Annotated in this window: 46 protein-coding genes and 12 tRNA genes (1 of these 58 cut by a window edge); 35 read left to right on the forward strand and 23 right to left on the reverse strand. The window is 66.9% G+C overall.

The window, feature by feature from the left end:
* Positions 1-32 precede the first annotated feature (32 nt).
* The gene (locus LWH48_RS10410; RefSeq protein WP_232912515.1) at positions 33-1424 is read right to left on the reverse strand and encodes a YcjX family protein; all 1392 of its coding nucleotides are present in this window, start codon (positions 1422-1424) and stop codon (positions 33-35) included.
* A gap of 13 nt (positions 1425-1437) precedes the next feature.
* Positions 1438-1620 carry a hypothetical protein gene (locus LWH48_RS10415; RefSeq protein WP_161432496.1) on the reverse strand — a complete coding sequence of 61 codons (183 nt, stop codon included), beginning with the start codon at positions 1618-1620 and terminating at the stop codon, positions 1438-1440.
* Between the two features lie 83 nt (positions 1621-1703).
* Here LWH48_RS10415 and LWH48_RS10420 point away from each other — a divergent pair, with 83 nt between their 5' ends.
* The 3 genes from LWH48_RS10420 (at position 1704) to LWH48_RS10430 (ending at position 4230) form a co-directional block, all read left to right on the forward strand.
* Complete coding sequence (locus LWH48_RS10420; protein ID WP_161432495.1) at positions 1704-2246, forward strand: DUF924 family protein; 543 nt, start codon at positions 1704-1706, stop codon at positions 2244-2246.
* Between the two features lie 51 nt (positions 2247-2297).
* Complete coding sequence (locus tag LWH48_RS10425) at positions 2298-2543, forward strand: GlsB/YeaQ/YmgE family stress response membrane protein (protein ID WP_161432494.1); 246 nt, start codon at positions 2298-2300, stop codon at positions 2541-2543.
* Positions 2544-2823: 280 nt separating this feature from the next.
* Positions 2824-4230 carry a xanthine/uracil/vitamin C permease gene (locus LWH48_RS10430; RefSeq protein WP_232912516.1) on the forward strand — a complete coding sequence of 469 codons (1407 nt, stop codon included), beginning with the start codon at positions 2824-2826 and terminating at the stop codon, positions 4228-4230.
* A gap of 73 nt (positions 4231-4303) precedes the next feature.
* On the opposite strand, the gene LWH48_RS10435 is transcribed toward LWH48_RS10430, so the two are convergent.
* Entirely contained in the window at positions 4304-5053 is a 750-nt protein-coding gene (locus tag LWH48_RS10435) for a glycerophosphodiester phosphodiesterase family protein (protein ID WP_232912517.1), read from the reverse strand.
* Positions 5054-5199: 146 nt separating this feature from the next.
* Between LWH48_RS10435 and LWH48_RS10440 the strand changes: the two genes are divergently transcribed.
* Together LWH48_RS10440 and LWH48_RS10445 are read left to right on the forward strand one after the other, a co-directional pair.
* Positions 5200-5778, forward strand: a complete 579-nt coding sequence (locus tag LWH48_RS10440; RefSeq protein ID WP_232912518.1) for a hypothetical protein — start codon at positions 5200-5202, stop codon at positions 5776-5778.
* An 80-nt stretch (positions 5779-5858) separates the two neighbouring features.
* Positions 5859-6836 carry an NADPH:quinone reductase gene (locus tag LWH48_RS10445; protein ID WP_232912519.1) on the forward strand — a complete coding sequence of 326 codons (978 nt, stop codon included), beginning with the start codon at positions 5859-5861 and terminating at the stop codon, positions 6834-6836.
* A 287-nt stretch (positions 6837-7123) separates the two neighbouring features.
* On the opposite strand, the gene LWH48_RS10450 is transcribed toward LWH48_RS10445, so the two are convergent.
* The gene (locus LWH48_RS10450) at positions 7124-8041 is read right to left on the reverse strand and encodes a MurR/RpiR family transcriptional regulator (RefSeq protein WP_232912520.1); all 918 of its coding nucleotides are present in this window, start codon (positions 8039-8041) and stop codon (positions 7124-7126) included.
* 269 nt (positions 8042-8310) lie between these two features.
* Between LWH48_RS10450 and LWH48_RS10455 the strand changes: the two genes are divergently transcribed.
* From LWH48_RS10455 to LWH48_RS10470, 4 genes are all read left to right on the forward strand, one after another.
* The gene (locus LWH48_RS10455) at positions 8311-9111 is read left to right on the forward strand and encodes an enoyl-CoA hydratase/isomerase family protein (protein ID WP_232912521.1); all 801 of its coding nucleotides are present in this window, start codon (positions 8311-8313) and stop codon (positions 9109-9111) included.
* Positions 9112-9208: 97 nt separating this feature from the next.
* Positions 9209-11413, forward strand: a complete 2205-nt coding sequence (locus tag LWH48_RS10460; protein WP_232912522.1) for an acetate--CoA ligase family protein — start codon at positions 9209-9211, stop codon at positions 11411-11413.
* Positions 11410-12213 (forward strand): enoyl-CoA hydratase-related protein, encoded by an 804-nt coding sequence (locus LWH48_RS10465; protein WP_232912523.1) that lies wholly within the window; start codon positions 11410-11412, stop codon positions 12211-12213. The genes LWH48_RS10460 and LWH48_RS10465 overlap by 4 nt, the downstream gene beginning before the upstream one ends.
* A gap of 276 nt (positions 12214-12489) precedes the next feature.
* Positions 12490-14382 carry an SLC13 family permease gene (locus LWH48_RS10470; protein WP_232912524.1) on the forward strand — a complete coding sequence of 631 codons (1893 nt, stop codon included), beginning with the start codon at positions 12490-12492 and terminating at the stop codon, positions 14380-14382.
* A gap of 52 nt (positions 14383-14434) precedes the next feature.
* On the opposite strand, the gene LWH48_RS10475 is transcribed toward LWH48_RS10470, so the two are convergent.
* From LWH48_RS10475 to betI, 4 genes are all read right to left on the reverse strand, one after another.
* Complete coding sequence (locus LWH48_RS10475; protein ID WP_232912525.1) at positions 14435-16882, reverse strand: acyl-CoA dehydrogenase; 2448 nt, start codon at positions 16880-16882, stop codon at positions 14435-14437.
* A gap of 324 nt (positions 16883-17206) precedes the next feature.
* A complete protein-coding gene (gene betA / locus LWH48_RS10480; protein ID WP_232912526.1) occupies positions 17207-18910 on the reverse strand; it encodes a choline dehydrogenase in 1704 nt (567 codons plus the stop codon).
* Between the two features lie 9 nt (positions 18911-18919).
* On the reverse strand, positions 18920-20389 hold the full coding sequence (gene betB / locus LWH48_RS10485) for a betaine-aldehyde dehydrogenase (protein WP_232912527.1): 1470 nt from the start codon (positions 20387-20389) through the stop codon (positions 18920-18922).
* A complete protein-coding gene (betI, locus tag LWH48_RS10490; protein WP_205743540.1) occupies positions 20386-21003 on the reverse strand; it encodes a transcriptional regulator BetI in 618 nt (205 codons plus the stop codon). Before betI ends, betB begins: the two co-directional genes overlap by 4 nt.
* Positions 21004-21154: 151 nt before the next feature.
* Here betI and LWH48_RS10495 point away from each other — a divergent pair, with 151 nt between their 5' ends.
* From LWH48_RS10495 to LWH48_RS10515, 5 genes are all read left to right on the forward strand, one after another.
* On the forward strand, positions 21155-22120 hold the full coding sequence (locus tag LWH48_RS10495; RefSeq protein ID WP_232912528.1) for a choline ABC transporter substrate-binding protein: 966 nt from the start codon (positions 21155-21157) through the stop codon (positions 22118-22120).
* A 281-nt stretch (positions 22121-22401) separates the two neighbouring features.
* Positions 22402-22478, forward strand: a tRNA-Met gene (locus LWH48_RS10500).
* 133 nt (positions 22479-22611) lie between these two features.
* A tRNA-Asn gene (locus LWH48_RS10505) sits at positions 22612-22687 on the forward strand.
* A gap of 34 nt (positions 22688-22721) precedes the next feature.
* Positions 22722-22797 (forward strand) — tRNA-Asn (locus LWH48_RS10510).
* A 28-nt stretch (positions 22798-22825) separates the two neighbouring features.
* Positions 22826-22901 (forward strand) — tRNA-Asn (locus LWH48_RS10515).
* 181 nt (positions 22902-23082) lie between these two features.
* On the opposite strand, the gene LWH48_RS10520 is transcribed toward LWH48_RS10515, so the two are convergent.
* Positions 23083-25155 (reverse strand): carboxy terminal-processing peptidase, encoded by a 2073-nt coding sequence (locus tag LWH48_RS10520; RefSeq protein WP_442908311.1) that lies wholly within the window; start codon positions 25153-25155, stop codon positions 23083-23085.
* 133 nt (positions 25156-25288) lie between these two features.
* Here LWH48_RS10520 and LWH48_RS10525 point away from each other — a divergent pair, with 133 nt between their 5' ends.
* Entirely contained in the window at positions 25289-26587 is a 1299-nt protein-coding gene (locus tag LWH48_RS10525; protein WP_232912530.1) for a M18 family aminopeptidase, read from the forward strand.
* 101 nt (positions 26588-26688) lie between these two features.
* On the opposite strand, the gene LWH48_RS10530 is transcribed toward LWH48_RS10525, so the two are convergent.
* Positions 26689-26765: transfer RNA gene (locus LWH48_RS10530), tRNA-Met, on the reverse strand.
* A 126-nt stretch (positions 26766-26891) separates the two neighbouring features.
* Between LWH48_RS10530 and LWH48_RS10535 the strand changes: the two genes are divergently transcribed.
* The 12 genes from LWH48_RS10535 (at position 26892) to LWH48_RS10590 (ending at position 33669) form a co-directional block, all read left to right on the forward strand.
* Positions 26892-26967 (forward strand) — tRNA-Glu (locus LWH48_RS10535).
* A 24-nt stretch (positions 26968-26991) separates the two neighbouring features.
* Positions 26992-27066, forward strand: a tRNA-Gly gene (locus LWH48_RS10540).
* A 3-nt stretch (positions 27067-27069) separates the two neighbouring features.
* A tRNA-Glu gene (locus tag LWH48_RS10545) sits at positions 27070-27145 on the forward strand.
* A 66-nt stretch (positions 27146-27211) separates the two neighbouring features.
* A tRNA-Gly gene (locus LWH48_RS10550) sits at positions 27212-27286 on the forward strand.
* 98 nt (positions 27287-27384) lie between these two features.
* Positions 27385-27460, forward strand: a tRNA-Glu gene (locus tag LWH48_RS10555).
* Positions 27461-27487: 27 nt separating this feature from the next.
* A tRNA-Gly gene (locus LWH48_RS10560) sits at positions 27488-27562 on the forward strand.
* 257 nt (positions 27563-27819) lie between these two features.
* Positions 27820-28800, forward strand: coding sequence for an ABC transporter ATP-binding protein (locus tag LWH48_RS10565; RefSeq protein ID WP_232912531.1), 981 nt, complete (start codon positions 27820-27822; stop codon positions 28798-28800).
* Positions 28797-29570, forward strand: a complete 774-nt coding sequence (locus tag LWH48_RS10570) for an ABC transporter permease (protein ID WP_232912532.1) — start codon at positions 28797-28799, stop codon at positions 29568-29570. The genes LWH48_RS10565 and LWH48_RS10570 overlap by 4 nt, the downstream gene beginning before the upstream one ends.
* Positions 29567-30400, forward strand: coding sequence for an NADPH-dependent 7-cyano-7-deazaguanine reductase QueF (gene queF, locus LWH48_RS10575; RefSeq protein WP_232912533.1), 834 nt, complete (start codon positions 29567-29569; stop codon positions 30398-30400). The genes LWH48_RS10570 and queF overlap by 4 nt, the downstream gene beginning before the upstream one ends.
* 80 nt (positions 30401-30480) lie before the next feature.
* The gene (locus LWH48_RS10580) at positions 30481-31041 is read left to right on the forward strand and encodes a nitroreductase family protein (RefSeq protein ID WP_232912534.1); all 561 of its coding nucleotides are present in this window, start codon (positions 30481-30483) and stop codon (positions 31039-31041) included.
* A 1-nt stretch (position 31042) separates the two neighbouring features.
* Positions 31043-31546, forward strand: coding sequence for a YiiD C-terminal domain-containing protein (locus LWH48_RS10585; protein WP_232912535.1), 504 nt, complete (start codon positions 31043-31045; stop codon positions 31544-31546).
* A gap of 86 nt (positions 31547-31632) precedes the next feature.
* Positions 31633-33669, forward strand: coding sequence for a putative bifunctional diguanylate cyclase/phosphodiesterase (locus LWH48_RS10590; protein ID WP_232912536.1), 2037 nt, complete (start codon positions 31633-31635; stop codon positions 33667-33669).
* 82 nt (positions 33670-33751) lie between these two features.
* Here the strand turns inward: LWH48_RS10590 and LWH48_RS10595 are convergent, their stop codons facing one another.
* The 3 genes from LWH48_RS10595 to LWH48_RS10605 all read right to left on the reverse strand — a co-directional run bounded on the left by LWH48_RS10595 (position 33752) and on the right by LWH48_RS10605 (position 38340).
* Positions 33752-34486 (reverse strand): helix-turn-helix domain-containing protein, encoded by a 735-nt coding sequence (locus LWH48_RS10595; RefSeq protein ID WP_232912537.1) that lies wholly within the window; start codon positions 34484-34486, stop codon positions 33752-33754.
* Between the two features lie 138 nt (positions 34487-34624).
* A complete protein-coding gene (locus tag LWH48_RS10600) occupies positions 34625-35629 on the reverse strand; it encodes a GGDEF domain-containing protein (RefSeq protein ID WP_232912538.1) in 1005 nt (334 codons plus the stop codon).
* Entirely contained in the window at positions 35626-38340 is a 2715-nt protein-coding gene (locus LWH48_RS10605) for an EAL domain-containing protein (RefSeq protein ID WP_232912539.1), read from the reverse strand. The genes LWH48_RS10600 and LWH48_RS10605 overlap by 4 nt, the downstream gene beginning before the upstream one ends.
* A gap of 410 nt (positions 38341-38750) precedes the next feature.
* Here LWH48_RS10605 and LWH48_RS10610 point away from each other — a divergent pair, with 410 nt between their 5' ends.
* From LWH48_RS10610 to LWH48_RS10620, 3 genes are all read left to right on the forward strand, one after another.
* Entirely contained in the window at positions 38751-40253 is a 1503-nt protein-coding gene (locus LWH48_RS10610; RefSeq protein ID WP_232912540.1) for an SLC13 family permease, read from the forward strand.
* A gap of 297 nt (positions 40254-40550) precedes the next feature.
* Complete coding sequence (locus tag LWH48_RS10615; protein WP_232912541.1) at positions 40551-41726, forward strand: hypothetical protein; 1176 nt, start codon at positions 40551-40553, stop codon at positions 41724-41726.
* Between the two features lie 91 nt (positions 41727-41817).
* The gene (locus LWH48_RS10620; RefSeq protein WP_205743541.1) at positions 41818-42369 is read left to right on the forward strand and encodes a Fic/DOC family protein; all 552 of its coding nucleotides are present in this window, start codon (positions 41818-41820) and stop codon (positions 42367-42369) included.
* On the opposite strand, the gene LWH48_RS10625 is transcribed toward LWH48_RS10620, so the two are convergent.
* The gene (locus LWH48_RS10625; RefSeq protein ID WP_170293779.1) at positions 42347-42511 is read right to left on the reverse strand and encodes a hypothetical protein; all 165 of its coding nucleotides are present in this window, start codon (positions 42509-42511) and stop codon (positions 42347-42349) included. The genes LWH48_RS10620 and LWH48_RS10625 overlap by 23 nt on opposite strands.
* A gap of 403 nt (positions 42512-42914) precedes the next feature.
* A tRNA-Ser gene (locus LWH48_RS10630) sits at positions 42915-43002 on the reverse strand.
* 201 nt (positions 43003-43203) lie between these two features.
* Between LWH48_RS10630 and LWH48_RS10635 the strand changes: the two genes are divergently transcribed.
* Entirely contained in the window at positions 43204-43647 is a 444-nt protein-coding gene (locus tag LWH48_RS10635) for a DUF3617 domain-containing protein (protein WP_232912542.1), read from the forward strand.
* Positions 43648-43712: 65 nt separating this feature from the next.
* On the opposite strand, the gene LWH48_RS10640 is transcribed toward LWH48_RS10635, so the two are convergent.
* Complete coding sequence (locus LWH48_RS10640) at positions 43713-46826, reverse strand: efflux RND transporter permease subunit (protein ID WP_232912543.1); 3114 nt, start codon at positions 46824-46826, stop codon at positions 43713-43715.
* A complete protein-coding gene (locus LWH48_RS10645) occupies positions 46826-47920 on the reverse strand; it encodes an efflux RND transporter periplasmic adaptor subunit (RefSeq protein WP_232912544.1) in 1095 nt (364 codons plus the stop codon). Before LWH48_RS10645 ends, LWH48_RS10640 begins: the two co-directional genes overlap by 1 nt.
* A 233-nt stretch (positions 47921-48153) precedes the next feature.
* Between LWH48_RS10645 and LWH48_RS10650 the strand changes: the two genes are divergently transcribed.
* Positions 48154-49329, forward strand: coding sequence for an NAD(P)/FAD-dependent oxidoreductase (locus LWH48_RS10650; RefSeq protein WP_232912545.1), 1176 nt, complete (start codon positions 48154-48156; stop codon positions 49327-49329).
* 39 nt (positions 49330-49368) lie between these two features.
* Here LWH48_RS10650 and LWH48_RS10655 read toward each other — a convergent pair whose 3' ends face one another.
* A complete protein-coding gene (locus LWH48_RS10655; RefSeq protein WP_232912546.1) occupies positions 49369-50103 on the reverse strand; it encodes a ParA family protein in 735 nt (244 codons plus the stop codon).
* A gap of 85 nt (positions 50104-50188) precedes the next feature.
* Positions 50189-50647, reverse strand: a complete 459-nt coding sequence (locus tag LWH48_RS10660; protein ID WP_232912547.1) for a DUF4149 domain-containing protein — start codon at positions 50645-50647, stop codon at positions 50189-50191.
* A gap of 160 nt (positions 50648-50807) precedes the next feature.
* Between LWH48_RS10660 and LWH48_RS10665 the strand changes: the two genes are divergently transcribed.
* Entirely contained in the window at positions 50808-51185 is a 378-nt protein-coding gene (locus tag LWH48_RS10665) for a ribonuclease domain-containing protein (RefSeq protein ID WP_232912548.1), read from the forward strand.
* Positions 51182-51682 carry a barstar family protein gene (locus LWH48_RS10670; protein ID WP_232912549.1) on the forward strand — a complete coding sequence of 167 codons (501 nt, stop codon included), beginning with the start codon at positions 51182-51184 and terminating at the stop codon, positions 51680-51682. Before LWH48_RS10665 ends, LWH48_RS10670 begins: the two co-directional genes overlap by 4 nt.
* Here the strand turns inward: LWH48_RS10670 and LWH48_RS10675 are convergent.
* From LWH48_RS10675 to LWH48_RS10690, 4 genes are all read right to left on the reverse strand, one after another.
* Complete coding sequence (locus LWH48_RS10675) at positions 51654-51938, reverse strand: YqjK-like family protein (RefSeq protein ID WP_232912550.1); 285 nt, start codon at positions 51936-51938, stop codon at positions 51654-51656. The two genes, LWH48_RS10670 and LWH48_RS10675, sit on opposite strands and share 29 nt — an antisense overlap.
* On the reverse strand, positions 51928-52335 hold the full coding sequence (locus tag LWH48_RS10680; protein ID WP_232912551.1) for a phage holin family protein: 408 nt from the start codon (positions 52333-52335) through the stop codon (positions 51928-51930). Before LWH48_RS10680 ends, LWH48_RS10675 begins: the two co-directional genes overlap by 11 nt.
* The gene (locus LWH48_RS10685; RefSeq protein ID WP_161432653.1) at positions 52335-52658 is read right to left on the reverse strand and encodes a DUF883 family protein; all 324 of its coding nucleotides are present in this window, start codon (positions 52656-52658) and stop codon (positions 52335-52337) included. Before LWH48_RS10685 ends, LWH48_RS10680 begins: the two co-directional genes overlap by 1 nt.
* Before the next feature lie 96 nt (positions 52659-52754).
* Entirely contained in the window at positions 52755-53816 is a 1062-nt protein-coding gene (locus LWH48_RS10690; RefSeq protein WP_232912552.1) for a phospholipase A, read from the reverse strand.
* A gap of 210 nt (positions 53817-54026) precedes the next feature.
* On the opposite strand from LWH48_RS10690, the gene mscK reads away from it, so the two are divergent.
* Positions 54027-56353: the 5' portion of a mechanosensitive channel MscK gene (mscK, locus tag LWH48_RS10695; RefSeq protein ID WP_232912553.1), read on the forward strand. Its footprint extends 1045 nt past the window's final position; only the first 2327 of its 3372 coding nucleotides appear in the window; its start codon is at positions 54027-54029; its stop codon lies beyond the right edge, outside the window.

The following is a 56353-nucleotide window of genomic DNA, read 5'->3' on the forward strand; positions in this document are numbered from 1 at the left end:
GTGCCGACCGGGGCGGGGGTCGCGGGGCGTGCTCACGTCAGCTTGTCTCCGATCAGCCAGTCGAGGGCGGCATCCATGCGGATATGGGGCAGGGCGCCGCTCTCCAGGGGGAGCGGGCGGAAGGCCGGGAAGTCGAAGCCCTGGCGAGCCCAGAAGGCGTCGTCGGGGAGCCGTTCCGGCACCTCGCCGGGATACATCAGCAGCGGCTCGCCGTCGAGGCCGGTGCCGCGCAGTGCCGGCATGCGCCGCCCCTGGGTCTCGACCTCGCGTGATTCGCTGGAACGGATCGCCGCCAGAGACAGGGCGCGCACCGGGACATCGGCATAGCGCAGGTCCTTGAGCGGCTCGGCGAGCAGCGCCTCGAGCAGTGCCACCAGGCGGGGATGCTGCTCGGGGGTCACATGGTCAGCCTTGGTGGCGGCGATGGCCAGGCGGTCGATGCGCGGGGCGAACAGCCGCGAGAGCAGGCTGCGCTGGCCGTAGTCGAAGCTCTGCATCAGGTTGGCTAGCGCCCGGGATAGGTCCTGGAAGCGTTCGGGCCCGGCGTTCAGCGCCCCCAGCAGGTCCACCAGCACGATCTGGCGATCGAAGCGTCGGAAGTGGTCGCGGTAGAAGGGGCGCACGATATGCTGCTGGTAGTAGCGGAAGCGTCGCGCCAGGGTGGCGTAGTTGCTTGAATCGGGCAGGGCGGCCAGCGTCTCGGGATCCGCCTCGGCGACACCGGGCAGCGGGAAGAACTGCAGCACCGGCGCACCCGAGAGGTCTCCCGGCAGCAGGAAGCGGCCCGGCTGCAGGTCCGCAAAGCCCGCCTCCCGGGCGCCGCGCAGTCCCGCGGCGAAGTGGTCGGCGACCTCGGCCAGCTGCGCCTCGTCGGCCTCGGCGGCGGGGTCGAGGCTGGCTACCGCAGCCCGCCAGGCGCTGAAGTGGGATGCCCGCTGTCGCCCCTCCAAGGCACGCTGGCGCGCACACCAGCCGGGGTAGTCGAGCCCCAGCAGCGGCAGGTCGAGCAACCACTCACCCGGGTAGTCGAAGAGGTCCAGAGTCAGCTGGCGGGAATCGCCACCGAGCAGGCCGCGTCGTGCCGGGCGATAGCGGATCGCCAGGCGCAACTCGCTGATGCCGCGGGTGGGCTCCGGCCAGCGCGGCGGCGTCGCCGACAGCGCCGCCATGGCCTGGTCATAGGGAAAGCGCGGCACGCCGAGGTCCTGCTGGTTGACGCGACGGGCTCCCAGCAGACGGCCTTCCCTGGCGGCGGGCAGCAGGTCCAGGTGCGCCTCCAGGCCGGCATGGCGCAGCTGGTTGACCAGGGAGGTAAGGAAGGCGGTCTTGCCCGAGCGGGAGAGGCCGGTGACGGCCAGGCGCAGCTGACGGTCGCGGCCACGCTCGAGCAGGTCCTGGAGTTCACGAGCGAGGGGCTGGCGCATGCAGTGGGCTCCGTCAGCCGGTGATGAGGCCGTAGAGGGTCGGTGAGGCGGCCAGCAGGAATCCTGCGCCGGCTATCACCCGCCCCGGCCAGACATGGCGAGTGGTGTGGGCCAGGGTCAGGCCGCCGAGGCAGACCAGCATGCCGAGGATGTTGAAGACGTAGGTGATCATCGACCAGATGGGGTCGGGATTCATGCGATGCCGCTCCTCGCTTGTGGTGTCTCGCCGGGGATGGTATCAGGAGAGCGGGCCCAGCGGCAGCGGACAGGGAGGTGAAGATGACGACGCCGGACGAGGTACTGAGCTTCTGGTTCGACGAGCTCGAGGCGGCGCAGTGGTTTCGCAAGGATCCGGCGCTGGACGCCGAGATCGCCGAGCGATTCGCTGCCTGCCTGGAGGCGGCCCGACGCGCCGAGCTGTGGGGCTGGCGCGAGACCCCGGAGGGTCGCCTCGCCGAGGTGATCGTGCTCGACCAGTTCTCGCGTAACGTCCATCGCGACACGCCTGACGCCTTCGCGGCCGACCCGCTGGCCCTGGGGCTCGCTCAGGAGGCGGTGGCCCGCGGCGACGATGCGGCATTGCCACCGGCGTGGCGGGCCTTTCTCTACATGCCCTTCATGCACAGCGAGTCGGCGGCGATCCACGAGCAGGCACTGCGGCTGTTCACTCAGCCGGGGCTCGAGGAAAACCTGCGTTTCGAGCATCGCCATCGCGACATCATCCTGCGTTTCGGACGCTATCCGCATCGCAACGCCATCCTCGGCCGGGTTTCCACTCCGGCGGAGCTGGCGTTCCTGGCGCAGCCGGGCTCCTCCTTCTAGCATCTTCACCATGTCACGTTCCTCATCCTATCCACGAAAACAGGAGGCACCATGGGAATCATCGCCTGGTTGATCATCGGCGGGCTGGCCGGCTGGATCGCTGGCCATATCATGCGGGGAGGGGGCTTCGGCATCCTCGGCAACATCGGCGTCGGCGTGGTCGGCGCGGTGATCGGTGGCTTCATCTTTCAGCAGATCCTCGGCATGGGCACCGGCGGCTTCCTCGGCTCGCTGTTCAGTGCCGTGGTCGGCGCGGTGATCCTGCTGTGGGTGATCAGCAAGGTGAAGAAGGGGTGACCAAGGTCGAGCAGGACTAAAGTTTACGTCAACGTCATCTTCCGGATAGGCGCCATTTCTGTCGACAGAAATGGCGCCTATCTGCGTCTAACACGCCGTTATCCGTCGACAAGCCGTCGTTGTAGCGGCTTTCTGTCGACAATCTCGGCGATATCCCCACCTGTGGCTCTGACCCAAAGTCGAATGTTCGCAACTGCAGCATGCACGTAAAACCCCATGACCATAACAACAACGACGAGAGGACCCACAGGTGAATAACCAGAAATCATGAGGATATGACGTGCTGCTGAAACGCGAACACGGTGAGGAACACCCCTACTGGCCGCTGGGCCCCTTCAAGCTCCGCCTGCCCTTCATCCATTTACGCTGGGAGATTCCCGAGACCATCCAGGCGCTGGTGATGTTCGTCATCGCCATGGGCATGATCCCGCTGCTCGAGCAGTACCTGGGGCTGCCCTACGAGGTGGCGCTGGCCTATGTGGTGGTGTGCGGGGTCGGCTTCATGCTGCCGCCGCTGCTGGGGGTGCCCTTCATCGCCGGCTGGATTACCCCGGCGATTCCGGTGGTGCTGCTGTTCCTGAGCGACTTCACGCCCGGCCCGGAAGCGATTCGCGCCATGGTCGCGTTGCAGCTGGTAGTGACTGCCATCTTCCTGATCATGGCGGTCACTCGACTCGGCTCGAAGCTGGTCAACAACGTGCCTGACTCGATCAAGGCGGGCATCCTGCTGGGCGCCGGCATCGCCGCCATCAGCGGCGAGATCAGCGAAGGCGGGCGTCTCTACAACACGCCGATCTCGCTGGGCATCGGTGGTCTGGTGACCCTCTACGTGCTGTTCTCGCTCTCCTTCCGCGACCTCACCGAGAAGTATCGCTGGGCGCGCAACATCGCCGCCTACGGCATGGTTCCCGGCATGCTGGTGACCATGGCCATCGGCTGGGGCATGAGCGAGTATCCGCTGCCCACCGTCGAGTGGGGCGTGGCAGTTCCGGACTTCAGCGGCATCTGGGCCTACCTGCCCTTCACGGTCGGGCTGCCCGGCATCGAACTGCTGATTGCCGCGATCCCCACCGCGATCATCGCCTACATCATCGCCTTCGGCGACATCATCGTCGGCCAGAGCCTGATCAAGCGCGTCGATCACCTGCGCCCCGATGAGCAGATCGAGGTCAACGTGGATCGGGTCCACCTGATCACCGGCCTGCGCAACCTGATGCACTCGCTGCTGGCCCCCTATCCGGGCCTGGCCGGACCGCTGTTCACCGGTGCCATGGCCACCGTGGCCGAGCGCTACCGGTATGGGCGCAAGGCGATGGATACCATCTACGGTGGTGCCTCGGTGTTCTGGATCGTCGGCTTCCTGGCCCTGTTCATGCTGCCGCTGATCACCCTGTTCCGCCCGGTGCTGCCCATCGCGCTCTCCATCACCCTGCTGATCACCGGCTACCTGTGCATCGCCGTGGCTGTCGAGCAGATCAAGAACGCCACCGCCATGGGCGTGGCCGGGATCATGGGCGTGGTGCTGGCCACCCACGGTGCCGCCTGGGGCCTGGGCGTCGGCCTGGTACTCTACTTCATGGTCGAGCACCGCCTGCGGGGCGCCCGCGAGGCCGAAGAGCAGGAGCCGATCCATGTCGAGGATGACATGGCGGTGGAAAGCGAGGAGCCTGAGCCCGTCACACGCTGATTGTGCCGCGTTCGCGCCACGACGGGCCGCCCAGGGGCGGCCCGTCGTCGTGCTGGAGGATCGCGACGCAGAGTCAGGGCAGGTGAGAGATGAAGCGGCTTGGATCGTCGCTGATCGCGGCATCCACGCCCCACTGCCACAGGTGGGCGAAGGCCGCCGGGTCGTTGGGCGTGTAGCAGAGCAGGGCGTAGCCGTCATCCTTGACCGCCGTGGCCCCGCGCCGGCTCAGGCGACGCCAGTCGGCATGGACGCTGAATGCCTCCAGCTCCGTGCAGCGACTCCGCCAGCCACGACCGATCCCCTCGAAGAGCACACCCAGCGCGAGCCGTGAGGCGGGCGCCAGTTCTCGGGTGCAGGCCAGGGCGTCGTCATTGAAGGAGGAGACGATCAGCCGCTCCGGCGGCAGGGCATCGAGGGCGGCGGGAACCGCCTCCTCGACCAGCGCCGCGGCACTGCGCCCGCGGTTGACCTTGAGCTCCAGGTTGAGGCCCATCCCGCACTCGTCGATCAGCTTGAGCATCTCGGCCAGGGTAGCGATGCGCTCGCCACGGAAGGCGTCGCCGAACCAGGCCCCTACATCTAGCCGACGGGCAGTGGGCAGGTCCAGGTCGGCGAGTCGGCCGCTGGCGTCCGAGCAGCGGCGCACCCCGGCATCGTGCCAGATGACCGGGGTGCCATCGCCCAGCAGCTGCACATCCAACTCGACCCAGGTGCAGCCGGCGGCGTGGGCGGCGCGCACGGCGGCCAGGGTATTCTCCGGGGCATGGTCGGACAGGCCGCGGTGGGCGATCAGGCGGGGGAGCGAAATGTCGGGGTGGGGCATGGGCCGTCATCCTGGTCAGCGAGGCGCCGTCACTGGCGGCGAGGAACCTTCCGCTAGCGTAGCGCCATCCACCCCGGCCTGGATATGGTAGGCTGCGCGATTTTGGGCCCCGGTGGTAGCGGTACCCACGATGCGAGGAGAGCGAGATGAGAGTCGTGCATATCAAGAATCCCGGGCAGCGCGAGGCCTGCCTGGCCCGGCTGTGTGCCGAATCCTATGGCCATGAGGCGGGACTGCGGCCGCTGGCGACCTTCGCCGGTACCCTGGGTGTACTGATCGAGCAGGAGGCAGCCAGGGTGCTGGCGCTGGTGGATGATCATTCACGCCCGGTGGTGCTGGCACTGCTGGTGCTCGACGAGCGTGGCAGCAGCATGACCGTGATGCTGCTGGCCGAACTCGACCAGGAACCGCCGGGCGTGGCCAGACCCGCCGAGCGCCTGGTAGCCGAGCTGGCGCAGAAGGCTCCCCTGCGTGTCGATGCCCGGGATGCCGAGCAGGAGGCACGCTTTCGCGAGGCGGGCATCTCGCGCTGGCTGGACGGCAAGGCCGGGGTGCGTATCGGGCTGGGGCCCAGGCATCCGGCCAGCTCCCTCGAGGACCTGCCCCGGGCACTGACCTTCGATGAGGCGGCGGTGATCCAGTCCTTCAAGCAGGACCGCCAGCAGTTCGATGACTACAAGGCGCGTTTCATCCGTGGCCTGGAGGCCTTTCCTGCCACACTGTGAGGGCGGGGTGACTTGACCCTGCCGGGCCATGGCGCTTGACTGGTGGGCTCATCCAGCAGGCAGCACAAGGAAACACCTTCATGGCCAAGCGTATCCAGTTTGCCCGTACCGGCGGCTCCGAGGTCCTCGAACCCGTCGACGTCACCCCGGCGGAGCCGGGCCCCGGCGAGGTGAGGGTCGCCAACCGTGCCGTCGGCCTCAACTTCATCGACATCTACTTCCGCACCGGCCTCTACCCGGCACCCTCGCTCCCCTCCGGGCTGGGCACCGAGGCGGCCGGCGTGGTCGACGCCGTGGGCGATGGAGTGACCCACCTCCAGGTGGGCGATCGCGTCGCCTACGCCCAGGGCCCCCTGGGCGCCTACGCCGAGCTGCATACCCTGCCCGCCGACAAGGTGGTGTTGCTGCCCGACGGTATCGACTTCGAGACCGCCGCGGCGAGCATGCTCAAGGGCCTGACCGTGCAGTACCTGATGCGCCAGACCCACCGGGTCGAGGCTGGCGAGACCATCCTCTGGCACGCCGCCGCCGGTGGGGTGGGCTCCATCGCCTGCCAGTGGGCCAGGGCGCTGGGCGTCAGGCTGATCGGCACCGTCAGCTCGCCGGAGAAGGCGGCGCTGGCCGAGAAGAACGGCGCCTGGGCGACCATCGACTATACCAAGGAGGATGTGGTCGAGCGGGTCCGCGAGCTGACCGACGGCGCGATGTGCGACGTGGTCTACGACTCGGTGGGCAAGGATACCTGGGAGACCTCCCTGGACTGCCTCAAGCCACGCTCGCTGATGGTCAGCTTCGGCAACGCCTCCGGTGCCGTGGAAGGCGTCAACCTGGGGATCCTCAACCAGAAGGGCTCGCTCTACACCACGCGTCCCAGCCTCAACGGTTATGCCGACACCCGCGAGCGCCTGGAGGCGATGGCCGCCGAGCTGTTCGAGATGCTCGAGAGCGGCAAGGTGAAGGTCGATATCTCGAACCGTTACCCGCTCGCCGAGGCGGGCAAGGCCCAAGACGCCCTGCAGGGCCGCCAGACCACCGGCTCCACCATCCTCCTTCCTTGAAGGCCTGCGGCCAGGAGCAAGGAGCAAGGAAGCACTGAAGGCGATGCAGGCAGCTGAGCGAGAGGCGCCGGGGGCAGGCTTGGAGGGGGTCCGAGGACCAAGGGTGAGGAGCACCGCTCCGAACGGGCTGGCCAGGGATGGCCAGCACCGGACCTGCAAGCGGAGCAGGACGCGAGAGCGCAGCAGGGCCGAGGTAGCGTACAGGGACGTATTTACAGCGCCCCCGATCAAGCCTGTCGCCGGGTCAGCCTCGAGCGTGCCTCGTGGGCCCCGAAGCTGGAGGTCTCTCAGCCGTTCTCCACATAGGCGCCCATCGCCCGCATCCGTGATTCGAAGCTCGCCACGTTGTCCACCAGGTCGTCTGGGCCGAACGCCACGCACTCGGCGAGCAGCGTCTCCACCAGGGTGATGGCGGAGAGGATCGACGGGAAGAAGTGCGGTGTGGCGTTGGCGACCGGGAAGGTGATGGTGGCGCCCGGCACCAGCGGCGAGCGCAGGGTGTCGGTGATGACGATGGCGCTTACCCCCGCCGCCCGCGTGATCTCGAGAGCCCGCATGGTCTCGGCGCAGTAGGGCTCGAAGCCGAAGGCGACCACCACGTCCCCCTCGCCGAAGGGCGCAAGCTCGGTAAGCAGCCCCCCCTCCTGGCCGCGGATCAGCTGGATATTGGGCATGGCGATGCGCCCGACATAGGCGAAGTGGTAGGCGCAGGCGAAGGTGTCGCGAAACCCCACCACGGCGATCCTGTCGGCCCCCAGCAGTAGCCGGGCGGCCTCGCGCACCCGTGCCTGGTTGTCCGCGGTAAACAGCCGCCCGATATTGTCGAAGGCGGCATCCCCCACATCGAGAAACACCTGGTCATCGGTCTGGCTGGCGAGGCTGCGCAGCTGGCTGGCGCGTCCGGAGAGCTCCACCGGGCCGGCCTGTACCGCCGACTGGAACACCTCACGAAACTGCTCATAGCTGTCGAAGCCCAGGCGCTTGGCCAGGCGCACCAGTGACGAGGCGGTGACCGCGGCCGCCGAGGCCGACTTGCGGATCGACTGGAAGGCGATCTCCACCGGGTGTTCCAGCACGTAGCCTGCGGCCAGCTTGAGCTGCGGGCTGAGCTCGGGATAGGCCTCGGCGAGCTGCTGGTTGACCGCGTCCAGGCGGCTCGGGCCGGCGTCCACCGGGGCGTCGTCTTGGCGATCGTTTTCCAGCACGGCGGTCTCCTGAGTGGTCGTGGATGAGGCAGGGGCGCGCATTGTAACCGATGTGTTCGGCATGGTGGTGAAACAATCGTTTCTGTAGGTCAATCCATGTGGCACGCACGTGTTGACCATAGGGCGGCCCTTGGTTAGGATGCAGGCAAAACAAGCGTGCTGAAAATCAATAGATAATGACACGTTTGTTTCCAGTGGCGGAAACGTCCGTCACCCGTTATTGATCGCCGCATTTTTGATCACCACCATGCCGGAGCGCTTTCGACACCATGAGCCATGCCGCCTCGTCAGACCCCGAGACCCTCATCCTTCGCCGCCACGGCCAGGTGCAGGAGATTCGCCTCAACCGACCCCATCGCCTCAACGCCGTGACCCAGGTGCTCTACGATGAGCTCAATGATGCCCTGACCGTGGCCGAGCAGGATCCCGAGGTGCGCGTGGTGGTGATCACCGGCGAGGGTCGTGCCTTCTGTGTCGGCGCCGACCTCAAAGAGCACAAGGCCGGGCGCACCGCCTTCGATCGCCGCCAGTACCTGCAGGGTGAGCAGATCGTCTGCAAACGCCTGATGCAGATGAAGACCCCGGTGATTGCCGCGGTGAATGGCTTCGCCCTGGGTGCCGGGGCCGAGATCGCCCTCGCCGCCGACTTCCTGCTGATGGCCGACAGCGCCCAGATCGGCCTGCCCGAGGTCTCCATCGGCAACTTCCTGGGCGGTGGTGTCACCTGGCTGTTGCCGCGCCTGGTCGGCCTGGCCAAGGCCCGCGAACTGGTCTTCCTGGGGGAGCGCATCGACGGTCCCGAGGCGGTACGCATCGGCCTGGCCAATCGCCACTATCCCGATGAGGACTTTCTCGACGCCACCCTGGCATTTGCCGAGAAGGTCGCCGGCAAGGCGCCGTTCTCCATGGCGCTGGCCAAGGAGCAGCTGACCATGTCCGGCGAGCGTACCCTGGACGCCTGCCTGACAGCCGAGCTCGAGGGCATGATGTTCGTCGGCACGACCCGGGACTGGCAGGAGGGCATCGACGCCTTCGCCGAGAAGCGCGCACCGCGCTTCGAGGGCCGCTGACACACGGCGCCACCCACCGTCGAATCTCTATCGCCCGGCCACTGCCGGGCCGGAACCACACCCGTCATTCGCCCCCGAGGGCAAGGTCAGCCAGCATATGAATCCCATCGAAGGACACCTCCCCACCCGTAGCCCGCTGCACGACATCCTGGCCCCCAGCGGCATCGCCGTGGTGGGCGCCTCTGCCGATCCCACCAAGCGCGGCTACAAGGCCATGGTGGGCCTGATCAAGGATGGCTACCGGGGCGAGATCTACCCGGTCAACCCCAAGGCCGACATGATCCTCGGGGTCAAGGCGTGGCCCTCGGTTACCGCCATCCCCGGCAATCCCGAGCTGGCGCTGATCTGCACCCCGGCACCCTCGGTGCCCGGGCTGATCGCCGAGTGCGGCCGGCGCGGCATCAAGGGCGCGGTGATTCTGGCCAGCGGCTTCGCCGAGATCGGCGAGGAGGGGGCCGAGCTCGAGCGAGAGATGATGGATAAGGCACGTGCCCACGGCGTGCGCATCATCGGCCCCAATACCTCGGGCATCTTCAACCTCCACCACAAGGTCAACCTGCTGTCGCTGGACAACGTCAAGCCCGGTGACGTGGGGATCATCTCGCAGTCCGGCAACATGCTGCTGTCGCTGGCGCTGGAGGCGCAGTACAACGGCCAGGTGGGCTTCTCCACCTATGTCGGCCCCGGCAACCAGAGCGATATCGGCTTCAACGACTACCTGCGCTACCTAGGCGAGGACCACCACACCCGCGTCGCCACCCTCTATGTGGAGGGCTTCCGCGACGGGCGCAAGTTCCTGGAGGTGGCCCGCGAGGTCGCCGCCATGAAGCCGGTGGTGGTCTACAAGTCGGGATCCACCGCGGCGGGCCAGAAGGCGGCCAGCTCCCACACCGGGGCCCTGGCCGGCAGCTACGCCATGACGGTCGACCTGCTCAAGCAGTCGGGTGTCAGCGTGGTCCACCAGTCCGACGAGATCCTGCCCGTGGCCGAGGGGCTGGGGCTGCTGCAGAAGGCGCGCGGCAAGCGGGTGGCCGTCGTCTCCGACGGCGGCGGCCAGGCCACTATCGCTTCCGACCGCCTGACCGAGGCTGGACTGGAACTGGCCGAGCTCTCCGAGGCGACCCGGGCGAAACTGCGCGAGGTGCTCTTCCCCCAGGCCTCCACCGTCAACCCGGTGGACGTGGCCGGCTCCACCGATGCCAATCCCTCGCTGCTGGCCACCTGCATGGAGATCGTCGCCGCCGATGACAACGTCGACAGCGTCTTCCTGGTGGGCATGTTCGGCGGCTACAGCCAGCGCTTCGCCGAGTCGCTGTTGGGCGACGAGATGCGTGGCGCCGAGGCGATGGTGGACCTCTCCAACGCCACCGAGAAACCGCTGGTGATCTACAGCCTGTATACCCCGGTCAAGCCGCCGGCGCTGCGCCGCCTGCACGAGGCGGGGCTGCCGGTCTACGCCTCCATCGAGCATGCGGTGCGCGTGCTCTCGGCGCTGGGCGAGCGTGGCCAGTATCTGGCCCAGTACCATCGCCAGAGTCGCGAGCGCAGCGTGGAGCCGCTTCCCGAGATCAGTGACATGTTCCAGCAGGCCCGGGCGGAGGGCAGGGACCTCTTCGAGTACGAGGCCAAGCGCCTGCTGCGGGAGCACGGCATCGAGGTGCCGCTGGAACTGGTAGTGCGCAACGAGGCGGAACTGGTGGATGCCGCAGGTCGTTTTGCTGGAGAGAGTGGCGAGACACCGCTGGCCATGAAGGTGGTCTCAAAGGACATCCTGCACAAGTCCGATGCCGGTGGCGTGAAGCTCAACGTGGTGGGCGAGGCCGCGATGCGGGATGCCCGCGAGGCGATCCTCGCCTCCTGCCGTGAGTACGACGCCAGCGCCGAGATCGAGGGCGTGCTGGTCACCCCCATGGCGAAGAAGGGGGTGGAGGTGATCCTCGGGGTGATCCGCGACCCCATCTTCGGGCCGGTGCTGATGTTCGGCCTCGGCGGCATCTTCGTCGAGATCCTCGAGGACGTGGCCTTCCGCTCGATCCCGCTCTCGCGCCACGACGCCGAGTCCATGGTGGAACAGATCAAGGCCAAGAAGATCCTCGGTGGGGTGCGCGGCGAGAAGGCGGTGGACAAGGCCTCGCTGGTCGACCTGCTGCTCAAGGTATCGCGCATCGTCGAGGCCTACCCGGCACTTGCCGAACTCGACCTCAACCCGGTGATCGTCAATGCCGACGGCTATGCCGTGGTGGATGCCCGGGTTATCGTCGACCGTGACGCCGAACCCACCGACAAGGACGCAGACGCATGAGCCAGCACCAGCCGCAACTGACCGACGCCCGCCTTACCCTGGAAGGGCGGGTGGCCACCCTGACCCTGTACCGACACGATGTGCGCAATGCCCTGACCGGCACGGCCCTGGTCGATGACATCATCGCCGTGGCGCAATGGGTCAACGCCTGCGAGGAGGTCTCGGTACTGGTGATCACCGGCGCCGGCAGCGCCTTCTCCGCCGGCGGCAACGTCAAGGACATGGCCAGCCGCGGCGGCGACTTCGCCGGCGACGTGGCCGAGGTCTCGGCGCGCTACCGTCGCGGCATCCAGCGCATCCCGCTGGCGCTTGCCGAGGTGGAGGTGCCGATCATCGCCGCGGTCAACGGTCCGGCCATCGGCGCCGGCTTCGACCTGGCCAACATGGCGGATATCCGCATCGCCTCCTCCCGCGCGAAGTTCGGCGAGACCTTCCTCAACCTGGGGATCATCCCCGGCGACGGCGGCGCCTGGTTCATGCAGCGCCTGATCGGCTACCAGCGCGCCTTCGAGCTGACCCTCTCGGGCCGGGTGATCGACGCCGAGGAGGCGAAGGAGTACGGCATCGTGCTGGAGGTCTGTGACCCCGAGGCGCTGATGGAGAAGGTCGGCGAGCTGGCCGGCCGCATCGCCGCCCAGCCCCCCAGGGCGACGCGCCTCACCAAGCGGCTGATGAAGATGGCGCAGCGCACCGAGCTCAAGGATTTCCTCGACCTCTGCGCGGTCTTCCAGGGCATGTGCCACAACGAGCCCGAGCACCTGGAGGCGGTCAACGCCATGCTGGAGAAGATGGCGAAGTAGCCACTTTGCTCGAGGCTGTTCCGGCAAAAGGCCTACGAGGGGGCGCTGTGAATACCTCCCTGTACGCTACCGATGCCATCCCTGGCATAGGACCCCCTCTACGTCCTTTCCCCGGCGCCTCTCGCAGCATGCGGCGGGTCTTCTCGTTAAGGAATGACTCAGCTGTCCATCGCGCCCGGCCTTGGCCGGGCGCATGTGTTTCAGAAGAAAACACTTGTCGCCGAGGTGCCTGCCTGGCGATGCTGGGGCCATCCGATCTCACAGGGAGGTGAACCGATGGCCGACAGCACCCTGGTCTTTATCGTTCTCGGGCTGACCCTGGCCGCCTTCGTCTGGGGGCGCTTCCGCTACGACCTGGTGGCGCTGGCCGCGCTGCTCGGCTCGGTGATCCTCGGCTTGGTGCCCGGCGATGAGGCCTTTCTGGGCTTCGGCCACCCGGCGGTGATCACCGTGGCTGCTGTGCTGGTGCTCAGCCGCGCCTTCGAGCACTCCGGCGTGGTGGATGTGATCGCCGACCAGGTGCTCAAGGTGGGGGAGCGGCTCTTTCTGCAGCTGGCGGCGCTCACCGGTACCGTGGTGGTGCTCTCCGGCTTCATGAACAACGTCGGGGCGCTGGCACTGCTGCTGCCGGTGGCCATGCGCCTGGCCCGGGAGCATGACACCTCACCATCGCTGCTGCTGATGCCGCTGGCCTTCGGCTCACTGCTGGGCGGTCTTACCACCCTGATCGGTACTCCACCCAATATCATCATCGCCAGCTACCGCGGCGACGTCACCGGCGAGGGCTTTGGCCTGTTCAGCTTCACGCCGGTGGGGGCCACGGTGGCCCTGGCGGGACTCGCCTTCATACTGCTGATCGGCTGGCGGCTGGTCCCACAACGGGCGGGCAAGGCCTCCACCGAAGCGATGTTCGATACCGCCCACTACCTGGTCGAGCTGCGTGTCGGCGAAGACGCCAAGGCCAACGGCCTGAGCCTGCGTGAACTCCAGCAGGAGCTGGAGGAGACCATCCCGGTGCTGGCCGTGGTGCGCGACGACAGGCGCCGTGCCGGCCACGCCTTCTTCGGCACCCTCAGGGAGGGCGACATCTTGCTGATGGAGGCCGGCCCCGAAGAGATGAAGTTGCTGGAGGAGAAGGCCGGCCTGAGCCTGGGCCAGGACGCCGAGGAGGAAGAGCGGGAGGAACAGAACGAGGAGGGTCGCGTGGCAAGGCCTCCTCGTGAAGACGCGACCGGGGATCAGGCCGGGGACAGGGAGACGGACAAGGACGAACGAAAAAAGAAGAAGGAAGAGAAGCGCGGCGTGGACACCGAGGGGCTGCAGCTGATGGAGGCGGTGGTGCGCAACGACTCCATGATGGTCAACCGCACCGTGACCCAGCTGCGCCTCCACAACCAGTTCGGCCTGCACCTGGTAGCGGTGGCTCGGGACGGCGGCCGCCTCAAGCAGCGCCTGCGCGAGATCCGCTTCCGCCCGGGGGACGTGCTGCTGTTGCAGGGTGGCGAGAGCGAGCTCGCCGAAAGCTTGGCGACCCTGGGTTGCCTGCCCCTCGCCCGGCGCGACCTCCAGCTCGGCCAGCCGCGTATGCTGCTGGTGTCGCTTGCCATCTTTGCCGCCGCCATCCTGGCCATCCTCACCGGGGTGCTGCCCGCGGCGGTGGCGCTGGCCACCGCCGCGCTGGTCTCGCTGCTGGTGGGGGTGCTGCCCCTGCGCGAGGGCTACCAGGCCATCGACGGACCGGTGATCGTGCTGCTCGGTGCCATGATCCCGGTGGGGCAGGCGCTGGAGACCAGCGGCGGCGCCGCGCTGATCGCCGAGGCGATGCTCGCCTGGGGTAGCGAATGGCCGGTGGTGGTCACCCTGACCGGTCTCTTCGTGGTCACCATGATGCTCTCCGACGTGGTCAATAATGCCGCGGCGGCGGTGCTGATGGCACCCATCGCGGCGAGCCTGGCCAATGGCTTCGGGGTCTCGCTGGATCCCTTCCTGATGGCCGTGGCAGTCAGCGCCTCCTGCGCATTCCTGACCCCCATCGGTCACCAGTCCAACACCCTGGTGATGGGCCCCGGTGGCTACCGCTTCGGCGACTACTGGCGCATGGGGCTGCCCCTGGAGGCGGTGATCACCCTGGTGGCCATCCCCATGATCCTGCTGGTGTGGCCGCTATGAAAACGCCCCGGCACAGGGCCGGGGCGTGGGGTTGGTGGGAGGGGGGAAACCGTCAGGCGGCGTGGTGGCGCAGCACCTTGGTCTTGTCGATGACGAAAGCGTCGTACTCGAAGTCGTCCACGGTGAGCAGTTCCAGCACCCGGGCCTCGCGCTCGCGCATAAAGGTGGCGTCTTCTGCCGAGATCAGACCCACCTCCAGCGCGGCCTCCACCCTCTGCTCGGGATGCAGTGCATCAGAGGGCAGCTCCCCCTTCGCATAGGCCTTGTTGACGGTGCGGTAGAGCGTCTCGGCACGCTCCTGGGTGGCCAGCAGGGCGTTGTACTGCGCCAGGGGGTTCGCCTGCTCGCCGTCGTCGGCGCTCCAGGTGTTGGCCAGCAGCTTCTCGCGCAGGGGGCTGTCTCGTGAGACCGCCTGGGCGATGCTGCGGGCCAGGTCGTCATGGGGACGCTTGAAGCGTTTGCCGCGTGGCATCACCACCCGGCGCAGCACGACGGCCAGCGCGCGGTTGGGCAGGTTGTCGAAGAGCTCGTCCAAAGCCTGCTCGGCACGGCCCAGCAGCAGCTGGCAGCTGTAGTGCAGCAGTGCCTCCTCGCCTTCCACCTTGTCTCCCTCGTGCCATTGCTTGAGCACCATGGAGGCGAGGTAGAGGTTCGACAGCACGTCGCCGAGGCGCGCCGAGAGCATCTCGCGCAGCTTGAGGGTGGCGCCGAGGCTCGCCATGGCGGCATCGGCGCAGAGCCCGAAGCCGGCGGAGAGGCGCGCGACCTCCTGGGCGTAGCGCTGCGCCTCGCCATCGAAGGGCACCGCCGGCTTGCCGATGCCCAGCCCCTGGGTAAAGGCGCGGGCGGCGTTGCCGAAGATCAGGCCGGCGTGGCCGAAGAAGGCGCGGTCGAAGGCCTGGATATCGTCGGCATCCTTGGCGGCGAGCTCTTCGAGCACATAGGGATGGCAGCGGATCGCCCCCTGGCCGAAGATCATCAGGTTGCGGGTCATGATGTTGGCGCCTTCCACGGTGATCGCCACCGGATTGGCGCTGTAGCCTATCCCTAAGTAGTTGCGCGGGCCCAGGGTCACCGCCTTGCCGCCATGGATATCCATGGCGTCGCCGAGGATCACCCGCTGGAACTCGGTGAGCTGGCTCTTGAGGATCGCCGAGGGTACCGCCGGCTTCTCGCCACGGTCGATGGTGTTCGCGGTCTGGTAGACCGCCGCCTGGGCGATATAGCCCAGCGCCGTCATGCGGGCGAGTGGCTCTTGCACCCCCTCCATCTCGGCCACCGGCACGTTGAACTGCCGGCGGATACGCGCGAAGCCGCCGCTCCAGCCGATGGCGTAGCGGGCGGTGCCGGTGGCGCCGGAGGGCAGGGTGATGCAGCGTCCCACGGAGAGGCACTCCACCAGCATCCGCCAACCCTGGCCGATCATCGCCTCGCCACCGATGATGGTGTCCATCGGTACGAAGACATCCTTGCCCTTGATCGGGCCGTTGAGGAACGGGCTGCCGATGGGGTGGTGGCGACGGCCGATCTCCATGCCCGCGGTATCGCGGGGGATCAGCGCCAGGGTGATGCCGCGATCCTCCTCGTCACCCAGCAGCTTCTCCGGGTCGAACAGGCGGAAGGCCAGGCCCACCACGGTGGCGATGGGCGCCAAGGTGATCCAGCGCTTCTCGAAGTTGAGGCGCACGCCCAGCACCTCCTTGCCGTCGATCTCCTGTTTGCAGACCACGCCGGTGTCGGGCAGCGAGGTGGCGTCAGACCCGGCGCGAGGGCCGGTGAGGCCGAAGCAGGGGATCTCGCGGCCGTCGGCCAGCCGCGGCAGGTAGTGGTTCTTCTGCTCGTCGGTGCCGTACTTGAGCAGCAACTCGCCCGGGCCCAGGGAGTTGGGCACGCCCACGGTAACCATCAGGGTCTCGTTGATGGAGAGCTTCTGCAGCACCAGGGACTGGGCCTTGGCGGAGAAACCCAGGCCGCCGTATTCCTTCGGGATGATCATCCCGAAGTAGCGCTCCTGCTTGAGGTGGTCCCAGAGTTCCTGGGGCAGGTCGGCGCGCTCCTTGGCGATATCCCAGGCGTTGCACATGCCGGCGGCCACGGAGCACTGGTGGTCGATGAAGGCGCGCTCCTCCTCGGTGAGGCCATCGTCCGTATAGTCCAGCAGCGCCTGCCAGTTCGGCTTGCCAGTGAAGAGCTCGCCGTCCCAGGCCACGCTGCCGGCCTCCAGCGCGGTGCGTTCGGTGTCGGAGACCTTTGGCGAGACCTTCTTGAACATGGCGAAGAGACGCGGGGTCAGCCACTTGCCGCGCAGGGCCGGCAGGTCGGCGGCGGCGATAACCGCGGCTGCGGCGAGCAGGATGACGCCAAGCACCGCGGAGGCGACGAGCAGGCTTATCAGACCGGTGACGGCGAGCACCGCCAGGGCGGGCAGGGCGCCCGCCTCGCGGCGCATCACCGCGAGCAGGCCGACGATGGCCGCGAGCAGCAGGATCAGGGTGAGCATGGAGAGACTCCGGTTGTTGTAAGTCGCAGGGATTCGAACAGATGTTTGAATTCTTGCAGGTTAGCCCACATCGCTGCAACCGGCCAGTGCCCGACTCTTGGCTAAGGCTTTGGAGAGGAGCGAGAGGCGCCGGGGATAGGCCGTAGAGGGGGTCCTATGCCAGGGATGGCATCGGTAGCGCCCAGGGAGGGGTTCACAGCGCCCCCTCGTAGGCCTGTCGCCGGAAAAGCCTCGAGCGTAATAGTCATCTTCGACTGTCTGGAATCCGAAGAAACGCCCCGCGCTGCAGGGCAGGGCGGGGCGTAAGGACAGCGAGGGGAGGCGCTATGCCAGGTGGCGCTGCGGCTCGCCGCGAGCGGGGGCGTCGCCCGCCACGTAGTAGGGAGCGTCGCTCTTCGGCAACGGTTCGCGGCCGCGGATGCGGTCGGCGATCTTCTCGGCCAGCATGATGGTCGGCGCGTTGAGGTTGCCGGTGGGGATCTGCGGGAAGAGCGAGGCATCCACCACCCGCAGTCCCTCCACGCCGTGCACCCGGCCCTGGCCATCCACCACGGCGTCGTCGCCCTCGCCCATGCGGCAGCTGCCGCAGGGGTGATAGGCGGTCTCGGCATGCGCCTTCACGAAGGCGTCCAGCTCGGCGTCGGACTGCACGTCCGGCCCCGGCGAGATCTCCCGGCCGCGGTAGGCGTCGAAGGCGGGCTGATTGATGATCTCGCGGGTCAGGCGGATAGCGTCGCGGAACTCCTGCCAGTCCTTGTCGGTGGACATGTAGTTGAACAGGATGCTCGGCGCCGCCTCGGGGTCCCGTGAGGTCAGCCGGATGCGGCCGCGGCTCTCGGAACGCATGGAGCCAACGTGGGCCTGGAAGCCGTGGGCCTGCACCGCACTCTTGCCGTTGTAGCTGATGGCGATGGGCAGGAAGTGGTACTGCAGGTTGGGCCACGCCTCCTGGTCATTGCTGCGGATGAAGCCCGCCGCCTCGAACTGGTTGCTGGCGCCGATGCCGCGGCCGAGGAACAGCCACTCGGCGCCGATCTTCGGCTGGTTCCACCACTTCAATGCCGGGTAGAGCGAGATCGGCTGGGTGCATTCGTACTGGATGTACATCTCCAGGTGATCCTGGAGGTGGGCGCCGACGTTGTCGTTGATGTGAACCGCCTCGATGCCGAACTCGTCGAGGACCTCGCGGGGGCCGACGCCGGAGCGCTGCAGGATCTGCGGTGAGGCGATCGCCCCGCCACACAGCAGGACCTCGCGGCGGGCGTGTACCCGCTGCTCCTGGCCGCGGCGCTGGTAGCGCACGCCCACCGCCCGCTTGCCCTCGAACTCGATGACGTCGGTGATGGCGCGGGTCTCGATAGTCAGGTTCTTGCGCTGCTTCGCCTGGTCGAGGTAGCCACGGGCGGTGGAGGCGCGCCGGCCGTTGGGCGTCACGAAGCGGTCCATTGGGCCGAAGCCCTCCTGCTGGTAGCCGTTGACGTCCTCGGTCTCGGCATAGCCGGCCTGCTTGCCCGCCTCGATGAAGGTGCGATAGAGCGGGTTGTTGCCCGGCTTTCTATCAGTGCGTGGCGTGGTCACACTCACCGGGCCGTCGCCGCCGTGGTAGTCGTTCGGGCCGATGTCGCGGGTCTCGGACTTCCGGAAGTAGGGCAGGCAGTCAGCGTAGCTCCAGTCCGCCAGGCCCGGCGCCTCGGCCCAGTGGTCATAATCCAGGGCGTTGCCGCGGATGTAGCACATGCCGTTGATCAGCGAGGAGCCCCCGAGCCCCTTGCCACGGCCGCACTCCATGCGCCGGCCGTCCATGTACGGCTCGGGGTCGGTCTCGAAGGCCCAGTTGTAGCGCTTGCCCTGCAACGGGTAGGCCAGGGCCGCCGGCATCTGGGTGCGGAAGTCGAAGCGGTGGTCGGGGCCGCCGGCCTCGAGCAGCAGCACCGAGACCTCCGAGTCCTCGGTGAGGCGGGTAGCGAGCACATTGCCGGCCGAACCGGCGCCGATGATGACGTAGTCGAATTCACGGATCTGGGGCATGGGATCTCCTTAAAATACCGACTCGAAGGGGCCCATTTCGATTTGAACCGACTTGGTCTGGGTGTAGTGGGCCAGGGTCTCGAGGCCGTTCTCGCGACCCACGCCGGACTGCTTGTAGCCGCCCACCGGCATCTCGGCAGGGGACTCGCCCCAGGTGTTGATCCAGCAGATGCCCGCCTCGAGGCGGTGGATCACCCGGTGCGCACGGTTGAGGCCCTCGGTGAAGACACCGGCGGCGAGCCCGTAGTGAGTGTCGTTGGCGCGGCGGATCACCTCCTCCTCGTCATCGAAGGCGAGAATCGACATCACCGGGCCGAAGATCTCCTCGCGCACGATGCGCATCTCGTCGCTGCAGTCGGTGAAGACCGTGGGGGCCGCCCAGGCGCCGTTCGCCCGCTCGCCCTCTTCCCAGGTTTCGCCGCCGGCCAGCACCCTGGCGCCTTCCTGCCTGCCCAGCGCGATATAGGAGAGCACCTTCTCCTGGTGCTCGAAGCTCACCAGGGGGCCGAAGTTGACGCTCGGGTCCAGCGGGTCGCCGGCCCTGATGCGCGCCACCCGCTCGGCGATCCTGGCCTCGAAGTCCGCCTTCACCGAGCGCTCGACGAAGACCCGGGTACCGTTGGTGCAGATCTGCCCGCTGGAGTAGAAGTTGGCCATCATGGCGGCGTCGGCGGCGCGGTCGAGGTCGGCATCAGCGAAGACGATCAGCGGCGACTTGCCACCCAGCTCCATGGTGACGTCCTTGAGGGTGGAGCCCCCGGCGGCGGCCATCACCTTCCGGCCGGTACCCACCTCGCCGGTGAAGGAGACCTTGTCGATGCCAGGGTGGCCGGTCATCAGGGCACCGACGCTGCCGTCGCCGTGGATGACATTGAACACACCGTCGGGCAGGCCGGCCTCGGAGAAGATCCCGGCCAGTTTCATGGTGGTCAGCGGGGTGACCTCGCTGGGCTTGAAGACCACCGCGTTGCCGGCGGCCAGTGCCGGGGCGGCCTTCCAGCAGGCGATCTGGATGGGGTAGTTCCAGGCGCCAATCGCACCGATCACCCCCAGCGGCTCGCGACGCGTGTAGACGAAGGAGTCCTCGCGCAGCGGGATCTGGCTGCCCTCGATGGCCGGTGCCAGGCCGGCATAGTATTCGAGCACGTCGGCGCCGGTGACGATGTCCACAGCCGCCGTCTCGCTGATCGGCTTGCCGGTGTTGCGGGTCTCGAGTTCGGCGAGCTCGTCATTGCGCTCTCGCAGGAGGGCCACGGCGCGGTTGAGGATGCGGCCACGCTCCATGCCGGACATCGCCGCCCAGACGCGCTGGCCCTTGCGGGCTGCGGCCACGGCGGCATCCACGTCCGCCTCGGCAGCCTGCTGCACCTGGGCAAGCCGCGAGCCGTCGAAGGGGTTGACCACCGAGAAGGTCTCGCCGGAGGTGGCGGCCGTGTGTCGGCCGTCGATGTAGAGAGGCAGGCTAGGCATGTCGGTCATGAGTCTCTCCTTGAGGAGGTGTCGGTAGCGGAGGCGGCAAGTAGCCGGTCGAGGGTGGCCAGCGCCGCGCGGCGCGCACCGTCGGCGTCCAGGCCCTCCGGCGTCAGCGCCCCGCGCAGCCACAGGCCATCGATCACTGCCGCCAGTGTGCGTGAGGCCAGGCGGGCCTCCTCATGCGGCATCAGGCGGCGGAACTGGGCGCACAGGTTCGAATAGAGGCGTCGGTCGTTGACCTGCTGCAGCCGGGCGAGGCTTGGCTTGTGCATGCTGCTGGCCCAGAAAGCCAGCCAGGTCTTGGCGACAGGGTCGGTCACCTGGCTGCGATCGAAGTTGCCCTCGATAATCGCCTCCAACCGGGCTCGCGGGGTGTCATGCGGCAGCTCGCGGCGGCAGGCAGCAACGGCGTCGCCCAGGTCGGTGAGGATCTGGCGCATGGTGGCTTCGAGCAGTCCATCCTTGCCGCCGAAGTAGTGGCTGATGATGCCGGCGGAGACGCCGGCATGCCGCGCGATGCGTGCCACGGTCGTGTCGGCCAGGCCGACCTCATCGATGGCCGCCATGGTCGCCTTGATCAGCTGCTGGCGGCGGATGGGTTCCATTCCGACCTTGGGCATCGTTGAGCCCTCCCTTGTCCGGATGACTTGCCACCACACCGGTATGTGCGGTTAGGATAGGCACAGCTTGCCATTTCTTTATTGAACGTTCAATCAATAAAAGTGTGGCAGACTCCGACTATACTCAATTCCCCTCACCGGAGGATATTTCATGAGTGCATCTCCCCTGACTTTCCGCCTCGGCCTTGGCCTGGGCGCCACTGTCCTGGCCCTCGGCGCGACCCCGCTGTATGCCCAGGAGTCCGAGAGCTGCAGCACGCTGCGCTTCGCCGAGGTGGGCTGGACGGATATCACCGCCACTACCGCCCTGACCACCGAGGTACTCGAGGCGCTGGGCTATGACACCCGCATCGACACTGTCTCCGTGCCCATCGCCTACCAGGGCATGAAGAACGGCGACTTCGATATCTTCCTGGGCAACTGGATGCCCTCCATGGCATCGATCAGCGACCCCTACGTCGAGGACGGCAGCGTCGACCGCCTGGGTGCCAATCTCGAGGGCGCCAAGTACACCCTGGCGGTGCCGCAGTACGTGCACGATTCAGGCGTTACCTCGGTAGAGGATCTCGCCGAGCATGCCGAGAAGTTCGATTCCTCCATTCACGGTATCGAGGCCGGCAACGACGGCAATCAGCTGATCCAGCAGATGATCGACGATGATGCCTTCGGCCTGGGGGACTGGCAGCTGATCGACTCCAGCGAGGCGGGCATGCTGTCCGAACTGGGTGCCAGGGTGCCGGACGAGGAGTGGATGGTATTCCTGGGCTGGGAGCCCCACCCGATGAACACCAACTTCGATATGGCCTATCTCGAGGGTGCCGGCGACTACTTCGGCCCCGACCTGGGCGGTGCCACGGTCTATACCAACACCCGTAGCGGCTTCGTCGAGGAGTGCGGCAACGTCGGCACCCTGCTTTCCAACCTCGAGTTCACCCTCGAGATGGAGAACCAGCTGATGGGCGAGATCATGGACGAGGGTGAGGATCCCCGCGACGCCGCCCGCGCCTATCTGCAGGCCAACCCCGAGGTGCTCGAGGCGTGGCTCGAGGGCGTCGAGACCCGCGATGGCGAGGCGGGCCTTGCCGCTGTGCGCGAGTCACTCGATATCGATTCCTGATCGAATCGAAAGGCTATTTGCAGGAGAAGCTGCTTAGCTCGGGGCTGATCTGGCGACAAGCCCCGGAGCGCCGGACCGTCGAGGAGGCGCTGTGAACCCCTCCTTGGGCGCTACCGACGCCATCCCTGGCGTAGGACCTCCTCTACGGCTTGTCCCCAGCGCCCCTTGGTTTCTGTAATCCCGATTGTCCAGGATCGGATCGGCGTGGGCTTGCCAAGCGGCGAGCCCGCGTGCATAATGCGTCTCCATTGCTCGGCCGAGGTCGGGCAATCTTGTGAAAAGGCTACGTAGCTCAGCTGGTTAGAGCACATCACTCATAATGATGGGGTCCCCTGTTCGAATCAGGGCGTAGCCACCAGGATCCTCCCAGCGCCCGCCCGGCAATCGCCGCGCGGGCGCTGTGCGTTTTGATGGGTGTGGGCAAGGATCATCGTGGAGGTCCTTGACCTGGCCGGGCGGATCCGTATACTACGCCCCGTGTTCGACGCCGTTCCCGGATAGCTCAGTTGGTAGAGCAAGTGACTGTTAATCACTGGGTCGCAGGTTCGAGTCCTGCTCCGGGAGCCAACACGGCGCCAGCAACACAGCGATACGGCGTGATTCCTCGATAGCTCAGTTGGTAGAGCAAGTGACTGTTAATCACTGGGTCGCAGGTTCGAGTCCTGCTCGAGGAGCCAACCGCCCGTCATCGCCTCCTCAGGTCATTCCCGGATAGCTCAGTTGGTAGAGCAAGTGACTGTTAATCACTGGGTCGCAGGTTCGAGTCCTGCTCCGGGAGCCACCTTCTTTCCCCCTGCACTAGCCACACCCTTGTATCACGACTCCTGTCCGGCCAAGCTCCGGCGTTTCAGCGTGTTCGTTCGTTGGCGGTGACGGCGATCTGCCGCTGTGTAGTGACGAAGCATCCACGAAAAAGGCCGCCGCCCATGGGCGACGGCCTTGTATCGGCAGGGTGGGGCGATTCAGTCGCGGTGGGCGAAGCGGAAGTTGCTCTCCAGCTGGGCGTAATCGAGCAGGATCTGGGCCGCTTCCTGGACCTGCACCTGCTCCACCGGCTCCTCCTCCTGTTCTTCGCCGCTCTCATCTTCCTCGCTCCGGGCGTCGATCCACTCTTCCAGGGGTTCCAGGCCCAAGGCTTCGCGGCGCTGGTTCTCCAGGGCCAGCTGTTCGGCCTCCTGGGCTTCGGCCTCCTCCTGGCGGAGCTCACGGTTGAGGCTGAGGCTGGTGGTCTCCTCGCGCATCCGGCGGTTCAGCTCGGCCTGCTGCTCGAGATAGCGGAAGTTGGGGTGGGCCTCGGTGCGCTGGCGATGGCGGTCGCGCAGCGACTCCAGGAAGCGCCACGGCTCGCCGTACTCGCGGTACTGCACCGAGCGCACGGTGTCCCAGTCCAGGGCGTTGTCGAGGCTGCTCTCGCCGATCAGCTCGGGGTCGATCAGGCTCGGGAAGATGATGTCCGGCTCCACGCCGCGGTGCTGGGTGCTCTCGCCGGAGATGCGGTAGAACTTGGCGCGGGTCAGCTTGATCTCGCCGTGGCTGAGCTCGTTGAGGGTCTGCACCGTGCCCTTGCCGAAGGTGGGGGTGCCCACCACCAGGCCGCGACCGTAGTCCTGGATGGCGCCGGCGAAGATCTCAGAGGCGGAGGCCGACAGGCGGTTGACCAGCACCACCAGCGGGCCGTCGTAGGCGGCGCCGGTCTCGGTATCGCCGTAGAGACTGATGCGCCCGCGGGCATCGCGCACCTGGACGGTGGGCCCGCGATCGATGAATAGCCCGATCAGCGAGTTGGCCTCCTGCAGCGCGCCGCCACCGTTGTTGCGCAGGTCGAGCACGATGCCCTCGATTCCTTGCTCCTGGAGTGACTCGATCTCCTTGGCCACGTCGCGGGTGGTGCTGCGGTAATCCTCCTCGCCGGCCTGCCAGGCGTCGAAGTCGACGTAGAAGGTGGGGACCGTGATCACTCCGACACGGTGAGTGCCGTCGTCGCGCTCGAGCTCGATCACCTCGCTCTGGGCGGCCTGGTCCTCGAGCTTCACGGTGTCCCGGGTGATCTGCACCTCCTTGGAGCGGGTCATGTCCACCGCCTGGGCGGGCACCACGTCGAGACGGACCACCGAGCCCTTGGGGCCACGGATCAGCTCCACCACCTCGTCCAGGCGCATGCCCACCACGTTGACCATCTCGCCCTCTTCCTGGCCGACCCCGACGATGCGGTCGGCGGGCTCGAGCACGCCGGCCCGTTCCGCCGGCCCGCCGGGCACCAGGCTCGATACCTTGACGTATTCGCCGTCGGCCTGGAGCAGGGCGCCGATGCCTTCCAGCGACAGACGCATCTGGATATCGAAGGACTCCCCCTGGCGAGGGGAGAGGTACTCGCTGTGGGGGTCGATGGTGCTGGTGACCGCGGCCATCAGCAGGCCGAAGACATCTTCCGGCTTGGTCTGGCGCAGGCGGTTGAGTTGGCCCTCGTAACGCTGGCGAAGGTTGGTCTCGATCTGCTCGTCGTCCTGGTCACTGATCGCCAGGGTCAGGGCGGCGTTCTTGAGGCGGCGGGTCCACAACTCGTCGAGGGCCTGGGTGCTCTCCGCCCAGGGTGCATCCTCGCGGTCCACTTCCAGGCGCTGCTGGCCGTCATAGGTGAAGTCGAGGCCCTCGTCGAGGCGCGCCAGCAACCATTCGAAGCGTGCCTCGGCGCGCTCGTGGTAGCGCTGATAGAGCGCGAAGAAGGGGGATAGCTCACCATCGAGCAGGGCGTCATCGATCTGCTCTTCCAGCGGGAGGAACTCCGCCACGTCCTGTACGGTCAGGAAGGCGCGCTGACCGTCAAGCACGTCGAGATAGCGCTCGAAGGCCTGGCGTGACCAGTTGTCGTCCAGGCTGACGTCGGCGTAGTGGCCGTAGCGCAGCGATTCGGCCACTTCGGTGGCGACCTGGCGCTGGGCGTCGGTGGGTTCTGGCTGTGCCAGGGCGACGCCGGCGGTCAGCAGCAGGCCTGCCAGCACGGCCATGGATCGTCCCGTATGGGCAAGCGGGCTCATCGATGAAGCACTCCCGGTTTGATGTACACTCATTTCCCTTGACCCTGATCCGGCCCGCGAGTTGCGCTGGCCGAGGATGCATTGTAGCAGCTTACCTGCTGCGCCCATCACCTCCAGCCCAGAGGAACCCATGTTGTCTCAGGACGATCTGCTCCAGCGGCTTCTCGACTTCCTGCATCGCTCGCCCACCCCCTGGCACGCCACCGCCAACATGGCCGCGCGCCTCGAGGAGGCCGGCTTCCGGCGCCTCGATGAGCGCGAGGCCTGGGCGCTGACGCCCGGCGAGCGCGTCTATGTGACGCGTAACGACTCGTCGATCATCGCCCTGCAGCTCCCCGAAGGCAGGCTCGAGGCGCTACGCATGATCGGCGCACACACCGACAGCCCCGGGCTACGGCTCAAGCCCAATGCCGCCCAGACCGGGGCAGGCTGGCTACAGCTCGGCGTCGAGGTCTACGGGGGGGCGCTGCTCGCCCCCTGGTTCGACCGCGACCTCGGTCTCGCCGGACGCGTCCATGTGCGCCATCCCGACGGGTGTCTCGAGGGGCGGCTGCTGCATGTCGACCGCCCCGTGGCGATCATTCCCAGCCTCGCCATCCACCTCGACCGCGAGGCCAACAACGGGCGTGCACTGAACGCCCAGACCGAGATGGCACCGGTGCTGCTGCAGGGTGGTGAGCTGGGCGATTTCGAAAAGCTGCTCAAGGCGTGGATTGCCGAGCAGCACGGCCTGGCCGACGTCGAACTGCTCGACTTCGAGCTGGGATTCCATGACATGCAGCCGCCGGCACGGGTGGGTATCAACGGTGAACTGATCGCCAGCGCCCGGCTCGACAATCTGCTCTCCTGCTTTATCGGCCTGGAGGCGCTACTGGCCAGCGATGGCCGGCAAGGGGCGTTGCTGGTGGCCAACGACCACGAGGAGGTGGGGAGTGCCAGCGCCTGCGGCGCCCAGGGACCCTTCCTGGGGGACGTGCTGCGTCGGGTCAGCGAGCAGCTTGGCGACGGCAGCGAGGAGGGCTTTATCCGTCTGATCCAGGCCTCCAGGATGATCTCCTGCGACAACGCCCATGCGCTGCACCCCAACTTCCAGGACAAGCACGATGCCGCCCATGGCCCGGCGCTCAACGGGGGCCCGGTGATCAAGGTCAATGCCAGCCAGCGTTACGCCACCAACAGCGCCACCGCAGCGCTGTTCCGCGACCTCTGTCGCGAGGCCGAGGTGCCGGTGCAGAGCTTCGTGACCCGCGCCGACATGGGTTGCGGCAGCACCATCGGGCCGATCACCGCCACCGAGCTGGGTGTGCCGACCCTGGACGTGGGGGTGCCCCAGTGGGCCATGCACTCGATCCGCGAGACCGCGGGCAGCGAGGATGTGGCCTACCTGACGCGGGTGCTGGCCGCCTTCTGCAATCGCGCCGAGCTGGCCTGACCCCTGCCGGCCGCCGGTAAGGCGGCCGGCTGCCTGTTGCGCGAAGCCCGAAGCCAAAAAAGCCCGCCTGACGATGTCAGGCGGGCTTTTCGGTGTCTGGCTGGTGGCTACGCCCTGATTCGAACAGGGGACCCCATCATTATGAGTGATGTGCTCTAACCAGCTGAGCTACGTAGCCAGCGGCGCGTACTCTATCTTCCGCGGGGCGGGCTGTCAACTGCCTGATATGGAAGGCATGCCAAGGCTTGACACCCTGCCGAGGGCTCGATAATATGCGCGCCACCTCGACGAGGCGAGACATTGCGTCCCATTCGTCTAGTGGTCCAGGACACCGCCCTTTCACGGCGGGAACAGGGGTTCGAACCCCCTATGGGACGCCACTCGACTCATCAGGTAACCGTAGTGCGGGAATAGCTCAGTGGTAGAGCATCGCCTTGCCAAGGCGAGGGTCGCGAGTTCGAATCTCGTTTCCCGCTCCATGCGTCCCATTCGTCTAGTGGTCCAGGACACCGCCCTTTCACGGCGGGAACAGGGGTTCGAACCCCCTATGGGACGCCACTTCTTCGGCTGCAGCAGCGAGTCGTCGAGGGCGCCGGTTGAAAGAGAAATAGTAGTGCGAGACAAGCGGGAATAGCTCAGTGGTAGAGCATCGCCTTGCCAAGGCGAGGGTCGGGAGTTCGAATCTCCTTTCCCGCTCCAACGGTGCGGTAAGAGAGCCAAGGCTCGGGTCAGGATCTGGAACGCCAGCCCGGTCGAATCTCCTTTCCCGCTCCATCTTCTTGAAAAGAAGATTTTGCGTCCCATTCGTCTAGTGGTCCAGGACACCGCCCTTTCACGGCGGGAACAGGGGTTCGAACCCCCTATGGGACGCCACCTCGCTCGCTCAGCGGTACCGATCAAGCGGGAATAGCTCAGTGGTAGAGCATCGCCTTGCCAAGGCGAGGGTCGGGAGTTCGAATCTCCTTTCCCGCTCCAATCGGTCACCTGCAACAGGCCAAGGCTCGCGTCAGGAGCTGGATCGCCAGCCCGGTCGAATCTCCTTTCCCGCTCCAATCGGAACCTCCCCCCCCCTAATTTGATGTTGCTTCAGTCTGCCGATGCGCAGGCCATTTTGTGTGCCTGTCATCCGGGCGTGGCCGCCGCCGGCTTGAACTTCATGCCAGGCGCCCCCATATCGATATGCCTTTGCGGCATGCCCGCCATCGAACCCCGAACCGTTTCAAGGATTGCGCATGGCCGAACCGGCTCTGTCCATCCGTGGCCTGACCAAGGTCTACGGCAATGGCTTCCAGGCCCTGAAGGGCATCGATCTCGACGTCGCCGAGGGGGACTTCTTCGCGATGCTCGGCCCCAATGGTGCCGGCAAGTCCACCACCCTGGGCGTGGTCTCGTCGCTGGTGCAGAAGAGCGCCGGCCAGGTGTCGATCTTCGGCATCGATATCGACCGCGACTTCGCCCGCGCCAAGTATCACCTCGGCGTGGTGCCTCAGGAGTTCAACTTCAACCAGTTCGAGAAGGTCATCGACATCGTGCTTGCCCAGGCCGGCTACTACGGCATGTCGCGGCGCGAGGCGCTGCCCCGTGCCGAGGAGTTGCTGCGTGACCTGGGGTTGTGGGACAAGCGCAACGGCAGCGCACGGATGCTCTCCGGCGGCATGAAGCGCCGGCTGATGATCGCCAGGGCGCTGATGCACCGGCCGAAGCTGCTGATCCTCGACGAGCCCACCGCGGGCGTCGATATCGAGCTGCGCCGCAGCATGTGGGAGTACATGCGCCGCATCAACCGGGAGCAGGGCACCACCATCATCCTCACCACCCACTACCTGGAGGAGGCGGAGAGCCTGTGTCGCAACGTGGCGATCATCAACCATGGCGAGATCATCCGTAACACCAGCGTGCGCGACCTGCTGACGGAGCTGGATACCGAGACCTTCCTGTTCGACCTGGCCCATCCGCTGGAGCAGGTGCCGGAGGTGTCCGGCTTCGAGGTCAGTCAGTCGGAGCCCGCCCAGCTCAGCGTGGCGGTGCATCGCGGCCAGCGCCTCAACGACATCTTCGAGGCGCTCTCCGCGCAGGGCATCCAGGTGGTCTCCATGCGCAACCGTGCCAACCGCCTGGAGGAGATGTTCGTCAGCATGGTGGAGCAGGGCAACCAGGCCCTGGACCGGGCCGCCGAGGCCAATGCCGGAAAGGACAAGGAGGCGCGCGCATGAATCCCCGTCAGATCGCCATCGCCCTGTGGACCCTGGTGGTCAAGGAGATCAAGCGCTTCACGCGCATCTGGCCGCAGACCCTGCTGCCGCCGTCGATCACCATGACCATGTACTTCATCATCTTCGGCAACCTGATCGGCTCGCGCATTGGTGAGATGGACGGCTACAGCTACATGGACTTCATCGTCCCCGGGCTGATCATGATGTCGGTGATTACCAACAGCTACTCCAACGTCGCCTCCTCCTTCTTCTCCAACAAGTTCCAGCGCAGCGTCGAGGAGATGATGGTGTCGCCGATGCCCAGCTGGGTGATCCTCTCAGGCTTCGTGCTCGGCGGCATGGCCCGCGGCCTGGGTGTCGGGCTGATCGTCACTATCGTGTCGCTGTTCTTCACCCGCATCAGCGTGGCGCACCCGCTGCTGACCCTGCTGGTGGTGGTGCTCACCGCGGCACTGTTCGCCATCGGTGGCTTCATCAACGCGCTGCTGGGCAAGAAGTTCGATGACATCTCCATCGTGCCGACCTTCATCCTGACACCGCTGACCTATCTTGGCGGGGTCTTCTACTCGATCTCGCTGCTGCCGGAGTTCTGGCAGGGAGTGTCGATGCTCAACCCCATCCTCTACATGGTCAACGTCTTCCGTTACGGCTTCCTGGGTGTCTCGGACATTCCGGTGGGCTGGGCGCTGGCCGCCATCCTCACCTTCATCGCGGTGCTCTTCACCATCGCCCTGCGCATGCTGGAGCGCGGCCAGGGGATCCGCTCATGAACCGGCGCCCCGAAACCCTCGCCGACGCCCCCCTGGGGCGCGAGTCCGCCTACCCCGAACACTACGATGCCGGGCTGCTCTATCCCATCCCCCGCGCCGCCAACCGCGCCCCGCTGGGCATCGAGGAGGGCGCGCTGCCCTTCGTCGGTGAGGACGAGTGGCACGCCTTCGAGGTCAGCTGGCTCAACGCCCGCGGCAAGCCTGTGGTGGCCGTGGCGCGCTTCCGGTTGCCGGCGGATTCGCCGAACCTGATCGAGTCCAAGTCCTGGAAGCTCTACCTCAACGGCTTCAACCAGAGCCGCTTCGCCAGCCGTGAGGCGGTCATCGAGATCCTGGAACGGGACCTGTCGCGGGCCGCCGGGGCGCCGGTGTCGGTGGAGCTCTTCGCGGTCGACGACGAGGCGCTCGCGGCGCGCCGGCTGCCCGGCGAGTGCCTGGACGACCTGGATATCGCTATCGACGACTACACCCCCAGCGCCGAGCACCTGTGCGTCGGCGACGAGGTGGTGGAGGAGACCCTCCACTCCCACCTGCTCAAGTCCAACTGCCCGGTCACCGGGCAGCCTGACTGGGGCAGTGTGCTGATCCGCTATCGCGGGCCGCGCCTCGACCGCGAGGGACTCCTGCGCTACCTGGTGGGTTACCGCCAGCACCAGGACTTCCACGAGCACTGCGTGGAACACATCTTCATGGACCTGATGGCCCGCGCCCGGCCCGAGCGGCTGCTGGTGCTGGCGCGTTACGTACGCCGTGGCGGGCTGGACATCAGCCCCTGGCGCGCCACCCCGGGAGAGCATCCTCCGACGCCGCTGCGCCTGGCCAGGCAGTAGCGGTCGGCACGACAGCCCGCCGGCACACTGGTAGAGTGACGAGAAAGATTCTCGTGGGACGACAGCCAAGGGAGAGACCGATGGATGCGATGACGCTGCTGCATGAACGCAGCTCCATGGGCAAGCTGATGGGGCCGCCGCCCGACACCGAGCAGCTCGAGGCCATCTACCGGGCGGCGCTGCGTGCGCCGGACCACAAGGAGCTGCGCCCCTGGCGCTTCATCGAGTTCTCCGGCGAGGGCCGCGAGCGCCTGGGTGAGCTGTTCGCCGAGGCGGACTACCGCGAGGACCCCCACGTCGGTGACGCCGCCCTGGACGCCGCCCGCAAGAAGCCGCTGCGCGCGCCCATGGTGATCGCGGTGATCGCCAGGGTGACCCCGGACGTGCCCAAGGTGCCGAAGATGGAGCAGGTGATCTCCGCCGGCTGCGCCGCCCACGCCATCCTGCTCGCCGCCCACGCCCTGGGCCTCGGTGCCATGTGGCGTAGTGGCAAGTACGCCTTCGATCCGGTGGTGCGCAAGGGGCTGGGGCTCGAGGAAGAGGACGAGGTGGTGGCCTTCATTTACCTGGGTACCTTGGGTGGGCGCCACAAGCCGATCCCCGAGCACGATATCGAGAGCTTCGTGGAGCGCTGGCGCTGAGATGCGCGAGGTCGGTGTTCCCCATCCGCGCCTCCCGCTGCCGTCCCCCGGCGGCGAGGATGACCCCGCCGAGTTCCTGACCTGGCTCGGCGAGGCGATTCCCATGGTGGCCCATCTCGGCATCCGCGAGATGCGCCGCGACGGCGATGTACTCCACTGGTCGCTGGCCCTCGCTCCCAGCCTCAACGACAAGGGCACCGGCTTCGGCGGGGCGCTGGCCGCCCAGACGACCCTGCTCGGCTGGTGCTGGACCACCCTCTGGCTGCGTCGTCACGGGCTCTCCCGCGATGTCGTGGTGGCCGAGGCGACCCAGCGCTTCCTGGCCCCGGTGACCGGCGACTACCGTCTGGAGTGCCTGCCCGAAGACGAAGCGGGGCCCGATCGCCTCACCACGAGGCTGGCCGACAAGGGCCGCGGGCGCATCGCCCTGGTGCAGCGCCTGTGGTGCGGCGACACCCTCTGCCTGGAGGCGCGCGGCGACTACGCAGTACTGCCAGCTGCTTGATGCAGATCATGACGGCGTCATAACCCATTGTAAAAATTTCATGATCTGTGACAAGCTTTCCCCCGGTTCATCCTGGGGTAATCCTGTTGCCATCCACCTCACCCACTTTCCCCGGCACGCGGCCGCATGTCTCGCGTGCCCGTGCGTTTCTCCTCTACGGCGCCGTGCTGGTCGTGACCGGCCTGGTGATGGGCTGGTCCCTCAGGAGCGTGACGCGCCAGCTATCTTCCTGTGGCCCTGGCACCGACGCCTATCCGGCGCTTGCCGATTGCAGTCTGCAGCAGATCCTCTGGCATCAGGTCGCCCTCCTGGGAGGAGGCTGGCTGTTCCTGGCCCTGGTGGGTTTTGTCGCCCTGCGCCGGCACCTGAGCCTGCTGGCTGCCAAGGACCGCCTCCGCGAGGAGACGAGGCACCGCGCCGAGGCCCAGCGGCGTGTCGAGGAGAGTGCCGCGGAGCTCAAGATCGCCGCCATGGCCTTCGATACCCATCTCGGCATGTTCATCACCGATGCCGCTGGGCGGGTGCTGCGTACCAACCCCACCTTCAGCCGTATCACTGGCTACGCCGCAGATGAGGTCAAGGGCCGTAACCCCAGCATGTGGGCCTCCGGTCGTCACGATTCCACCTTCTATACCGAGATGTGGCAGACCATTGCCGCCGAGGGCAGCTGGCAGGGGGAGGTATGGAATCGGCGCAAGAGCGGCGAGGTCTACCCCCAGTGGCTGACCATCAGCGCCATGCGCGGCGATATGGGCGAAGTCCGCCACTATGTGGCGACCCTGAGCGATCTTTCCGAGGCCAAGGCGGCGGAGTCCACCATCCAGCGCCTGGCGTTCTACGATCCGCTGACCGGCCTGCCCAATCGTCGCCTGTTGCTCGACCGCCTGGGGCAGGTGATCAGCCACAGCCGGCGCCGCAATCACTACGCCTCCCTGCTGCTGGTGGGTCTGGACAACTTCAAGGCCTATAACACGACCCTCGGGCACGCCAGCGGCGACACCCTGCTGCGCCGCCTGGCCGAGGTGCTGCGTGGCAGCCTGCGTGAGAGCGACACCCTGGCTCGCTGGGGCGGTGACCAGTTTGCCCTGCTGGTTCAGGACCTGGGGGACGAGCCGGCCCACGCCGCCCGGGGGGCCGAAAGGCTGGGGGAGAAGCTATTACGCGAGATCGCCTGCACAGCGGGTGGCGGCGACGAGAGCCTGCCACTCACGGCCAGCATCGGTATCTCGCTGTTTCATGACGACGACCTGGATGGCGCCGAGGCGATTCAGCAGGCCGAGCTGGCCATGTACGAAGCCAAACGCGAGGGTGGTGCGGCGCTGCGTTTCTTCGACCATGCCATGCAGACCAGCGTGACAGAGCGTGCTCATCTTGAGGCCGATCTGGACCGGGCCCTGGAGGGAAACGAGCTGAGGCTCTTCTACCAGCCCAAGGTCGATACCACGGGCGTCACCGTGGGGCTGGAGGTGCTGCTGCGCTGGGAGCACCCTGTTCGCGGCATGGTCTCGCCGGGGGTGTTCATCCCCCTGGCCGAGGAGAGCGGTCGCATCGTCGCCATCGGCGGCTGGGTACTGGAGAGCGCCTGTCAGCAGCTGGCGCAATGGGCCGAACAGCCACAGCGACGGGATCTGACCATTTCGGTCAACGTCAGCCCGGTGCAGTTTCGCCAGGCGGGTTTCGTCGACAGTGTGCGCGAGATCCTGGCGAGAAGCGGTGCCGATCCGCGCCATCTGGTGCTGGAAGTGACCGAATCGCTGTTCCTGCAGGATCCGGAGCAGGCCCGCGATACCATGCTGGCACTCAGCGCGCTTGGTGTGCGCTTCGCCCTGGACGATTTCGGCACCGGCTACTCGTCGCTTGGCTACCTAAAGCGTCTTCCCCTCGACGAACTCAAGATCGACCAGAGTTTCGTACGGGACCTGCTCGAAAGTTCCGCCGATGCCGCCATTGTCGAGACCATCATCGCCCTGGCCGACAGGCTGGGGATGCGGGTGATCGCCGAAGGCGTGGAGACCAAGGAGCAGGCGAACTGGCTGCGGGAGCATGGCTGCCGGCGCTTCCAGGGTTACCTCTATGCGCGGCCGGCGCCGCTCGAGAAGATCATGGCCCGAGGTGGAGGATAAGCTGACCCATCTCGCGGCTGTCGCGGGGCAGGCATCATCAAAGTGCCGGTGGCGGGCTCGGCCAGGCAGACAGCGTTCGCGCTCAGCTCTCCTCGAGGATGGCCCGCAGCCCTTCGAGGGAGAGGATGGTCAGCTCTCGCGTGGCAATCTGGATCACCCCCTGGCGCTGGAAACGCCCCAGCACACGACTGACCGTCTCCAGAGCCAGGCCGAGGTGGCTGCCGATGTCACCGCGGGACATGGCCAGGCGGAACCGGTAGCGGCTGCAGCCGCGTTGCTGGAAGCGTTCGGAGAGCCCCAGCAGGAAGCCGGCCAGGCGCTGCTCGGCGGTGCGTCCGGACATCAGGCAGAGCTGGCGCTTCTCGCCGCGCAACTCGCGGCTCATGCGATGAAGAAGCGACTCACTGAGGGAGGGGTTGTTGCAATACAGCTCGCGCAGGCGCGCATAGGGCAGCTCACAGACGAAGGTGGTTTCCATCGCCACCACCGAGGCGGGACAGTGAGATTCGCCGATCCCTTCCAGGCCCACCGTTTCACCCGGCAAGTAGAATCCCACCACGTGTTCCAGCTCCTGGCCCAGCGGCCTGACCACCTGCTTTAGGCTACCGCTGCGCACCAGATAGAGGCTGGTGAAGGCATTGCCCTGGGTGATCAGGGATTCACCACGCTTGAGCGGGCTGGGCTTGTCGAGCATCGAGTCGAGCCGCTCCAGTGCATCCGCGGAGAGGTCCTGAGTCAGGCAGACCCCATGCAGGCTGCAGGCGTCACACTGGGCGCCCGGCAAACGGGTGCCGGGGTCCTGTTCGGTGGCGGTCATCTTTCGTCCTTGGATGTTGCCGATCAAACCTTGACCCAGGTCAGCCTAGCCCACCATGGCGAAATTTAATAGGCGGATAGGCGTGCCCAGGCAGGTGGCCTGCAAGGTAAAGCGGGTATGGGGTGGAGGGCAGCAACGCTAACGCGCCTTGCGGGCCCGCTTGCGTGTATACATCTCGGCATCCGACAGCTGCAGCAGCGTCATGGCATCGGTATCACTTGGCGTCGAGGTGATCACGCCGACGCTGGCCCCGGGATACTGGATGCGCTCGCCGCAGACTCGGAACTCGCCGGCGGTCAGAGCCTCCAGCGCCGCCTTGAAGGCTTCACGCTCGGCCGGTGGATGCTCGCCTGCCTGGCGCACGATCACGAACTCGTCGCCGCCGAAGCGTGCCACCAGGTCGTCGGCCTGACACCCGCCGACCAGGCGGTGGGCCATCTCGATCAGGAAGCGGTCCCCCGCGTCGTGGCCATGTTGGTCGTTGATCGCCTTGAAACCGTCGAGGTCGATGAAGGCTACATGCAAGCGGCCGCCGGCGCCCGCCGCCTGCTCGAGGCGCCGCGTCAGCTCCTGGAGCAGCGCGCGGCGGTTGGCGATGCCGGTCAGCGGGTCGGTGTTGGCATGCTGGGCCAGGGTGCGGTTCTCGCTGACCAGCTGGCGCAGCAGGCGTTCGCTGTCCACGTAGCGGGCGATCAACTCGGCGAAGGTGTCCAGCGTCTCCATTGCCTCCGCCGACACCTCGATGGCCTGGTCGCTGGCCGCGCAAAGGGTGCCCAGCAGCGTCTCGTCGCCCAGGCGGATCGGTTGGCTGAGGTAGGTCTGGAGGCCGAGCTCGCGCGCCGCCTCGGAATCCCCCCAGCAGCTCGCCACGTCGGCGGTGTAGCGCTGCCCCTCGAGGATCGCCCGGCGGCAGAGGGTGTCCTCCCAGGGCACCGACAGCCCCTCGGGCAGCTGCAGACTGCCGCTGTTCCGGGCATACAACACCCGCTGCACGCCGGCCTGTTCGTCGATCAGCGTGAAGTAGGTGGAGTGCAGCCCGGTGACCTCCTCCAGCAGGCGTAGCAGCGGGCGTATTACCGCCTCCAGGCGCGCGCCGAGTACTGGCGTCTGCAGCAGCGACTGCGGGTCGACTCGGTCGTTCATTCGGCCTCCTCGGAATCCGTGGGTGTCGCGGGGCCGAGCCACTCTTCGGCGAACGCTTCGGCCGCGAGCGGACGGCCGAAGTGGTAGCCCTGGGCCTCGTCGCAGCCCATCTCGGCGAGCGCCTCGGCCTGCTCGGCGGTCTCGACCCCTTCCGCCACGGTCTTCATGCCCAGCGCCTGGGCCATGGCGATGACGGTGTCGACGATGGTGCGGTCGTGCGGGTTTGCCAGCATATGCCGGACGAAGGACATGTCGATCTTGAGCGCCTGGGCGGAGAAGCGGCGCAGGTAGGCCAGCGACGAGTAGCCGGTGCCAAAGTCGTCGATGGCCAGGGTGAAGCCCGCCTTGCGCAGTGCCTGGGTGATGACCACCGCCTGCTCGGGGTCGCGCATGAAGTCGCTCTCGGTGAGCTCAAGGGCGATGGCGGTGGTGGAGAGCCCGGCGGTCAGGCGCTGGATATGCTCGGCCAGGTGAGGGTCGGCGAACTGCTGGGCCGAGATGTTGAGCGAGAGCCTGCCGGGCAGCGTCAGCCCCTGTGCGCCCCAGGCCAGCAGCTGGCGGGTGGCCTGCTCCAGCACGCGGTCTCCCAGCGGGCGGATCAGCCCGCGCTCCTCGGCCAGGGGAATGAACTCGCCGGGGCTGACCCAGCCCCATTGGGCATCCTGCCAGCGGCACAGCGCCTCGGCGCCGGTCAGCTCCCCCGTGCGCAGGTCGATCTGGGGCTGGTAGTACAGCGCCAGGCGGTCCTCGCGGATGGCCTCGCCGAGGCGCTCGGTCATCTGCTGGCGGCGCTCCAGGTCGCGATGCATGGAGGCGCTGAAGGGGCAGACCCCATCGTCCTCGCGCTTGGCGTGATAGAGCGCGATGCTGGCCGCCTTGAACAGCTCTCCCGGCGTTCGCGCATCGCGCGGGTAACCCGCCAGGCCGATGGAGACCCGCAGCGAGAAGGCGTGGTGCTCCAGGTAGATGGGCCGTGCGATGACCCCGCGCATGCGGGCCACGCACTGTTCGATGCGTTCCGGGGTGGCATCGGGAACCAGCAGGGCGAACTCGTCGCCAGAGAGTCGCGACAGCGCTTCGCCCGGCGCCACCGAGCGCTGCAGGCGTCCCGCCAGGGTGGCCAGCAGGCTGTCGCCCAGCTGGTGGCCGTGGAGGTCGTTGATCTCCTTGAAGCGCCGGATGTCCAGCAGCAGCAGGCCCAGCGGCTTCAGCTCACGCTCGGCGGCGTCGCGCATCGCCACCAGGTCCTCCATGAAGCGCACACGGTTGGCGAGCCCCGTGGTACCGTCGAAGTAGGCGAGCTGGCGCATGCGCGAATGATCCTGGCGACGCTCCACCTCCGCCGCGGCGCCGCTGGAGAGGATACGCAACACCGAGGAGGCGAAGCCGTTGGTCTCCGGCGGTTCCCGGTAGAGCACCACGATGATGCCCACCGGCTCACCCTGGGTGTTGTCCAGGCGCCGACCGATCCAGGCGGCCTGCTCCTCGGCCAGGCCCGGCCAGCGCAGCGGCGGATCCGCCTGCTCGGCACATTCTGGCGTCGTCATCAGCGCCGCGAAGGGCGAGGCCGAAAGGTCGAAGGCGTGGTTCTCCAGGCGCCCGCCATCGCCCACCGCGCTGACGGTGGTGAGGTGGCAGGGCGCGACCGAGGCCGTGCCCTGTCGTCGGGAACCCTGCTGGGTGAAGGTGGCGATGAAGCCGGCATCGGCCTCGAGGATCTCCACCAGGTGGCGCACCAGCTTATGGAAGTAGCCGTCACCGATGCGTGTGGTGATCGCCGCCGCCACTCGCGCCACGGCATCCTGCACACGCTGGGCCTCGTACTGCTCGGTGATGTCGCTGATGAAGCCCTCCAGCACCTTCACCTCGCCCTCGGCGTCGTAGAGCGCCTGGCCCTGCTCCAGCATCCAGCGCCACTGCCCGTCGGCGATGCGCAGCCGATAGACGACCCGAAAGGGGCTGCGAGCGGCGACGCCTTCCTCGACGGCGGTATCCACTTTGGCGCGGTCCAGCGGATGGATCAGCGCCGCGTAGCTGACCTCGCGGTTGTGCAGCAGCGCCTCGGGCCGATAGCCGGTCAGCGCCTCGGCGCCCTGGCTCACCACCAGCATGGTCCAGTCGGCGTCGTTCAGGCAGCGGTAGGCCATGCCGGGCAGGTGGTTGAGCAGCGTCTCGAGACGGCGCTCACTCTCGCGGGCCACCGCCTCGCTCCTCTGCAGCGCCTGGCTGGTCTGGCTGCGCTCTATCTGGGCGCTCGCCTGGGCCGCGGCGATATGCAGGATCTCGGATTCGAGGCCCGCCAGCTGCATGAGGCGATTGTTGAGTACCGCCAGCAGGCCCAGCGGTCGGCCGTCCAGGGCGAAGAGGGGGAGGCCCAGATAGCTCTCCGCCCCGAGCCGCTGCAGCAGCTCGTCGTCAGGGAAGCGCCGCTGAACGCCTTCGGGATAGAGGCAGACCTCCTGGCCCGCCACCGTCTCGCAGGGCGTGCCGGTCAGGTCGTAACTGAGGTTGGGTGCCAGCCCGCCCTGCGACCACACCGCCAGGGTGTGCGCGCGATGATCGTCGCCGACCCGGGCCACCAGCACGTGGTCCACGTCGAGGATCTCCGCCAGCTTCGCCACCAGGGTGACGAAGAAGGTATCGCCGGTGGCGCGGCTCATCCCGTCTGCCAACAGCCGGAAGGCGGCTTCGGCGGTCACGCGGGCTTGCATCGCTTCATCCTTGTTCCAATGGTACTCCAGGCACACGACCACCATAGCATTTCGGCACAGTGCGCAAGGTGAAGCTTACTTCGCCTCCGCGTCGTCCGATTGATGCCTGGGCTGCCATCCAATGGCTCTCTTGCCTTTCACTTCCCGTGTGATGGCGTTACCGGAATCGTCCATTGGTCTCAGTACGATCTGCCATGTAGGCAGGGATTGCCCCGGCTCCGCTGCCTTACGCCTGGCATATCCATGTTTGGCTATGCTTTTCAATACATTGATTTTATGGGGTTTGATTTAGGGTTTTTCTATACTTACCGAACGAGTGAGGTATGCCCTCCAACTCCCTCGGTATTGGCCGAGCCGCTGAGGCAGCGATCACACTTGCCGGTCACGTCATGCGGACTCAGGTGAAGATCATGTCGCAAACCACCGGCGCGGCCGAACGGACGCCCTATACCGAAGCGGCTGCCTTCAAGCCATTCTCCCTCGTGCTGGGGCTCGTCATTGGCCTGGGGGTGTTCTTCCTGCTGCCCGAGTCATTGGCCGTCAACGCCCGTATCGTGGCGGCCATCGCCATGCTGATGGCCACCTGGTGGATGACCGAGGCCATCCCGATCCCTGCCACCTCGCTGCTGCCACTGGTGCTGTTCCCCTTCTTCGACATCGCCTCGGTGGGGACCACGGCCTCACCCTATGCGCACAGTATCGTCTTCCTGGTGCTGGGCGGGGTGCTGCTCGGCCTGGCGACGCAGCGCTGGAACCTGCATCGACGCTTCGCCCTGCTGACGGTGCTCACCGTGGGCACCAGGCCCGCGCAGATCGTCTTCGGGCTGATGTTCGCCAGCTGGTTTATCACCATGTGGGTCAGCAACACCGCCACCGCGGTGATCATGGTGCCGATCGGCGGCTCCATCATTGCCCTGGTGAAGTCGCTGGGGAATGGTGAGGACACGCCCAAGTTTTCGGCCGCCGTTCTGCTGGGTATCGCCTACGCCATCACCATCGGCTCCATGGCGACACTGATCGGTCAGCCGCCCATGGCGCTGATGCGCGCCTACATGGAAGACACCCATGGCCTGTCCATCGGCTTCGGCCACTGGATGCTGATGGGCGTGCCGTTCTCCGCCACCATGCTGGTACTGGCCTGGTTCGTGCTGAACAAGGTCGTGTTCCGTGCCGAGGTCGAGGACATCAAGGGCGGCCGGCAGATGATCGAGTCCGAGCTCAAGGCCATGGGGCGACTGACCCCGGAAGAAGGGCGGGTGCTGATGGTCTTCGCCGGGGCGGTCTTCTGCTGGGTGTTCCTGCCGCTGATCGCAAGGATTCCTGCGGTGCAGGGCGCGCTGCCGTGGCTCTCCAACATCAACGACACCAGCGTAGCGATCCTGGCCGCGATCCTGATGTTCGTGATTCCGGCCTCCAGGGGGCAGGGCGCGCTGCTGGAGTGGACGGCCACCCGCGACGTCCCCTGGGGCGTACTGATCCTGTTCGGGGGTGGCCTGACCCTGTCAGCGCAGTTCACGGCCACCGGGCTGAGCATCTGGATCGGTGAGAGTGTATCGGGCCTGTCGGGGCTCCCGCCGATCATGATTCTGGCCGTCACCGCCATCGTGATCATCCTGCTCACTGAGCTGACCAGTAACACGGCCACGGCGGCGGCCTTCTTCCCGATCATGGGGGCCATAGCCGTCGGGCTGGGTATCGAGCCCTTCCTGATGACCATCGTGGTGACCTTCGCCGTCAGCTGTGCCTTCATGCTGCCGGTGGCGACACCTTCCAACGCCGTCGCCTTCGCCACTGGGGATCTGCCGATCAAGAACATGATCCGCGCCGGCATCTGGCTCAATGTGATCGGCCTGCTGGTGATCATGGTGGCGCTCTACACCATCGTGCCACTGGTCTTCGACGTCTCGTTCTAACCTGATAAGCGATGCTCTCGACGGCGCCCTTGTGGCGCCGTCGTCCTTCGTTTACCTCGTCTCCCTGTCCCCTTTCCAGAGGGTTCCCCTCACGGACCCTCCAGCTCCCACCATCCGGCCATGGTCTTCCCGCCCCAAGTTTGATGAGATAGGTGCCAGTCACCACGGCCGTCTGAGACGGCCGGCTCATCGCACAGGGAACCGCCATGACCACCTTCGACAGCACCAAGCGCTCGCTGCCCGATGGTGCTCTCGCCCAGTAACCACCGAGGCCCGGAAAAGACAGGGACAGCACCGATGCCTACTTACGGAAATATCCTCCTCCGACAGGACGAGAATGGCGCCTTCACCACCGCCCGGCGGGCACCGCTTGGCTTCACCGATGGCCGCAACGAGGCCTGGCTTCGGGATCTGCTCGCCGGCAACCCGGACCTGCTGCCCATCGAGGAGGTAGATTCCTCCTTCGCCCCGCTGGTACCGCTGTGTACCGAGCTTTCGACCGAGGCCGGCCCGGTGGATGCGGTCTTCATCAGCCCTTCGGGCCGGCTGACGCTGGTGGAGTGCAAGCTGTGGCGCAACCCCGAGGCGCGGCGCAAGGTGATCGCCCAGATCCTCGACTACGCCCGGGCCGTGTCCAGCTGGAGCTACGCCGACCTGCAGCGCAGGGTCGCCACTGCCACGGGGCGCAAGGGCAACGTGCCCTTCGAGGCCGCTCGGGAGCTGCAGCCGGACCTCGACGAGGCCGCCTTCGTGGATGCCACCGCCCGCGCCCTGCGCGAGGGGCGCTTCCTGCTGCTGATCGCCGGCGGCGGCATCCGCGAGGGCATCACCGGCATGGCGGACCTGATCACCCGCAACGCCGCTCTCGGCTTTAGCTTCGGTCTGGTGGAGGTCGCCCTTTACCAGTTCGGCGAGCAGGGCCTGGTGGTCCAGCCGCGGGTGGTGGCCAGGACCGAGACCCTCGAGCGCACCTTCGTGCAGCTGCAGTCCAGCGATGGCGGCGCGCTCCAGGAGGTCACAGAGGAGGGAGACGTCGAGGTGGGAGGCGAAGCCCCCTCAATGAGCGACGAACGCGCCTGGTGGGAGCCGCTAACGCGCATCACCTTCGACGACCCGGAGCAGGAGTCGCCGACCTACCGGCCCCGCAACCATGTCCGGGTAGCCATGCCCTATCCGGGGATCTGGCTTACCGCCTACCGTTCGATGGGAGATGGCGTCTGCGGCGTGTTCTTCACCGGGGCAAAGTCGGAGGCCAGGCAGGTGCTCGACCGCCTCAACGAGGAGCGCGAGCAGATCCTCGCCGAGCTCCCGGAAGGCGCCGACAACCGGCGCTCCAGTGGCCAGCCCGGTTACGCCAGCTATGCTCGACTCAGTGACTTCGCCAGCGACGACGAATGCCGTGAGTGGCTGGCGCAGCAGCTCAACCAGTTCGTCAACGCCCTGCGCCCGCGGTTGAAGGCAATGGGCCACTGACGCGGCTTTGAGCCGAGGGAGCGCCTCGATGAATCGGTATCGCACCACAGGATCACAGGGCAGCGCCGAGCCCGGCTCAGGTGGCCGGGTCATGGCCAACAAGCTCGGCATCACCGATCAGGAGAGCCTGGACGAGGCCGAAGCCGAGCTGCTGCTGAAGCTGTACGAGGAGGTATTCGGCTCATTGGCAGAGGATCAGCCGCTTGATACCGCACTGCTCAAGCACTGGCATCAGCGCTGGCTCGGCAGCCTCTACGACTGGGCGGGAGAAGAGCGCCAGGTCAACCTGGAGAAGGATGGCTTCCCCTTCGCCGCCGCGAGACAGCTGCCCTTTCTGCTGCGCGAGCTGGATCAGAAGTGGCTGAGCCGGCTGACGCCTTGCAACGGCATGAGCCGCGAGGAGGCGATAGGCGCCATCGCCCAGGTCCACGTCGAGCTGATCCTGGTGCATCCCTTCAGAGAGGGAAACGGCCGCATAGCCCGTCTACTGGCCGATGCCATGGCCTATCAGGCGGGGCTGGGGCTACTGAATTACGATGACTGGAGAGTGAACAAGGAGGCCTACATCCAGGCCATCCATGCCGGACTCGCCGGCGACTATGCGCCGATGGTGGAGCGGGTCAGGCAAGCGGCAGGGACTTGAAGCGGGACTTGCCGGAGCGAAGACGGGCTTCGATGCCGCGGCTGGCCTCGCCGGTTTCCACGGCGGTAGAGGAGGCGACGCTCTTCAGGAGGGCGTCACGGCTCACGGTACGGCGCTTCTTGGGGGAGCGGGATGTGGTCATGCCTGTCTCTCCTTGCTGATATGCTCATTTTACGCGCATACCGCGCCCCCTGCATCAAACACCTACAGCACCTTGGAGTCACGGTATGGCAGGACCCGAGAACACGGATGTCGAGAAGCCCTTTATCGACCAGCTGGTGGGGCAATGCTGGGAGTTCCTTGCCGGCTCGGTGACGATCCCGCCGTGATCCACCTCGAGAACTTCGCCCAGGTGGTGATGGAGCCCCTGCTGCGCGAGCGGCTAAATGAGAAAGATCAACCTGTGTGATGGCGCCAGGCTGGAAGAGCACGCCCAACGCACGGGTGTGGCCCATCACGGCATACAGCCAAAGCGGAGATCTACGAGGGAAAACCGTCAGGCAAAGAAAAAGCCGCTGATTTCTCAGCGGCTTTTTGCAATGCGGTGGCGGAGGGGGAGGGATTCGAACCCTCGAAGCCTTTCGACTTACACACTTTCCAGGCGTGCTCCTTCGACCACTCGGACACCCCTCCGCATTGTGGTTCTCACGCCCGGGCAGCTGGGCCTTTCGCGTCAGAACGGCGCATATATTATCGACCTAAGTGCGCGAATGCAAGCGGTTTCCTGGCTGCGGCCATTGGTGCCCACAGCTCGGGAGCTGCATAGCGTCCCGGGCTGTGCCGGGGTGCGCCGGTCCGCTATGCTGGGGGCGAATCCACGACAGGGAGAGTCCCATGTCCTTACGCACCATGTCATTGCCCCCCATGCTCGCCGGCCTGCTGCTGGCACTGCCTATGACTGCCCTGGCCGAGACGCCCAACATCGTGCCCGGGGAGTGGGAGTTCACCAGTACTACCTCAGTCTCCGGCGACCTGCCGATCCCTGACCAGACAGAGACGACCCGCGAGTGTATCGCCCAGGGTGACCTCGCCGATCCCGACTTCCAGATGATCGAGGAAGAGGAGGGGTGCGAGCTGCTCGAGCACAATGTCGGTGTCGATGGCATGGACTACCGCATGGTCTGTGAGGCCGAGGGTGGTCAGGCGGACATCGTCGGCCATATGGACTTCCTCGGCGAGACCACCGAGGGCCGCGTGGAGGTTACCGTCCAGTCGCCGCAGATGGGCGAGATGGAGATGGTTACCGAGGTCGAGGGCCGTCGCATCGGCGACTGCTGACAGCGATCATGCTGGTTGCAACGCAAGACGGCCACCCGTAGGTGGCCGTCTTGCGTTGAGTGGGCTCAATGCCCTTCCGGGGTGGCCTCCATCTCCTGCTCCAGGCGCCTGGCCACATCGCCGGGAGAGCCGGTGCGACGTGCCAGCAGGTCGTAGGCCACCGGCACCACGAACAGTGTGAACAGGGTGGCGGCGGCCAGGCCACAGAGGATGACGATGCCGATCACCAGGCGGGTCTCGGCGCCGGCGCCACTGGAGATGATCAGCGGCACAGCGCCGGCCATGGTGGTGGCAGCGGTCATCACGATGGGGCGCAGGCGAGTTACCGAAGCCTCCACCAGTGCCTCGTGGAAGTCCATGCCCTGATCGCGCAGCTGGTTGGCGAACTCCACGATCAGGATGCCGTTCTTGGCGGCGAGCCCCACCAGCATCACCAGCCCCACCTGGCTGTAGATGTTCAGCGACTGGCCGGTGACATAGAGCCCCAGCAGGGCGCCGCAGATTGCCAGGGGCACGGTGAGCATGATCACGAAGGGGTGTACGAAGCTCTCGAACTGGCCTGCCAGCACCAGGAACACCACCAGGATTCCCAGCCCCAGCAGGAAGCCGGTGGCGCCGCTCGCCTCCTGGTAGTCCCGCGAGGCGCCCTTGACGTCGGTCTGGGCCTCGGGCGGCAGCAGCTCACGCACCGTCTCCTCGAGATACTCCAGGGCCTCGCCCAGCGGATAGCCGTCGGCCAGGTCCGCCTCGAGGGTGATGGCGCGAACCCGGTTGAAGCGGTTCAGTGTGCTGGGGCCGGCGAAGTCGGAGATGCTCACCAGGCTGGCCAGGGGAATCAGCTCCCCGCTGCGCTGTGAGCGCACGCGCAGGCTCTCCAGGCTCTGCGGGCTGGGGCGCGCGCCGGGTTCGCCTTCGAGGATGACATCGTACTCCTCGCCGTCGTCGATATAACGGGTCGCGGTGCGCCCGCCCAGCAGGGTCTCCAGGGTGCGGCCGATCTCGGTGACGGTAACGCCCAGTTCGGCGGCCCGTTCGTAGTCGATGTCGACTTCGAGCTGGGGCTGACTCTCCTCGTAGTCGCTGTCCAGGCCGGTCAGGCGAGGGTTGTCCTCACGAATATGCTCGAACAGGGTGTCGCGCCACTCGGCCAGCTCTTCGTAGGTGCCGCCGCCGAGCACGAACTGCACCGGCTTCTCGACACTCGAGCCGAAACCCTGGCGCATCACCGGGAAGGCGCGAACACCGGGCAGGTCGGCGAGGTTGCGTCGGATCTCGTCCATGATCGCCCACGCCGAGCGCCGCTCGCCCCAGTCGGCCAGGTTGACGATCACGAAGCCGCTGTTGAAGTTCTCGATATTGCCCCAGCCGCGTGGCGCGCGTACCACCACACGGTCGACTTCACCGGTCTCGAGCATCGGCAGCAGCCGTGCCTCGATCTCGTCCATATAGTCGAGCATGTAGTCATAGGTGGCGCCGGGGGGGCCGTTGACCAGTACCCAGAAGTTGCCGCGATCCTCCTGGGGGGTGTACTCGTTGGGCAGCTCGGCATTCAGCCAGACCATGCCGCCGATCACTCCGAGCAACAGCGCCACCACCAGCAGGCGCAGCTTGAGGGCCCGCTCGAGGAGTCGCCGATAGACGCAACGCGAGTGCTCCAGTGCCCACTGCACGCCACGGGCGAGGCGTCCCTCGTGCATGCCCGACTTGAGGATCTTGGACGCCATCATCGGTGTCAGGGTCAGCGCCAGCAGGCTGGAGATAGCCACGGCGGCGGCCAGGGTCAGGGCGAACTCCGAGAACAGTCGGCCGATATCACCCTCCAGGAAGCTCAGCGGCACGAACACCGCGATCAGCACCAGGGTGGTGGCGATCACCGCGAAGGCGATCTGACGGGTGCCGCGGAAGGATGCTACCAGCGGCGTCTCGCCGTGGTCGTGCATGCGGCGGTGGATGTTCTCCAGCACCACGATGGCATCGTCGACGATCAGGCCGATGGCCAGCACCAGCGCCAGCAGGGTCAGCAGGTTGATGGTGAAGCCCATTGCCGCCAGGGCGCCGAAGGCGCCGATCAGGGCGATGGGCACGGTGACCGCGGGGATCAGGGTGGTGCGCAGGTTGCCCAGGAACAGGAAGATCGCCACCACCACCAGGCCCATGGCAATGAACAGGGTCTGCACCACCTGGGAGATGGCCCCCTCGACGAATACCGAGGAGTCGAAGTTCAGCGCCAGCGTCATGCCCTCGGGGAGTCCCGGCTGCTGCCGCGCCATTTCGGCCTGCACCTCCCGGGAGATCTCCAGCACGTTGGCGGTGGACTGCTTGACCATGCCCAGGCCCACCATGGGGGTGCCATTGCCGCGGAAGATGGTGCGCTCCTCCACGGCGCCGATCTCCACCCGGGAGATATCGCCCAGGCGTACCAGGTAGCCGTCGTCGGCCTCGTCCAGCACCAGGCTGCGGAAGTCCTCGGGCGTGGCGAAGCCGCGCGGCAGGCGCACGATGAACTGGCGCTCGCTGGATTCGATGGAGCCACCGGGAAGCTCGACGTTGTCGGCGCGCAGGGCGTCCTCGACGTCGCCGGCGGTGAGGCCGCGGGCCGCCATGGCATCGGCGTCGAGCCATACGCGCATGGCGTATTCTCGGCCGCCGCCGATGATCACCCGCGACACGCCGGGCTGGATCGAGAAGCGATCGACCAGGTAGCGGTTGGCGTAGTCGGTGAGCTCGGCCATGGTGTAGCCCTCGCCGGAGAGCGACAGCCAGATCACCACCTCGGAGCTGGAGTCGGCCTTCTCGACCTCGGGCGGGTCGGCCTCATCGGGCAGGTTGCCGGCGGCGTCGGAGATGCGATCGCGGATATCGTTGGCCGCCGAGTCGATGTCCTGGTCGAGACCGAACTCGATGTTGATGCTGGAGCGTCCGTCCTGGCTGGAGGAGGAGATCACCTGGATGCCGGAGACGCCGGCGATGCGATCCTCGAGCACCTGGGTGATGCGGGTCTCCACCACGCTGGCTGAGGCGCCCGGATAACGGGTATCGACACTGACGATAGGCGGGTCGATGGAGGGATACTCCTGCAGCGGCAGGCGCTGCAGGGCGAGCAGGCCGAAGGCCACGATCAGGGCGGCCAGCACGGTAGCCAGCACCGGCCGCTGGACGGAGATATCGGAGAGGCGCATCAGCCGTTGGCCCCTGCATCGTCACGGTCCTGGCGCAGCAGCTCGGGGACGCTGGTGCTCTCGTCGAGAATGCCCAGCAGGCGAGTCGGCTGGCCGTCGCGCACGCGCTCGGTGCCATGGGCCACCACCAGCTGGCCCACATCCAGCCCGTCGAGGACCTCTACCTCGCCCTGCCGACGGGCGCCGATGGTGATCTCGCGGCGTGTCACCCGGTGCTCGTCACTCGGCTCGAGGGTGAGCACGAACTGGCGGCGTCCCTGGGGGATCAGCGCCGACTCGGGAATCACCATGGCCTGGCGGGCCTCGCGCTCGACCGCCACGTTCATCAGCATGCCGGGACGCAGCTGGCCGTCGGGGTTGTCGATCTGTGCCCGCACGGTGATGCTGCGGCTGACCGGATCAACGCGGGTGCCGATGGTGTCGATCTCCCCCTGGAACGCGGTGTCGGGATAGGCGGCACTGGTGGCGCGCAGTGCCAGGCCCGGCGTGATCTCGCCCAGGGCCCGTTCCGGCAGGGTGAAGTCGAGCTTCATCACGTCGAGCTTGTCGAGGGTGACGAGCTCGGCGCCAGGGGTGACCAGGGTGCCCACGCTGACGTTGCGAAAGCCGACCCGCCCGGCGAAGGGGGCGTGGATGCGGTAGTCGGCCAGCCGCGCTTCCAGGCCCTGGATCTCGGCCTCGATTTGTCGCAGCCGCGCCTGGGCATCCTCCAGGTCACCCCGCGGTGCCAGGTTGCGTTCCTGCAACTGGCTAAGGCGATTGACGGCGTTGCGGCGCTCCTCGCGCAGGGCCTGGGCGGCCCGCAGGTCGGCCTGGGCCTCGTCATCGGCGAGGCGGACCAGCAGCTGCCCTGCCTCGACGCTGTCACCATCCCGGAAGTTCAGCTCGCGCACCACGTCGGTCACGGTAGCCGAGAGTGTCACGCTCTCGTCGGCGCGCAGGGTGCCCAGCGAAGCCAGTGGATCGGACCAGGGAGCCAGGCGCACCTCGGCGGCGATCACCGCGGTGGGCTGCTGGGCCTGGAGTGGCATGGCCACCACCAGCAGCAGGCCCAGCAGCAGGGGCAGGAGTCTTGGGACGTGGCGTAGGGGCATGGGGGCAGTCTTGTCGGTGGACGGTGGCTGGCGGTGTTCGCGCGATACTTGTACAGCGTAAACGGGGGCGGGCCGGGAGAGTGTGGCAATAATTCACAAGCCGGTATGCCGCCACTACCCCTACAATGTACAAGTCTTGTATATGTTTTGCCACCCTCGGCCTGGCCCGGCGTGACTGCTAGAATGCGCGCCTCGCCGTTGGCGGTACAGGCAATAGCCGGGAGGGCTTGAGGGTGACATACGATGTGGTGGTGATCGGCGCCGGTGCCGCCGGCCTGATGTGCGCACTTACCGCCGGATATGCGGGGCGACGGGTGCTGGTGGTGGACCATGCCAACAGAGCTGGCAAGAAGATCCTGATGTCCGGTGGTGGGCGCTGCAATTTCACCAACCTCAACTCCACGCCGGCCAATTTCTTCTCCGCCAATCCCCACTTCTGCATCTCGGCACTGAAGCGCTACCGGCCCGAGCACTTTGTCGAGCTGGTGGAGCGCCACGCCGTCGAGTACGTGGAGAAGGCCCCGGGGCAGCTGTTCTGCGCCGATTCCAGCAAGGAGATCGTGCGCGTGCTGCTCACCGAGTGCGAGTGGGCCGGAGTGGAGATTCGCCTGAAGACGCGTATCGACGCGGTGGAACGGCGGGGGGAGGGCGTCCGTCTGGCGACGTCCTCGGGTACGCTCGATGCCGGTGCCCTGGTGGTGGCCAGCGGTGGACTGTCGATTCCCAGCATGGGGGCCAGCGGCTTCGGCTACGAGATCGCCCGCCAGTTCGGCCTGGCGGTGACCGAAACGCGCCCCGCGCTGGTGCCCTTCACCCTGACCTCGCAGTGGAAGGCGCGCGCCGAGGCGCTGGCCGGGGTGAGCTGCGAGGTGGAGGCCAGTTGCCGGGGTGGGCGTTACCGTGAGCCGATGCTGTTCACCCATCGCGGCCTCTCCGGCCCGTCCATGCTACAGGTCTCGAGTCACTGGCAACCCGGCGACGAGATCGTCATCGATCTGCTGCCCGGTGAAGATGCCTTCGCGGCGCTGTGCACCGCCCGCGACGCGACCCCGAAGCGGCGCCTCTCCACCTGGCTCGGTGAGCGCCTGCCGAAACGGCTGGCCCAGGCGCTGGTGGAGTGGCAGGGCGATGACGGGGTGCTGGCGGAGTGCGGCAACGCTCGCCTGCAAGCCTGGACCGAGGCGCTCAATCGCTGGCGTCTCAAGCCCGCCGGCACCGAGGGGTGGCGCACCGCGGAGGTGACACTGGGCGGGGTCGATACCCGTGCCATTTCGTCCCGGGACTTCGCGGTGGCGGGGCTGCCTCAGCTGCGTTTCATCGGCGAGGTGCTGGATGTGACCGGGGAGCTGGGGGGGCACAACTTCCAGTGGGCCTGGGCCAGCGGGGTGGCCTGCGGCCAGAGCCTGTAGGCTATGCCCGGCATAGGCAGACCCGAAAGTAGGCGGTGCTCAGCTCAGTCGCTGGGCAACCTCTTCCCATAACTGGTGGTAGGCCTGGGCGGCGGCGGTGCGCGGCGCGAAACTGCGCAGTGGGGCGCGTTCGAGCCCCATGCGCTCAACCACACTGGCGCTCGGGATGGTATGCGAGAGACGCAGCGGCCAGTGCTCCGGCAGCGAATCGATGATCTCGCGGTGCAGGGTGCGGCGGCGGTCGGCCAGGGTGATGAAGGGCCATACCGGGCAGGGAATATCACGCTCGTCGAGGAAGTCACGCAGCTGCTCCAGGGTGCGTAGCGACAGCACCGTGGGCACGATGGGCACCAGCAGCGCATCGACGCTGGCGAAGACGCTCTCGGAGAGGGTCGAGAGACTGGGCGGGCAGTCCAGGATCACCAGGTCGTAGTCATCGCGGATCGGCTTGAGGATGCGCCGGAGCTGGTTGTCGTGCCGTTCGGCGAGCAGGTGGTCCAGTTCGCGTGAGGCCAGCGCCGCCGGCAACAGGTCGAGGTTCTCGACCTGGGTGGCGCGGATCACCTTGTCGTAGGCGGCCTTGCCCTTGACCAGCCGGGCGACCCCGCCGCGGACCTTGGGTTTGGCGCGCAGATAGAAGGTGGTGGCCGCCTGGGGGTCGAGGTCCCAGAGCAGTACACGCTGACCGGCGGCGGCCGCCTCGGCGGCCAGGTTGACCGCCGAGGCGGTCTTGCCGACGCCGCCCTTGATGCTGTAGAGGGCCAGCATGCGCAAGACGCATCTCCTGTGTCAGTAAGGCGAATAGTGATTCTATCAGGCCGCCACCGCCCCCATATGACAGAAGTATGACGGCTTGGTGTCACGCCAGATAGCGGCCGCCGGCGGCGATGGCGCTGGTCAACATGCCGAGGATCAGGTTGAGCCCCACCAGGCGGCGGATGCTGGCCAGCTGCTGGCCGCCTTCCGGCCAGGCCTCGGTGTCCACCGCCCGTTGCAGGCGCTGCCAGGGCACGAACCACAGGTGAAGATAGATGGCCATCATGGCCAGGCCCAGCGCCAGCATCAGGTGGATATGCCAGCGTGCTCCGGCCATGCCGCCGAACACCGCGAAGAGCATCCACAGTCCGGTGGCCAGCAGGACTGCCACGGCGGCCCACACCCAGGGGAAGAAGCGCGCGAATACGCCACGCCACAGGGTCAGCCGAGCGGGTGGCTCCAGCTGGCTGGCGGCTACCGGACGCAACACGATCCAGGCGAAGAACATGCCGCCGACCCAGATCACGGCGGCGAGAACGTGCAGGGTGATGGCGAGCGTCATGGGCGGCTCCTCGGGTCGAATCAGGCGAAGTGGCAGGGCGTGTCCCTGTCGGCACCATACCCCAGGCTAGCCCCCTGCCCAGGCGTGCAGGAGCGTGCCCTGGCGGTGGCCGGCACCCCGCGGCATCATGGGAGCCGTTTGGCTTGGCAACGAGGTCGTGATGAAGAAAGTGCTGTTGGTAGCGCTGCTGGCCCTGGCGGGCCTCTCCTGGTTCGAGGGAACGCTGGATTGGCGCGGTGGCGGTGAGCCACCCGCCGTGGAGCAGCAGCTGCCGGGGCAGGCGCAGATCGACGCGACCCTGCGGCTGATCGAGCGCGGCGGTCCCTTCCCCCACTCCCAGGACGGCACCACCTTCTTCAACCGCGAGGGCCACTTGCCGCAGGAACCACGGGGCTACTATCGCGAATACACCGTGGAGACCCCGGGGCTGTCCCATCGCGGGGCTCGCCGCATCGTGACCGGTGGCCAGCCACCCGAGGTCTTCTACTACACCGATGACCACTACGATTCGTTCCGGGTACTGGAGGATCGACGTTGACTGCCCCGCTGACCTCGCTCGAAGCCCTGGCTCGCTATCTGGAAGATCCGGCCCATGCCGGGGTGTATGGCATCGAGGCGTCGCATGCCGCGGGGCTGGACGCGGAGACGGCCGGCACAGTGGGGCTCGACTGGCGTGGCCTGGCGTCGGCGCCGTTCTGGAGCCGCGAGGCGCTGCTCGATGGCCTGGCCGAGAGCCTGGCGTTTCCCGATTACTTCGGGCGCAACTGGGATGCCGCCTGGGATTGCCTGACGGAGCTGGAGTGGGAGACGGGGAGGGCCCGGGTGGTGGTGGTGCCGGTCGCTGCTGCCGATGTGGCCGCCATGGCCGCCTTCCTGGAGTTGATGCAGGATGCCGCCGAGCACTGGGCGTCCCGCGGGCATGCACTGACCACGGTGATTCTCTGGGAGGGGGAGGCTCCGTCCTGGGCTCTGGAGTTGCCGGCGCTGCCCTTGGAGGCGCCGGGGCTCAGCGCAGCAGGCGCCGGACTCGGTTGACTACCAGGGCCCCGGCGGTGGCGCGGCGGCCGAGACGCAACAAGCGTCCCGGATGCCGGCCGATTCGAAACAGCAGCAATCCTCCGGCGGCATAGAGCGGCGCCTTGAAGCGCATCAGGTTGCGCCAGCCGTCATCGATGGGCCGGGTGGCGCTTCGCCAGAGGCTCGCCGCAACCAGGATATCCACGCGCTGCTGCTCGATTTGCGCCTCCAGTTCCGCCTTGGTGACGGTGCGGGAGGGGCGGTTAGTCGTCATGTCGACTCTCCCGACGATCCTGTTCGACCAGGTCGCGGTCGGTTGCGAGGTGCTTCAGGGTGCTGGCCAGCAGGGTACGCCGCCGGGCCAGCTGCAGTACTCGCAGGCACAGCAGCAGGCCTCCTCCCAGCAGCACTCCGGCGCTGACGCCGATGGCAGTCAGCCGGTAGCTATCCCAGAAGGCCACGATCACCAGGGTAGTGAGTACCGCGATGCCAAGCAGCAGCAGTATCATTGCCAGCCCGGCAAGCAGCAGCATGCCAACCAGGCGAGCGCGTTCCTCTTCCAGCTCCAGCACGGCGAGACGCAGGCGCGTCTCGCCGGTTGCCAGCAGGCTGCCCAACAAGCGCCTGCCGGCAGTGAAAACCCGCTGAGCCGGTCCCTGGCTGGATGCCATCAGCGACGCCCGATAAGCATGCCGATCACGACCCCTACACCGGCGCCGATGCCGATGCTGGTCCAGGGGTTGTCGCGGACGTAGCGATCGCAGGCATCCACCTGGTGGTCGAGAGTCTCACGGGCTTCCCCGTAGAGGCGCTCGCCGCGAGACTCGAGACGCTCGCGGGTTTCCTTGAGACGCTTCTCGGCTCGTGAACGCAGCTCCTTGATATTGCTGCGTGAGTCGTCGGCGGTGGCGCTGACCAGCTCCTCGATGGTCTGGCTGAGGTGCTGCAGGTCTTCCTTGAGCTGCTCGGTGGATTCTTGGGTGCGATTGGCCATGTGAGTCTTCCTGTGACAGTGGGTGACAGGCCCAGCATAGCAGCCGGGGCTCGGCTTGACAATGCCCCGGCGGCGGATGCTTGACGCCGATCAGGGCTAGCGCAGCAGACCGCTGCTGGGTGAGAACAGCGGGTTGAGGCTGAAGCCCAGGCTCAGGCGCTGTGTGTTCTGGTCGTAGTCGATCAGGCTCTCGCCGTAGCCGTGGTAATACTGCACGTGGGCGCGCACCTTGCTGTCGAAGAGCGGCCAGGAGTAGTCGAACTGGCCCCCCATGTGTCCCGCCCCGGGGTTGCCGCGCACCATCAGGCTGAGCTCGTTGTCGCCGAAGCGCCGGGCCAGCGTGATATCACCGTAGCCCATGTAGCGCTCGATATCGGGGTTGTCGTCATCGCCGGTGGTCTCCGGCAGACGGTAGTGGGGGGCCAGGCTCACCGCCCAGTCGCCACGCTGGAAGATCGTTTCCAGGTAGAGGCGGTTCCAGCTGCGCGACAGCTCGTTGGAGCGGCCGTTGGACTGGTGGTTGATGGACAAGCGATTGCGGATGTTGGCCCAGCCCAGCAGTTGCCAGTCGTTGTCGAAGCTCAGGAAAACCTCGGGTTCGTAGTTGGTCTCGCGGAAGGGCGAGGAGTCGTCGGTGTTGTAGGCTTGCCACCAGCTGCGCTGGGTATAGGCGAAGTACAGGTCCCCGGTGTTGCCGAACAGCCCTTCGGCGAGGGCGACCTTGGCGCTGAACTGGAACTTCAGCTCGTTGCGCTCCATGTTGTCTTCGCCGGTCAGCTCGCTATAGGCCGCATGGTTGGGCTTTCGGTTATAGGTGAACGGAAACAGGTAGTTGCGCCGGTAGGCGGTGATGGCATAGGGATTCCGATTGGAGGCCTGTTCCAGCTGGCGCCGCCCGGCGGCCTCGACCACGGCGATGTCGCCCGGGGCGATCGCCGGAGGTGAGGGCCAGGTGAACTCCCCGGCGCCCGCCGTAGCGGAAGCTGGCTCCTCTTCCAGGGCCTCGAGCCTTGCCTGCACTTCGGCGGCTTCGTTGTGCAGCTCGACCAGTCGCGCTTCCAACGCGGCGCGGTCGGCCTCATCGGAGGCTGCCTGGGTAGTGCCGGCGGCAAGCAGGGACAGGGCAGCAAGGACAGCGGTGCAAAGCGGCAAGCGCATGGAGAGGGTCCGGGTGCAGGATTAGACCTTTGTTCTACCATGCCCGCGAGACAAGTCAACCATCGGGCCGCCTGGCGATTGCCATGCCGCGAGCGTGGGCGGAGAATCGACGACCAGTGAAACCGACAGGAGAGCGGCGTGGACGGACGGTCAGGCGGTAGAGCCGGTGTTTTCGGATGGCGCCCAGCGGCATGCTGGCTATGGGGGCTGATGTGGCTAGCCCTGGCGCTGCCGGCCCTGGCACAGCAGGACCAGGATCCGCTACCCGAGCGTGCCGCCGTGGAGGAGCGGCTGGCCGCGCTGGAGCAGAGCGGAGGCGAGGGCGAGGAGGCCATCTCGAACGACGACCAGGCCGCCATCGACCGGCTCACGGAGACCCTGGCCGACCTGGATGCCCTGGCCGAGCTCGAGCAGCGTCGTGAGGCTCTCGAGAACCGTGTGGAGCAGGCCCCCCAGGAGCTGCTGCGCCTGGAGCGCGAACTGGAGAGCGAGGAGGCGGCGGCCACCCGTGTCTCCGCCGCTGAACTGAATGAACTGAGCCTCGACGAACTGGAGACCCGCCAGCAGGAAGCGGTGGTGGAACTGCAGCGCCTCCAGGATCGCCTCGCCGAGGTCAATGCGCAGCTGCTTACCGCCCAGACCCTACCGGAACGCGCCCAGAAGGCTATCGCCGATGCCATGCAACGGGTGGAACAGGCGCGACGCGACCTCGACGAACTGGATGTCAACGATGTCGCCGCGGACGATCCCAGGCGCTGGCAGCGCCAGGTGGCCCGGGCCCTGGCCGAGGCGCGGCTGCTCTATCACCAGCGCGAGCTGGGTACCAATACCCGCATGCGTGAGCTGGACCAGCGACGCCAGGAGCTGTTGACGCGGCAGCAGGCGCGTCAGGAGGCGGAGCTTGCGCTGCTGCAGAATGTCATCGAACGCAAGCGGAGACTGGCCTCCGAACAGGCTATCGCCGATGCGGTCCGGGATGATCCGCTGCTGGAGGAGGGGCATCCGGTGCTGGTGAGTGCCCAGCAGGTCAACCGCACCCTCAGCCAGGAGCTGCTGCGCGCCAACGATCGCAGTAACGTCCTGGTGCGCGAGAGTCTTATGGTACGCAGCAAGCTCGATCAGGTGCGCCAGCTGGAGCGTAGCCTCAACGAGCAGATCGAGGCGATTCGCGGTTCGACCCTGCTGGCGCGCATCCTGCGGGAGCAGCGCCGTGCGCTGCCCCAGGTGGAGTCGCAGCGCGACCTGCAGGACGAGATCGCCGATCTGCGGTTGCGCCAGTTCGACCTGGCGCGCCAGCGCGACCAGTTGCGCGAGGGGGAGCGCATGGCCAACCAGCGCCTGGCGGAGGCGGGAGTGGAGAGCAACGCGGAGCTGGTCGACTCTCTGCAGCGCCTCTATCAGTCCCGTCGCGAACTGGTCGACCGGCTAGAGCAGACCTATGGCAGCCTGCTCAGCTCGGCCATCGAGCTGCAGCTCAACCAGCAGCAGTTGCTGGAGACCTCTCGCGGGCTGCGTAGCACCATCGATGAGCAACTGTTCTGGGTCGCCAATACGCGCCCGCTGGGTCTGGCTTGGGTTCGCCAGCTTCCCGACAACCTCGCTCTGGAGTGGCGTGAAGGGGAGTGGCGCCAGGTGCTGCCCACCACCTGGAACCTGCCGTCGGCGGGGGCCCTGGCGGGATTGCCGCTGTTGCTGCTGGCGACCTTTTTGCTGTGGAGACGTCGGCGCCTCCAGACGCGTCTCGCCCGTCTGCATGAGCAGATAGGGCGCCTGCGCAGCGATAGCCAGCTGCATACACCGCTGGCGATACTCCTCAATGCGCTGCTGGCGGCACCGGGCCCGCTGCTGCTGGCGGCGGCCAGCCTGGCACTGCTCGCTGGCGGCGATGCCATCGCCGATGCGCTGGGCATGGCCGGGGTGCAGCTCTCCCTGGCGTGGGGCGTGGTGGCATGGTCGCGCCGCCTGCTGGCCACGGATGGCGTGGCTACCCAACACTTCCATTGGCCGGCGGGCTATGTGGCGCGCCTGCGTCGGCTGCTGGGCTGGCTGGGACTCGCCCTGATTCCGGTGCTCGGCATCGCGATCCTGGCCCGGGAATCCGAGTTCGGACTGAGTCATCGTCCGCTGGCGCTCAGCCTGCTGCTGCTCGGCTTGCTGGCCATGTCCGTGCTGCTGGCCAGGCTAATACTGGCCCACGCGCCGTTCTTCGGGGTCAAGCTGTTTCGTCTGGCGCTGGGCCTGACGATGGCGTGTGTGCCACTGGTGCTGGTCGGGCTGATTGTCAGCGGTTTCGAGTATACCGCCCTGAGCCTGGTCGGCCGCTTCGTGATCACGCTCTACCTGCTGGGGCTTTGGATCCTGGTGGAGGCATCGGTGGTTCGGGGCCTGGCCGTGGCGGCGCGGCGGCTGGCATTCCGGCGTGCCCTGGCTAGGCGCCGCGCCGAAGGCAAGGAGGGCGCCGACGGTGGGCCGGAGGTCGTCGAGGAGCCGCCGCTGGACATGGAGCAGATCAACCAGCAGTCGCTGCGTCTCTCCAA

The organism is Halomonas sp. G15 (genome assembly GCF_021282295.1).
Taxonomy (GTDB): Bacteria; Pseudomonadota; Gammaproteobacteria; order Pseudomonadales; family Halomonadaceae; genus Halomonas; species Halomonas alimentaria.

Excerpts from the sequence above, each read along its gene's own strand:
- LWH48_RS10605 (WP_232912539.1), bottom strand. The coding sequence starts at position 38,340 with ATGCAAGCCCGCGTGACCGCCGAAGCCGCCTTCCGGCTGTTGGCAGAC.
- LWH48_RS10675 (WP_232912550.1), bottom strand. The coding sequence starts at position 51,938 with ATGACGACTAACCGCCCCTCCCGCACCGTCACCAAGGCGGAACTGGAG.
- LWH48_RS10470 (WP_232912524.1), top strand. The coding sequence starts at position 12,490 with ATGGCCGACAGCACCCTGGTCTTTATCGTTCTCGGGCTGACCCTGGCC.
- LWH48_RS10615 (WP_232912541.1), top strand. The coding sequence starts at position 40,551 with ATGCCTACTTACGGAAATATCCTCCTCCGACAGGACGAGAATGGCGCC.
- LWH48_RS10570 (WP_232912532.1), top strand. The coding sequence starts at position 28,797 with ATGAATCCCCGTCAGATCGCCATCGCCCTGTGGACCCTGGTGGTCAAG.
- LWH48_RS10495 (WP_232912528.1), top strand. The coding sequence starts at position 21,155 with ATGAGTGCATCTCCCCTGACTTTCCGCCTCGGCCTTGGCCTGGGCGCC.
- LWH48_RS10660 (WP_232912547.1), bottom strand. The coding sequence starts at position 50,647 with ATGACGCTCGCCATCACCCTGCACGTTCTCGCCGCCGTGATCTGGGTC.
- queF (WP_232912533.1), top strand. The coding sequence starts at position 29,567 with ATGAACCGGCGCCCCGAAACCCTCGCCGACGCCCCCCTGGGGCGCGAG.
- LWH48_RS10460 (WP_232912522.1), top strand. The coding sequence starts at position 9,209 with ATGAATCCCATCGAAGGACACCTCCCCACCCGTAGCCCGCTGCACGAC.
- LWH48_RS10445 (WP_232912519.1), top strand. The coding sequence starts at position 5,859 with ATGGCCAAGCGTATCCAGTTTGCCCGTACCGGCGGCTCCGAGGTCCTC.
- LWH48_RS10565 (WP_232912531.1), top strand. The coding sequence starts at position 27,820 with ATGGCCGAACCGGCTCTGTCCATCCGTGGCCTGACCAAGGTCTACGGC.
- LWH48_RS10680 (WP_232912551.1), bottom strand. The coding sequence starts at position 52,335 with ATGGCATCCAGCCAGGGACCGGCTCAGCGGGTTTTCACTGCCGGCAGG.
- LWH48_RS10410 (WP_232912515.1), bottom strand. The coding sequence starts at position 1,424 with ATGCGCCAGCCCCTCGCTCGTGAACTCCAGGACCTGCTCGAGCGTGGC.
- LWH48_RS10585 (WP_232912535.1), top strand. The coding sequence starts at position 31,043 with ATGCGCGAGGTCGGTGTTCCCCATCCGCGCCTCCCGCTGCCGTCCCCC.
- LWH48_RS10595 (WP_232912537.1), bottom strand. The coding sequence starts at position 34,486 with ATGACCGCCACCGAACAGGACCCCGGCACCCGTTTGCCGGGCGCCCAG.
- LWH48_RS10455 (WP_232912521.1), top strand. The coding sequence starts at position 8,311 with ATGAGCCATGCCGCCTCGTCAGACCCCGAGACCCTCATCCTTCGCCGC.
- LWH48_RS10425 (WP_161432494.1), top strand. The coding sequence starts at position 2,298 with ATGGGAATCATCGCCTGGTTGATCATCGGCGGGCTGGCCGGCTGGATC.
- LWH48_RS10610 (WP_232912540.1), top strand. The coding sequence starts at position 38,751 with ATGTCGCAAACCACCGGCGCGGCCGAACGGACGCCCTATACCGAAGCG.
- LWH48_RS10520 (WP_442908311.1), bottom strand. The coding sequence starts at position 25,155 with ATGAGCCCGCTTGCCCATACGGGACGATCCATGGCCGTGCTGGCAGGC.
- LWH48_RS10685 (WP_161432653.1), bottom strand. The coding sequence starts at position 52,658 with ATGGCCAATCGCACCCAAGAATCCACCGAGCAGCTCAAGGAAGACCTG.
- LWH48_RS10415 (WP_161432496.1), bottom strand. The coding sequence starts at position 1,620 with ATGAATCCCGACCCCATCTGGTCGATGATCACCTACGTCTTCAACATC.
- betB (WP_232912527.1), bottom strand. The coding sequence starts at position 20,389 with ATGACCGACATGCCTAGCCTGCCTCTCTACATCGACGGCCGACACACG.
- LWH48_RS10665 (WP_232912548.1), top strand. The coding sequence starts at position 50,808 with ATGAAGAAAGTGCTGTTGGTAGCGCTGCTGGCCCTGGCGGGCCTCTCC.
- LWH48_RS10620 (WP_205743541.1), top strand. The coding sequence starts at position 41,818 with ATGGCCAACAAGCTCGGCATCACCGATCAGGAGAGCCTGGACGAGGCC.
- betA (WP_232912526.1), bottom strand. The coding sequence starts at position 18,910 with ATGCCCCAGATCCGTGAATTCGACTACGTCATCATCGGCGCCGGTTCG.
- LWH48_RS10435 (WP_232912517.1), bottom strand. The coding sequence starts at position 5,053 with ATGCCCCACCCCGACATTTCGCTCCCCCGCCTGATCGCCCACCGCGGC.
- LWH48_RS10465 (WP_232912523.1), top strand. The coding sequence starts at position 11,410 with ATGAGCCAGCACCAGCCGCAACTGACCGACGCCCGCCTTACCCTGGAA.
- LWH48_RS10635 (WP_232912542.1), top strand. The coding sequence starts at position 43,204 with ATGTCCTTACGCACCATGTCATTGCCCCCCATGCTCGCCGGCCTGCTG.
- LWH48_RS10580 (WP_232912534.1), top strand. The coding sequence starts at position 30,481 with ATGGATGCGATGACGCTGCTGCATGAACGCAGCTCCATGGGCAAGCTG.
- LWH48_RS10440 (WP_232912518.1), top strand. The coding sequence starts at position 5,200 with ATGAGAGTCGTGCATATCAAGAATCCCGGGCAGCGCGAGGCCTGCCTG.
- LWH48_RS10475 (WP_232912525.1), bottom strand. The coding sequence starts at position 16,882 with ATGCTCACCCTGATCCTGCTGCTCGCGGCCATCGTCGGCCTGCTCGCG.
- LWH48_RS10420 (WP_161432495.1), top strand. The coding sequence starts at position 1,704 with ATGACGACGCCGGACGAGGTACTGAGCTTCTGGTTCGACGAGCTCGAG.
- LWH48_RS10690 (WP_232912552.1), bottom strand. The coding sequence starts at position 53,816 with ATGCGCTTGCCGCTTTGCACCGCTGTCCTTGCTGCCCTGTCCCTGCTT.
- LWH48_RS10645 (WP_232912544.1), bottom strand. The coding sequence starts at position 47,920 with ATGCCCCTACGCCACGTCCCAAGACTCCTGCCCCTGCTGCTGGGCCTG.
- LWH48_RS10640 (WP_232912543.1), bottom strand. The coding sequence starts at position 46,826 with ATGCGCCTCTCCGATATCTCCGTCCAGCGGCCGGTGCTGGCTACCGTG.
- betI (WP_205743540.1), bottom strand. The coding sequence starts at position 21,003 with ATGCCCAAGGTCGGAATGGAACCCATCCGCCGCCAGCAGCTGATCAAG.
- LWH48_RS10625 (WP_170293779.1), bottom strand. The coding sequence starts at position 42,511 with ATGACCACATCCCGCTCCCCCAAGAAGCGCCGTACCGTGAGCCGTGAC.
- LWH48_RS10600 (WP_232912538.1), bottom strand. The coding sequence starts at position 35,629 with ATGAACGACCGAGTCGACCCGCAGTCGCTGCTGCAGACGCCAGTACTC.